Annotated in this window: 59 protein-coding genes and 1 tRNA gene (2 of these 60 running past the window's edge); 28 read left to right on the forward strand and 32 right to left on the reverse strand. The window is 69.0% G+C overall.

Translation table 11 applies throughout. The annotated features are described in order from the left end of the window. Positions 1-413: the 3' portion of an NAD(P)-dependent alcohol dehydrogenase gene (locus ABEA24_RS27090; protein WP_345433937.1), read on the forward strand. Its footprint begins 631 nt before the window's first position; 413 of the gene's 1044 nt are visible here — the last part of the coding sequence; its start codon lies off the left edge, out of view; the stop codon is at positions 411-413. Between the two features lie 271 nt (positions 414-684). Beyond that, on the forward strand, positions 685-2247 hold the full coding sequence (locus ABEA24_RS27095; RefSeq protein ID WP_345433938.1) for an SMI1/KNR4 family protein: 1563 nt from the start codon (positions 685-687) through the stop codon (positions 2245-2247). A gap of 232 nt (positions 2248-2479) precedes the next feature. Here the strand turns inward: ABEA24_RS27095 and ABEA24_RS27100 are convergent, their stop codons facing one another. The 6 genes from ABEA24_RS27100 to dnaK all read right to left on the reverse strand — a co-directional run bounded on the left by ABEA24_RS27100 (position 2480) and on the right by dnaK (position 11268). Further along, positions 2480-4060: a hypothetical protein gene (locus ABEA24_RS27100; RefSeq protein WP_345433939.1), complete on the reverse strand. Its 1581-nt coding sequence runs from the start codon at positions 4058-4060 to the stop codon at positions 2480-2482. A 383-nt stretch (positions 4061-4443) separates the two neighbouring features. Then, positions 4444-7032: an ATP-dependent chaperone ClpB gene (gene clpB, locus ABEA24_RS27105; RefSeq protein WP_345433940.1), complete on the reverse strand. Its 2589-nt coding sequence runs from the start codon at positions 7030-7032 to the stop codon at positions 4444-4446. Continuing rightward, on the reverse strand, positions 7033-7473 hold the full coding sequence (locus ABEA24_RS27110) for a heat shock protein transcriptional repressor HspR (RefSeq protein WP_345433941.1): 441 nt from the start codon (positions 7471-7473) through the stop codon (positions 7033-7035). It lies immediately after the preceding gene. A gap of 5 nt (positions 7474-7478) precedes the next feature. Continuing rightward, entirely contained in the window at positions 7479-8642 is a 1164-nt protein-coding gene (gene dnaJ, locus ABEA24_RS27115; protein ID WP_345433942.1) for a molecular chaperone DnaJ, read from the reverse strand. 33 nt (positions 8643-8675) lie between these two features. Further along, positions 8676-9365, reverse strand: coding sequence for a nucleotide exchange factor GrpE (gene grpE / locus ABEA24_RS27120; RefSeq protein WP_345433944.1), 690 nt, complete (start codon positions 9363-9365; stop codon positions 8676-8678). Positions 9366-9414: 49 nt separating this feature from the next. Beyond that, positions 9415-11268 (reverse strand): molecular chaperone DnaK, encoded by a 1854-nt coding sequence (gene dnaK, locus ABEA24_RS27125; RefSeq protein ID WP_345433946.1) that lies wholly within the window; start codon positions 11266-11268, stop codon positions 9415-9417. Positions 11269-11515: 247 nt separating this feature from the next. On the opposite strand from dnaK, the gene ABEA24_RS27130 reads away from it, so the two are divergent. Both ABEA24_RS27130 and ABEA24_RS27135 read left to right on the forward strand, forming a co-directional pair. Continuing rightward, a complete protein-coding gene (locus ABEA24_RS27130) occupies positions 11516-12061 on the forward strand; it encodes an RNA polymerase sigma factor (RefSeq protein ID WP_345433948.1) in 546 nt (181 codons plus the stop codon). Then, positions 12058-13197 carry a CU044_5270 family protein gene (locus ABEA24_RS27135; RefSeq protein WP_345433949.1) on the forward strand — a complete coding sequence of 380 codons (1140 nt, stop codon included), beginning with the start codon at positions 12058-12060 and terminating at the stop codon, positions 13195-13197. Before ABEA24_RS27130 ends, ABEA24_RS27135 begins: the two co-directional genes overlap by 4 nt. Positions 13198-13253: 56 nt before the next feature. Here ABEA24_RS27135 and ABEA24_RS27140 read toward each other — a convergent pair whose 3' ends face one another. Then, positions 13254-14000 carry a C39 family peptidase gene (locus tag ABEA24_RS27140; RefSeq protein ID WP_345433950.1) on the reverse strand — a complete coding sequence of 249 codons (747 nt, stop codon included), beginning with the start codon at positions 13998-14000 and terminating at the stop codon, positions 13254-13256. Positions 14001-14308: 308 nt separating this feature from the next. Here ABEA24_RS27140 and ABEA24_RS27145 point away from each other — a divergent pair, with 308 nt between their 5' ends. Then, positions 14309-15340, forward strand: a complete 1032-nt coding sequence (locus ABEA24_RS27145) for a hypothetical protein (protein ID WP_345433951.1) — start codon at positions 14309-14311, stop codon at positions 15338-15340. A gap of 12 nt (positions 15341-15352) precedes the next feature. Here the strand turns inward: ABEA24_RS27145 and ABEA24_RS27150 are convergent, their stop codons facing one another. Beyond that, on the reverse strand, positions 15353-16036 hold the full coding sequence (locus tag ABEA24_RS27150) for a cysteine peptidase family C39 domain-containing protein (protein ID WP_345433952.1): 684 nt from the start codon (positions 16034-16036) through the stop codon (positions 15353-15355). A gap of 159 nt (positions 16037-16195) precedes the next feature. On the opposite strand from ABEA24_RS27150, the gene ABEA24_RS27155 reads away from it, so the two are divergent. The 3 genes from ABEA24_RS27155 to ABEA24_RS27165 all read left to right on the forward strand — a co-directional run bounded on the left by ABEA24_RS27155 (position 16196) and on the right by ABEA24_RS27165 (position 20296). Then, on the forward strand, positions 16196-16816 hold the full coding sequence (locus ABEA24_RS27155; protein ID WP_345433953.1) for an RNA polymerase sigma factor: 621 nt from the start codon (positions 16196-16198) through the stop codon (positions 16814-16816). Continuing rightward, positions 16809-17963 carry a hypothetical protein gene (locus tag ABEA24_RS27160; protein WP_345433954.1) on the forward strand — a complete coding sequence of 385 codons (1155 nt, stop codon included), beginning with the start codon at positions 16809-16811 and terminating at the stop codon, positions 17961-17963. The genes ABEA24_RS27155 and ABEA24_RS27160 overlap by 8 nt, the downstream gene beginning before the upstream one ends. Before the next feature lie 191 nt (positions 17964-18154). Beyond that, positions 18155-20296 (forward strand): 4Fe-4S dicluster domain-containing protein, encoded by a 2142-nt coding sequence (locus ABEA24_RS27165; protein WP_345433956.1) that lies wholly within the window; start codon positions 18155-18157, stop codon positions 20294-20296. Between the two features lie 49 nt (positions 20297-20345). Here the strand turns inward: ABEA24_RS27165 and ABEA24_RS27170 are convergent, their stop codons facing one another. After that, positions 20346-20897 (reverse strand): RBBP9/YdeN family alpha/beta hydrolase, encoded by a 552-nt coding sequence (locus tag ABEA24_RS27170; RefSeq protein WP_345433958.1) that lies wholly within the window; start codon positions 20895-20897, stop codon positions 20346-20348. 62 nt (positions 20898-20959) lie between these two features. Here ABEA24_RS27170 and ABEA24_RS27175 point away from each other — a divergent pair, with 62 nt between their 5' ends. Beyond that, positions 20960-21595, forward strand: coding sequence for a TetR/AcrR family transcriptional regulator (locus ABEA24_RS27175; RefSeq protein ID WP_345433959.1), 636 nt, complete (start codon positions 20960-20962; stop codon positions 21593-21595). 168 nt (positions 21596-21763) lie between these two features. Here the strand turns inward: ABEA24_RS27175 and ABEA24_RS27180 are convergent, their stop codons facing one another. The 4 genes from ABEA24_RS27180 to dcd form a co-directional block, all read right to left on the reverse strand. Continuing rightward, complete coding sequence (locus tag ABEA24_RS27180; protein WP_345433960.1) at positions 21764-23524, reverse strand: ABC transporter permease/substrate binding protein; 1761 nt, start codon at positions 23522-23524, stop codon at positions 21764-21766. Continuing rightward, the gene (locus ABEA24_RS27185) at positions 23517-24680 is read right to left on the reverse strand and encodes a quaternary amine ABC transporter ATP-binding protein (protein WP_345433961.1); all 1164 of its coding nucleotides are present in this window, start codon (positions 24678-24680) and stop codon (positions 23517-23519) included. The genes ABEA24_RS27180 and ABEA24_RS27185 overlap by 8 nt, the downstream gene beginning before the upstream one ends. A gap of 417 nt (positions 24681-25097) precedes the next feature. After that, entirely contained in the window at positions 25098-25775 is a 678-nt protein-coding gene (locus ABEA24_RS27190) for a hypothetical protein (protein ID WP_345433962.1), read from the reverse strand. Between the two features lie 41 nt (positions 25776-25816). Next, complete coding sequence (gene dcd, locus ABEA24_RS27195) at positions 25817-26392, reverse strand: dCTP deaminase (RefSeq protein ID WP_345433964.1); 576 nt, start codon at positions 26390-26392, stop codon at positions 25817-25819. Between the two features lie 436 nt (positions 26393-26828). Here dcd and ABEA24_RS27200 point away from each other — a divergent pair. Next, a tRNA-Gly gene (locus tag ABEA24_RS27200) sits at positions 26829-26902 on the forward strand. Positions 26903-26993: 91 nt separating this feature from the next. Here ABEA24_RS27200 and ABEA24_RS27205 read toward each other — a convergent pair. The 3 genes from ABEA24_RS27205 to ABEA24_RS27215 all read right to left on the reverse strand — a co-directional run bounded on the left by ABEA24_RS27205 (position 26994) and on the right by ABEA24_RS27215 (position 30036). Further along, positions 26994-27785 carry a site-specific integrase gene (locus tag ABEA24_RS27205; protein WP_345433965.1) on the reverse strand — a complete coding sequence of 264 codons (792 nt, stop codon included), beginning with the start codon at positions 27783-27785 and terminating at the stop codon, positions 26994-26996. Between the two features lie 432 nt (positions 27786-28217). Then, on the reverse strand, positions 28218-28997 hold the full coding sequence (locus tag ABEA24_RS27210) for a methylenetetrahydrofolate reductase (RefSeq protein WP_345433966.1): 780 nt from the start codon (positions 28995-28997) through the stop codon (positions 28218-28220). A gap of 607 nt (positions 28998-29604) precedes the next feature. Next, positions 29605-30036, reverse strand: a complete 432-nt coding sequence (locus ABEA24_RS27215) for a hypothetical protein (RefSeq protein ID WP_345433967.1) — start codon at positions 30034-30036, stop codon at positions 29605-29607. Positions 30037-30621: 585 nt separating this feature from the next. On the opposite strand from ABEA24_RS27215, the gene ABEA24_RS27220 reads away from it, so the two are divergent. After that, on the forward strand, positions 30622-30900 hold the full coding sequence (locus ABEA24_RS27220) for a globin family protein (RefSeq protein WP_345433968.1): 279 nt from the start codon (positions 30622-30624) through the stop codon (positions 30898-30900). A gap of 174 nt (positions 30901-31074) precedes the next feature. Here ABEA24_RS27220 and ABEA24_RS27225 read toward each other — a convergent pair whose 3' ends face one another. Continuing rightward, positions 31075-31701, reverse strand: a complete 627-nt coding sequence (locus ABEA24_RS27225; protein ID WP_345433969.1) for a VOC family protein — start codon at positions 31699-31701, stop codon at positions 31075-31077. A gap of 146 nt (positions 31702-31847) precedes the next feature. Between ABEA24_RS27225 and ABEA24_RS27230 the strand changes: the two genes are divergently transcribed. Continuing rightward, complete coding sequence (locus tag ABEA24_RS27230) at positions 31848-32999, forward strand: serine hydrolase domain-containing protein (protein ID WP_345433970.1); 1152 nt, start codon at positions 31848-31850, stop codon at positions 32997-32999. 263 nt (positions 33000-33262) lie between these two features. Then, entirely contained in the window at positions 33263-33724 is a 462-nt protein-coding gene (locus ABEA24_RS27235) for a VOC family protein (RefSeq protein ID WP_345433971.1), read from the forward strand. Positions 33725-33991: 267 nt separating this feature from the next. On the opposite strand, the gene ABEA24_RS27240 is transcribed toward ABEA24_RS27235, so the two are convergent. The 4 genes from ABEA24_RS27240 to ABEA24_RS27255 all read right to left on the reverse strand — a co-directional run bounded on the left by ABEA24_RS27240 (position 33992) and on the right by ABEA24_RS27255 (position 36912). Further along, on the reverse strand, positions 33992-34168 hold the full coding sequence (locus tag ABEA24_RS27240) for a hypothetical protein (RefSeq protein WP_345433972.1): 177 nt from the start codon (positions 34166-34168) through the stop codon (positions 33992-33994). A 19-nt stretch (positions 34169-34187) separates the two neighbouring features. Next, on the reverse strand, positions 34188-34574 hold the full coding sequence (locus ABEA24_RS27245; protein ID WP_345433973.1) for a hypothetical protein: 387 nt from the start codon (positions 34572-34574) through the stop codon (positions 34188-34190). Between the two features lie 87 nt (positions 34575-34661). Continuing rightward, on the reverse strand, positions 34662-36242 hold the full coding sequence (locus ABEA24_RS27250; RefSeq protein ID WP_345433974.1) for a serine/threonine-protein kinase: 1581 nt from the start codon (positions 36240-36242) through the stop codon (positions 34662-34664). 79 nt (positions 36243-36321) lie between these two features. After that, positions 36322-36912 (reverse strand): dihydrofolate reductase family protein, encoded by a 591-nt coding sequence (locus ABEA24_RS27255; protein WP_345433975.1) that lies wholly within the window; start codon positions 36910-36912, stop codon positions 36322-36324. 211 nt (positions 36913-37123) lie between these two features. On the opposite strand from ABEA24_RS27255, the gene ABEA24_RS27260 reads away from it, so the two are divergent. Next, positions 37124-37561: a hypothetical protein gene (locus ABEA24_RS27260; RefSeq protein WP_345433976.1), complete on the forward strand. Its 438-nt coding sequence runs from the start codon at positions 37124-37126 to the stop codon at positions 37559-37561. A 121-nt stretch (positions 37562-37682) separates the two neighbouring features. Here the strand turns inward: ABEA24_RS27260 and ABEA24_RS27265 are convergent, their stop codons facing one another. Both ABEA24_RS27265 and ABEA24_RS27270 read right to left on the reverse strand, forming a co-directional pair. Beyond that, a complete protein-coding gene (locus ABEA24_RS27265) occupies positions 37683-38027 on the reverse strand; it encodes a hypothetical protein (RefSeq protein ID WP_345433977.1) in 345 nt (114 codons plus the stop codon). A 211-nt stretch (positions 38028-38238) separates the two neighbouring features. Next, on the reverse strand, positions 38239-38427 hold the full coding sequence (locus ABEA24_RS27270; protein WP_345433978.1) for a sigma factor: 189 nt from the start codon (positions 38425-38427) through the stop codon (positions 38239-38241). 131 nt (positions 38428-38558) lie between these two features. Between ABEA24_RS27270 and ABEA24_RS27275 the strand changes: the two genes are divergently transcribed. After that, positions 38559-38951 carry a hypothetical protein gene (locus ABEA24_RS27275; protein ID WP_345433979.1) on the forward strand — a complete coding sequence of 131 codons (393 nt, stop codon included), beginning with the start codon at positions 38559-38561 and terminating at the stop codon, positions 38949-38951. A gap of 43 nt (positions 38952-38994) precedes the next feature. On the opposite strand, the gene ABEA24_RS27280 is transcribed toward ABEA24_RS27275, so the two are convergent. Next, positions 38995-39219: a hypothetical protein gene (locus tag ABEA24_RS27280; RefSeq protein WP_345433980.1), complete on the reverse strand. Its 225-nt coding sequence runs from the start codon at positions 39217-39219 to the stop codon at positions 38995-38997. 27 nt (positions 39220-39246) lie between these two features. Between ABEA24_RS27280 and ABEA24_RS27285 the strand changes: the two genes are divergently transcribed. After that, the gene (locus tag ABEA24_RS27285; protein ID WP_345433981.1) at positions 39247-39537 is read left to right on the forward strand and encodes a hypothetical protein; all 291 of its coding nucleotides are present in this window, start codon (positions 39247-39249) and stop codon (positions 39535-39537) included. Between the two features lie 98 nt (positions 39538-39635). Next, a complete protein-coding gene (locus tag ABEA24_RS27290) occupies positions 39636-39971 on the forward strand; it encodes a hypothetical protein (protein WP_345433982.1) in 336 nt (111 codons plus the stop codon). Positions 39972-40023: 52 nt separating this feature from the next. On the opposite strand, the gene ABEA24_RS27295 is transcribed toward ABEA24_RS27290, so the two are convergent. Next, positions 40024-40575: a DUF6886 family protein gene (locus ABEA24_RS27295; RefSeq protein ID WP_345433983.1), complete on the reverse strand. Its 552-nt coding sequence runs from the start codon at positions 40573-40575 to the stop codon at positions 40024-40026. Here ABEA24_RS27295 and ABEA24_RS27300 point away from each other — a divergent pair. Together ABEA24_RS27300 and ABEA24_RS27305 are read left to right on the forward strand one after the other, a co-directional pair. Beyond that, positions 40574-41029, forward strand: coding sequence for a serine hydrolase (locus tag ABEA24_RS27300; RefSeq protein ID WP_345433984.1), 456 nt, complete (start codon positions 40574-40576; stop codon positions 41027-41029). The two genes, ABEA24_RS27295 and ABEA24_RS27300, sit on opposite strands and share 2 nt — an antisense overlap. Before the next feature lie 120 nt (positions 41030-41149). Next, entirely contained in the window at positions 41150-41650 is a 501-nt protein-coding gene (locus ABEA24_RS27305; protein ID WP_345433985.1) for a hypothetical protein, read from the forward strand. 144 nt (positions 41651-41794) lie between these two features. Here the strand turns inward: ABEA24_RS27305 and ABEA24_RS27310 are convergent, their stop codons facing one another. From ABEA24_RS27310 to ABEA24_RS27325, 4 genes are all read right to left on the reverse strand, one after another. Next, a complete protein-coding gene (locus ABEA24_RS27310; RefSeq protein ID WP_345433986.1) occupies positions 41795-42802 on the reverse strand; it encodes a CU044_5270 family protein in 1008 nt (335 codons plus the stop codon). 2 nt (positions 42803-42804) lie between these two features. After that, positions 42805-43392 (reverse strand): RNA polymerase sigma factor, encoded by a 588-nt coding sequence (locus tag ABEA24_RS27315; protein WP_345433987.1) that lies wholly within the window; start codon positions 43390-43392, stop codon positions 42805-42807. 183 nt (positions 43393-43575) lie between these two features. Then, positions 43576-43767, reverse strand: a complete 192-nt coding sequence (locus tag ABEA24_RS27320; protein WP_345433988.1) for a hypothetical protein — start codon at positions 43765-43767, stop codon at positions 43576-43578. After that, positions 43764-44045, reverse strand: a complete 282-nt coding sequence (locus ABEA24_RS27325; protein WP_345433989.1) for a ubiquitin family protein — start codon at positions 44043-44045, stop codon at positions 43764-43766. Before ABEA24_RS27325 ends, ABEA24_RS27320 begins: the two co-directional genes overlap by 4 nt. Positions 44046-44136: 91 nt before the next feature. Here ABEA24_RS27325 and ABEA24_RS27330 point away from each other — a divergent pair, with 91 nt between their 5' ends. The 4 genes from ABEA24_RS27330 to ABEA24_RS27345 all read left to right on the forward strand — a co-directional run bounded on the left by ABEA24_RS27330 (position 44137) and on the right by ABEA24_RS27345 (position 47547). Further along, positions 44137-45597, forward strand: a complete 1461-nt coding sequence (locus ABEA24_RS27330; RefSeq protein ID WP_345433990.1) for a helix-turn-helix domain-containing protein — start codon at positions 44137-44139, stop codon at positions 45595-45597. A gap of 20 nt (positions 45598-45617) precedes the next feature. Further along, complete coding sequence (locus tag ABEA24_RS27335; RefSeq protein ID WP_345433991.1) at positions 45618-46154, forward strand: flavoprotein; 537 nt, start codon at positions 45618-45620, stop codon at positions 46152-46154. Positions 46155-46220: 66 nt separating this feature from the next. Then, positions 46221-46994 (forward strand): glycosyltransferase family 2 protein, encoded by a 774-nt coding sequence (locus ABEA24_RS27340; RefSeq protein WP_345433992.1) that lies wholly within the window; start codon positions 46221-46223, stop codon positions 46992-46994. A gap of 40 nt (positions 46995-47034) precedes the next feature. Beyond that, positions 47035-47547 carry an FBP domain-containing protein gene (locus ABEA24_RS27345; protein WP_345433993.1) on the forward strand — a complete coding sequence of 171 codons (513 nt, stop codon included), beginning with the start codon at positions 47035-47037 and terminating at the stop codon, positions 47545-47547. 11 nt (positions 47548-47558) lie between these two features. Here ABEA24_RS27345 and ABEA24_RS27350 read toward each other — a convergent pair whose 3' ends face one another. Beyond that, positions 47559-48005 (reverse strand): group II truncated hemoglobin, encoded by a 447-nt coding sequence (locus ABEA24_RS27350; protein WP_345433994.1) that lies wholly within the window; start codon positions 48003-48005, stop codon positions 47559-47561. A gap of 310 nt (positions 48006-48315) precedes the next feature. Between ABEA24_RS27350 and ABEA24_RS27355 the strand changes: the two genes are divergently transcribed. Both ABEA24_RS27355 and ABEA24_RS27360 read left to right on the forward strand, forming a co-directional pair. Next, positions 48316-49017: a choice-of-anchor P family protein gene (locus ABEA24_RS27355; protein ID WP_345433995.1), complete on the forward strand. Its 702-nt coding sequence runs from the start codon at positions 48316-48318 to the stop codon at positions 49015-49017. A gap of 302 nt (positions 49018-49319) precedes the next feature. Beyond that, the gene (locus tag ABEA24_RS27360) at positions 49320-49835 is read left to right on the forward strand and encodes a hypothetical protein (protein WP_345433996.1); all 516 of its coding nucleotides are present in this window, start codon (positions 49320-49322) and stop codon (positions 49833-49835) included. A 3-nt stretch (positions 49836-49838) separates the two neighbouring features. Here the strand turns inward: ABEA24_RS27360 and ABEA24_RS27365 are convergent, their stop codons facing one another. Next, positions 49839-50447: a TetR/AcrR family transcriptional regulator gene (locus tag ABEA24_RS27365; protein ID WP_345433997.1), complete on the reverse strand. Its 609-nt coding sequence runs from the start codon at positions 50445-50447 to the stop codon at positions 49839-49841. Positions 50448-50506: 59 nt separating this feature from the next. Between ABEA24_RS27365 and ABEA24_RS27370 the strand changes: the two genes are divergently transcribed. From ABEA24_RS27370 to ABEA24_RS27380, 3 genes are all read left to right on the forward strand, one after another. Continuing rightward, on the forward strand, positions 50507-50983 hold the full coding sequence (locus tag ABEA24_RS27370; protein ID WP_345433998.1) for a hypothetical protein: 477 nt from the start codon (positions 50507-50509) through the stop codon (positions 50981-50983). Continuing rightward, positions 50925-52148, forward strand: coding sequence for a cytochrome P450 (locus ABEA24_RS27375; RefSeq protein ID WP_345433999.1), 1224 nt, complete (start codon positions 50925-50927; stop codon positions 52146-52148). The genes ABEA24_RS27370 and ABEA24_RS27375 overlap by 59 nt, the downstream gene beginning before the upstream one ends. 254 nt (positions 52149-52402) lie before the next feature. Then, positions 52403-53911 carry an HEXXH motif domain-containing protein gene (locus ABEA24_RS27380; protein ID WP_345434000.1) on the forward strand — a complete coding sequence of 503 codons (1509 nt, stop codon included), beginning with the start codon at positions 52403-52405 and terminating at the stop codon, positions 53909-53911. A gap of 352 nt (positions 53912-54263) precedes the next feature. On the opposite strand, the gene fxsT is transcribed toward ABEA24_RS27380, so the two are convergent. Further along, positions 54264-55210, reverse strand: partial view of an FxSxx-COOH system tetratricopeptide repeat protein gene (gene fxsT / locus ABEA24_RS27385; RefSeq protein ID WP_345434001.1) — the 3' end only. The gene runs 1555 nt beyond the window's last position; only the last 947 of its 2502 coding nucleotides appear in the window; its start codon lies beyond the right edge, outside the window; its stop codon occupies positions 54264-54266.

Here is a 55210-nt window from a genome sequence, read left to right on the forward strand (position 1 = left end):
AGGCGGACGACGTGCGCCGGCTCGGCGCTCACGCGCTCATCGTGTCCACGGACCCGGAACAGATGGCTGCGGCCCGCAACCGGTTCGACGTCGTCATTGACACCATTTCCGCCCCCCACGACCTCGGTCCGTATCTGCGGCTCGTCGCCATGGACGGCACGCTCAGTCACCTGGGGCACCTGGAGCCCGTCACCGTCGAGGTCATGGACCTGCTCGTGGGGCGCAAGAAACTCAGCTCCGCGGGGAGCGGAGGCCGGCCCGCGACCGCGGCCATGCTGGCCTTCTGCGCCGACAAGGGCATCACCGCCGACATCGAACTGCTCCCTTCGGCTCTGGTGAACGAGGCTCTCGACCGTCTCCGGCGCAACGATGTCCGCTACCGCTTCGTACTCGACATGTCCGACCTCGACTGAACGCGGGTGCATGAATGAGGGGCCCGGCGTGTGCGCGGGCCCCTCGGATGATGCGAATCGGCTCCGGCGGCGATGTGCGACAGCGCCTCCAGCAGCGCGGGCCGGTCCTCGGTGGCGAGCTTGCCACCGATCTTCTCCTCGAAGACCTTCAGGCAGATCGGATCAAGGGCGTCGTGCTGCCGCTCATCTTGATCGGATGGTCTGCCGTTGTCTGGCCGGGATGCTAGGAACTACCCGTTGGTTGATCTTTCCGGACGGAGTGCGCGTTCCTATGACGGACGGACCGAAGACCTCTGAGCTCTCCGAGATCCTGCGTGAGATGTGCACACAGATCGCCGGGAGGGCGCCGGAAGGCTGGCTGCGGGCGACGGTGAATGGTTTTGTCGACAAGCAGGGCGTCGGGCTTGCTCGTGTGTCGTACAGGCTGGCCGCCGGTGACGAATATGCCGTCGACGTGGATCTACGGCGCGGCCTGCGCCGGGCGTACAGGGTGTCAGGTGCCTCAGAACAGGGCCTGAGCATCGAGCTGACCGTCGATGCCTCCGGAAGGTTCGAGGCGGTCACCGGGCGCGGGGTGAGCAGGGTGAGCCATCCCAAACGCGGCTTCCTGTACGTGCCCGAACCTGAAACTCTCCCGCCCGACCCCGGGGATGAGCAGGACGGGCCCGTGAACCCCACACCGGCGGGCGACCCGGAGGAGGCCGTCCGGCTGCTGCGGGAGTACCTCAGGCGGCGAGCCGAGCTCCTTGGCGGCATGCTGGACGTCGACCCCTCCGGCATACTGCCCGACCCGCCGCCCGCCGCAGGGCTGGAGGAGATGGAGGGCAGGCTGAACGTGGCGCTTCCGGCAGACCTGCGCGCGTTGTACGGCGTGGCCGACGGCGATGGGCAAGCCGGGCTCTTCGGGCGACTGTCGTGGTGGATGGATGCGTCGGGAGTGGCCGCGGTGCATGGAGGTGACCGCCATTGGGCACCGCGCGGCTGGCGAGACCGGCCTTTCCGGCCCTTCGTCCACGACGCCGACCCTCCCGGGACGGTCCGGCGGTCAGTGGATCGGCGCGGTTGGATCCCGTTCGTGATCGGCACCGACGGCAACTACCTCGCGGTGGACATGGACCCGGCCAGTGGGGGCCGGCCCGGGCAGGTCATCCGCATCGGCCCCGACTACCACCACGGCCCCACATATGTCGCCGACTCGGTGACGACCCTGCTCCGCCGCCATGTGGACGCACTCGCGCGCGGCGACCACCGGATCGGCGAGGACGGCGGCCTGTGGATCGACGTGCCGGAACCGCACAAGGGCGCAGGCACACACCTCCAGACGCTGCGGGTGACCGAAGGTGGCGAAGCCGACCTCCAACTCGCACGCCAGGCCCCGTTCTTGCGTGCGGTGGAACTGTCCCGCTGCCGATCCGCCGACCTCACGGCGCTACGTGAGGCTCCGGTCGAGACGCTCGACATCGATCTCAAGACGATCGACCTGGCCCCGCTGGCCGGCCACCCGACCCTGCGGGCCGTGACTCTGACCACGCCTCACCCCGTTGACCTGGGCCCGCTTCGCACCCTTCCCCACCTGGAGGGACTGGATCTGTCCCGCGCGTCCACCCGCGGCATCCAGGCGGTCGCCGAGCTGGAGGGATTGCTGTACCTGGCGCTGCGCTATGAGCAGTGGCAGGAGCTGTGGTCGCACATTGATCGGATGCCTGCGCTCGCGGCTGCGTTGCTGGCCGGCAAGGCTCCGTACGACCAAGTCGCCGAGTGGATGGCCCAGTTCAACGCCCGTACCGTTGACCGGCGCCCTACCGCCCAGCGAATCCATCACGGCCATCGATGACCCGGCACACCGGTTCCGTTGCCGCCAAGCCCGCTGATCTGGCGGGTGTCACGCCGAGATCGCGGCACGGGTTGCTGGTGGCCGGGCGACGGCGAGGGCCTGTGGCGGGTCGAGTTCCTCATCGCCGAGCGCCGGGAAATCGCGGGTGCATCGTTGAGGGGCCCGGCTTGTGCGCGGGCCCTTCGGTGATGAGAATCGGGTCAGCTGACGGTGACGGCTGGCTTGCGACCGCTCATTCGATCAGGTCGCAAAGGCCGGGTGCCAGCTCATCATCGATTAGGTTTAGCGCGCTTTCAGCCTTGGCCGCCAATATCAGTGGGTGCGTGCCGTCGACGATATGTGCGTGAGTTATGCGATCCAAGGCGGCTCCCACGAGTGGTGCCGTGACTCGGAGGGTCGCCGTGAGGGCGACACCTCCGATCGAGCCGCCGTGCAACACGATGTTGCGGCTTCGATAGAGCCGCCGTAGTGAAACTTCGACGTAGAACCGGACTCGACCGAGCACCTGGCGTCGGTTTGCCAGCAGCTCTTTCATCCGTACGACGGCCGCGGTGTCGCTCGGCGTACGCCAGGAGCGATCGAGCGGAAGGTAACCGTGCACCTGGATCTCGTCCGCGATGAGAGCCGCGCGTTCCCGGTTGGTCTCGCAGGCGGAGAGCCGCTGCGTCAGGTCTGTTCCCGTCGCTTCCCGAACTCGATACGACAGGGCGGTTAGCTCCGCCCGTGGCCACGAGCAGGTGACGAGTGCGGCGGCGCGTGAGGCGGCGACCACCTTTTCTCGCTCATCGGGGTCCCGGGCCTCGGTCAGCAGGGACTCTAGCGCTGCCCAACCGCCGGCGACGGCTGGGGCGAGCGGGCCGTCGTTCAGGCCAGAGGCGATTTCCAAAGCATCGTCGATGGGGCTCCGTGCCTGCTCGGCGAAGCGTTGCACGTCTTGAGCGATCGAATAGAGTCTTCGCTCGGCTGCCAGCGAGAGCACCTGTGCTCGCCGGCCGGGTCTTGACAGCGGCACGCGTTCGTCCTCGATGAGTACTTCACCGAGCGGTACCACCCCAGTGCCCGTCGCCGCGAAGCGAGCTCGTGCCTGTAGTCGCTCGACAAGGTCATAGGCGATCTCGACGGCGCGTTCCGCGTCGCGAGCTTCGATTTCGTACCATAGTGCGCCGATGATCTGCTGCCTGGATGAGTCCCAACGGGCATTTTCCATCGCCTTCACGGCATCGACGGCAGGAACCCAATTAGGCAGGTGTGTGGCGATCTTCTCGTAATCCTGAAGAGCGCGGAACGGAACGGTGATTTTCCAGGTCCGAGGAGATTGATTCAGTAAGGCGGCGGCTTCGCTGATCAGGTCGGTCGCGGCAAGGTGTTCTCGTCCATCGCGGATCCAGCGTTGCAAGCCGGCAAAACTATGTCCGCTGTCGAGTAGGTGCGCGGCGACTGCTCGGGCCACACGCTCAGGCCTCGGTGGATCCGTCGTGGTGACACAAGACGCCCACCGGGCGAGGTATCCGGGGCGAGCTGTGTCGATGAGGTACCGCAGTCGCCGACGGCCATCGCTGGCAACGGTCAACGAGCTCTGCAACACCTCACGTAATTCTCGGCGAAACGCTGGTGAGCCGACCGCAGGATCGTCCCCGAGGATCCGCTCCATGGCGTGTCGCTGCCAGTCGACCGCTGCTTGGGCCAGCACCTTGCGGGGGACCCATGCGCCGGCCTCGTGTAGCTCGTCGAGTGCGAGAAAGGTACCGATGTCCCAGAGTCGGCGTGACCATGGGGCCTTCGCGGTGGTGAAATCCTTGATCCGGGTCGCCACATGTCGCGAGTAGGCGGACGTGGGATCCTGGCCGATGGGGGGTGTGGACATGAAGGCCTTGTCTTCGGAAATAACGAGGGCGCGACCTGTAAGGTCGCGCCCTCAGGGGCCATAGGCCCCGGGTTAGCTCCTCAGTCGCCTCAGCGACTAAGTACACGATACCCAATTGATCGGTGTCGTGCATCGTCCTGCAGAAAAATCCAAGGGCCTTCGAAAATGCGGCGTCCGAAAATATCTTAAGGGTTCGTCCGCTTTGAGTAAATATGGCCATGGGCAGGTCAAATTCGCGGCAGAATGGCCTAAAACTATACTTTGTGTAAATCCAGGGATGAATGAAAAGGGGCCCGGCTTGTGTGCGGGCCCCTCGGATGATGCGAATCGGGTCAGCTGACGGTGACGGCGGGCTTGACGGTCAGCGTGTCGGAGGCGGGGTCGAGGTCGACGATGGCCTCGTCGCCGTCGCGGATCTCGCCGGCCAGGAGTTCCTTCGCCAGCTGGTCGCCGATCGCGCTCTGGACGAGGCGGCGGAGCGGGCGGGCGCCGTACGCCGGGTCGTAGCCGGTGAGGGCCAGCCATTCGCGGGCGGCGTCGGTGACCGTCAGAGTCAGGCGGCGGTCGGCGAGGCGGCGGGCCAGCCGGTCGATCTGCAGGTCGACGATCTTCGTGAGCTCCTCGGTCGACAGGGCGTCGAAGATGATGACGTCGTCGAGCCGGTTGAGGAACTCGGGCTTGAAGCTCGCCCGTACGCTGTTCAGGACGGCGTCGCGCTTGGCTCCGTTGTCCAGGGCCGGATCGACCAGGAACTGGGAGCCGAGGTTCGACGTCATGATCAGGATCGTGTTGCGGAAGTCGACCGTACGGCCCTGGCCGTCGGTGAGCCGTCCGTCGTCGAGCACCTGCAGGAGGACGTCGAAGACCTCGGGGTGGGCCTTCTCGACCTCGTCCAGCAGGACGACGCAGTACGGGCGGCGGCGGACCGCCTCGGTGAGCTGGCCGCCCTCCTCGTACCCGACATAACCGGGAGGCGCGCCGACCAGCCGCGCGACCGAGTGCTTCTCGCCGTACTCGCTCATGTCGATGCGGACCATCGCCCGCTCGTCGTCGAACAGGAAGTCGGCGAGCGCCTTGGCGAGCTCGGTCTTGCCGACGCCGGTCGGGCCGAGGAACAGGAACGATCCGGTCGGCCGGTCGGGGTCGGAGACGCCCGCCCGCGCCCGGCGTACGGCGTCGGAAACGGCGCGTACGGCGTCGGCCTGGCCGATGAGGCGGTGGCCGAGCTCGTCCTCCATGCGCAGCAGCTTGGAGGTCTCGCCCTCCATGAGCCTGCCGACGGGGACGCCGGTCCAGGACGACACGACCTCGGCCACGTCGTCGGCGCCGACCTCCTCCTTGACCATCGTCTCGCGGGTCTCGGCGGCCTCGGACGCCTCGGCGAGCTGCTTCTCCAGCACGGGGATCTCGCCGTACATGAGGCGGGCGGAGGTCTCCAGGTCGCCGTCGCGCTGGGCGCGTTCGGCCTGGCCGCGCAGGTCGTCGATGCGCTTCTTGAGCTCACCGACCTTGTTCAGCCCGGCCTTCTCCCGCTCCCAGCGGCCGACGAGGGCGTTGAGGCTCTCCTGCCTGTCGGCCAGCTCGGCGCGGAGGCGTTCGAGGCGGTGCTTGGACGCCTCGTCGGACTCCTTCTCGAGGGCCAGCTCCTCCATCTTGAGCCGGTCGACGGAGCGCTGCAGCTCGTCGATTTCGACAGGCCGCGAGTCGATCTCCATGCGGAGCCGGGAGGCGGCCTCGTCGACCAGGTCGATGGCCTTGTCGGGCAGGAACCGCGCGGTGATGTACCGGTCGGACAGCGCGGCGGCGGCGACGAGGGCGGCGTCGGAGATCTGCACCTGGTGGTGCGCCTCGTACCGGCCCTTGAGGCCGCGCAGGATCGCGATGGTGTCCTCGACCGTCGGCTCGCCGACGAGGACCTGCTGGAAGCGCCGCTCCAGCGCCGGGTCCTTCTCGATCCGCTCGCGGTACTCGTCGAGCGTGGTGGCGCCGATCATCCGCAGCTCGCCGCGGGCCAGCATGGGCTTGAGCATGTTGCCCGCGTCCATGGAGCCCTCGGCCGCGCCCGCCCCGACGACGGTGTGCAGCTCGTCGATGAACGTGACGACCTGGCCGTCGCTCTGCTTGATCTCGTTCAGGACCGCCTTGAGGCGCTCCTCGAACTCGCCGCGGAACTTCGCGCCCGCGACCATCGCGCCCAGGTCGAGGGAGACGAGGCGCTTGTTCTTCAGCGTCTCCGGCACGTCGCCGGCGACGATCCGCTGGGCCAGGCCCTCGACGACCGCCGTCTTGCCGACACCGGGCTCGCCGATGAGGACCGGGTTGTTCTTCGTACGGCGCGACAGCACCTGGACGACGCGGCGGATCTCGGTGTCGCGGCCGATGACCGGGTCGAGCTTTCCGTCGCGGGCCTGCGCGGTGAGGTCGACGCCGTACTTCTCCAGCGCCTGGTAGGTCTCTTCGGGGTTCTCGCTGGTCACGCGGGCGTGGCCGCGGACCTTCTCGAACGCCTCGAGCAGCGCGTCGGGGGTCGCGCCGTTCTCCTTGAGGAGGGTGGCGACGGGACCGCCGTCGGTGGCCAGGCCGACGAGCAGGTGCTCGGTGGAGACGTACTCGTCCTCGAGCTGCTTGGCCCGGTTGGCGGCGGTGTTCAGCACCTTGAGCAGCAGCCGGGAGGTGTCCGGCGCGTTGACGGTCGAGCCGGCGGCCTTGGGCAGCGCCGCGATCTGCTCCTCGGCGCGGCGCCGGATGACCTGCGGGTCGGCGCCGACGGCCTCGAGCAGCGGCGCGGCGATGCCGTCGGCCTGGCCGAGCAGCGCGACCAGCAGGTGCACCGGCTCGACCTGGGGGTGGCCCTCCGTCGCGGCACGCCGGACCGCGACCGAGACGGCCTCCTGGCTCTTCTGGGTCAGCTTGTAATCCACTTATTCCTCCCCCCGCGATCGCCACAGCACCACGCTGGTCTGCCGGATCGGCACGAGATCCGCGCCAGTGTCAGAGCCGGGGCTGTTCTTCAGTTTCGCCAGCCGGGCGGCCACGGCGCGCGTGGACTCCAGCTCGTTGCTCAGCTCCTCGACCAGCGCGCGCAGGCGCGCCACCTCGGTGCGGAGCGCGTCGGACTCGCGCTGGAGGTCGAGGATGTGCTTGATACCGGCGAGGTTGATGCCCTCGTCCTGGGACAGCCGCTGGATCTCCCGCAGCATGACGATGTCGCGCATGGAGTAGCGGCGCCCGCGCCCGGCCGTACGACCGGGGGAGACGAGGCCCAGCCGGTCGTACGTGCGGAGCGTCTGCGGGTGCAGCCCGGACAGCTGAGCCGCCACCGAGATGACGTAGACCGGACTGTCGTCGCCGAACGGGTCCATGACGATCACCCCTCTCTCGCCATCCGCAGCAGCTCGCTGCGCAGGTCGTCACCGTTGGTGCTCGCGCGGAGCTTCTCCAGGGCCTCGCGGGTGGTCTCGTCGACCTTCTGCGGCACCTGGACCTCGACGGTCACCAGCAGGTCGCCCTTGGTGCCGTCGCGGCGGGTCGCGCCCTTGCCGCGGACCCGGAACGTGCGTCCGTTCGGGGTGCCCTCCGGGATCCGCAGGGTCACCGGCTGGCCGCCGAGGACCGGCGCCTTGATCTCCGCGCCGAGCGTCGCCTCGGGGAAGGTCACCGGGACCGTGACGGTCAGGTTGTCGCCCGACCGGCCGAACACCTTGTGCCCCGTGACGTGCACGGCGACGTAGAGGTCGCCGCTGGGACCGCCGTTCTCGCCGGGCGCGCCCTTGGCCTTGAGCCGGATCCGCTGCCCGTCGGCCACCCCGGCCGGGATGCGTGCCTGGATGGTGCGGGTGCTCTGCGCCCGCCCGCTGCCGTGGCAGGTGAGACAGGGGTCGTCGACCACGAGGCCCCGGCCGTGGCACTCGCGGCAGGGCTCGGAGAGGGCGAACCCGCCCGCGTTGCGGCTCTCCTGCCCCGTGCCCTCGCAGCGAGGGCATACCCGGGGCACCGTGCCGGTCTTGGCGCCGGTGCCCCGGCAGGTGGGACAGGCCGCTTCACTGGTGAGCCGCAGCGGCACCGTCTTGCCTTCCAAGGCCTCGCTGAAGGTCAGCGTGACCTCGGACTCGACGTCGGTGCCTCGGCGGGGCCGCCGGGTGGTCGTCCCGCGTCGGCCGCCGCCGAACAGCCCGCCGAAGAGGTCGCCGATGCGCTCGCCGGTGCCGGTCGTGCCGCCGGTCGTGCCGCCGAACAGGTCGCCCAGGTCGAAACCGAAGCCGCCCTGCGCGCCGCCGCCGGGGCGGCGGGCCCCGCCGAACAGGCTGCGGGCCTCGTCGTACTCCTTACGGTGCTTCTCGTCGGACAGCACGTCGTAGGCCTCGGAGATCTCCTTGAACTTCTCCTCGGACTCGGCGTCGCCGCGGTTGGCGTCCGGGTGGTACTTCCGCGCCAGCTTGCGGTAGGACTTCTTGATCTCGTCCTGGGTTGCGGTCTTCGGAACACCGAGGACCTTGTAGTAGTCCTTCTCGAGATAGTCCTTGGTGCTCACCGGCGTCCCTTACCTCTTCCTGTCGGTGTCTGCTCAGTCGTCGCCGGCGTCGTCGCCGTCGGGCTCGGCCTCCGGCTTCTCGCCGTCGGCCGCGCTCTCCGCCTTGGCCTTCGCCTCCGGCTCGGTCTGCGGACCGAGGTCCGCGGTCGGCTCGGCCACGGCAACCCGGGCGGGCCGGAGGGTCCGCTCGCCGATGCGATACCCCGACTGCAGGATCTGAACGGCCGTCGGCTCCTCGACCTCGTCGGAGTAGGCGTGCATCAGGGCCTCGTGGACGTTCGGGTCGAACGGCTCGCCGGCCGTGCCGAACGATTCGAGGCCGAGCTTGCCGACGATGCCCTCGAGGGACTCGGCGATCTGCTTGAAACCCCCGGTCAGCTCCTCGTGCTCCCGGGCCCGCCCGATGTCGTCGAGCACCGGCAGCAGCTCGCCGAGGACGTACGCCAGGGCCTGCTCGCGCACGGCCGCACGGTCTCGGTCGACCCGCTTGCGGTAGTTGGAGTACTCCGCCTGCAGCCGCTGAAGGTCGGACGTGCGCTCGGCCAGCTCCTTCTTGACCTTCGCCACCTCTTCTCCGTCCGCGCCGGAGGGCGCTTTCTCGGTGGGGGGAGCGGGAGCCGACTTCGCCGACTCCCGCACCTCACCGGTCTTGGGATCGATGCGCCGCTTGTCGCGGATCACCGGGCCCTGGCGCTCCTCGGCGTCGTCACGACGCTCCGTCACGCTTCCTCCTCAAGTACCGGCTCGTCACGGTGTGGGGGGATGAACCCGGTCACGCCGCCCCGCCCTTGGCGTCCTTGTCGTCGTCCACGATCTCGGCGTCGACGACCTCGTCGTCCTTCGGCTGCTCGCCGCTCTGACCGTCGGCCGGCTGGCCTTCGGCGCTCGCCTGGTTCTGGGCGTACATCGCGGCGCCCATCTTCTGGCTGACCTGGGCCAGCTTCTCGGAGCTGGTGCGGATCGCGTCGACGTCCGTGCCCTCGAGGGCCTTCTTGACCTCGTCCAGCGCGGACTGGACCTCGGTCTTGACCTCGGCCGGGATCTTCTCGTCGTTCTCCCGGAGGAACTTCTCCGTGGAGTAGGCGAGGGTGTCGGCGTTGTTGCGGGTCTCGGTCTCCTCGCGGCGCTTGTGGTCCTCCTCGGCGTACTGCTCGGCCTCGCGCATCATGCGGTCGATGTCGTCCTTGGGCAGGGCCGACCCGCCCGTGATGGTCATCGACTGCTCCTTGCCGGTGCCGAGGTCCTTCGCGCCGACGTTCACGATGCCGTTGGCGTCGATGTCGAACGTGACCTCGATCTGCGGGACACCGCGCGGCGCCGGCGGAAGGCCGGTCAGCTGGAAGGTGCCGAGCTTCTTGTTGTACGACGCGATCTCGCGCTCGCCCTGGTAGACCTGGATCTCCACGGACGGCTGGTTGTCGTCGGCGGTGGTGAACACCTCGGACCGCTTGGTCGGGATGGTGGTGTTCCGCTCGATGATCTTGGTGAAGATGCCGCCCTTGGTCTCGATGCCCAGGCTCAGCGGCGTGACGTCCAGCAGCAGGACGTCCTTGACCTCACCCTTGAGCACGCCGGCCTGCAGGGACGCGCCGACCGCGACGACCTCGTCCGGGTTGACGCCCTTGTTGGCCTCCTTGCCGCCGGTCAGCTCCTTGACCAGTTCGGCGACGGCGGGCATACGGGTGGAGCCACCGACGAGAACGACGTGGTTGATGTCGTTCACGCTGATGTTGGCGTCCTTGATGACCTGCTGGAACGGGTTCTTGCAGCGGTCGAGCAGGTCGGACGTCATCTTCTGGAACTCGGCCCGGGTGAGCTTCTCGTCCAGGTGCAGCGGGCCCTCGGCCGAGGCCGTGATGTAGGGCAGGTTGATGCTGGTCTCCGAGGAGCTGGACAGCTCGATCTTCGCCTTCTCGGCGGCCTCACGGAGCCGCTGCAGCGCCATCTTGTCCTTGGACAGGTCGACGCCGTGGGCGTTCTTGAACCGGGTGACCAGCCACTCGACGACCTTCTGGTCCCAGTCGTCGCCACCGAGGTGGTTGTCGCCGTTGGTCGCCTTGACCTCCACGACGCCGTCGCCCACCTCGAGCAGGGAGACGTCGAAGGTGCCGCCACCGAGGTCGAAGACGAGGATCGTGGCCTCGCCCTCCTTCTCCAGGTGGTACGCCAGGGCCGCGGACGTCGGCTCGTTGATGATGCGCAGGACGTTGAGGCCCGCGATCTGGCCGGCCTCCTTGGTGGCCTGCCGCTGGTGGTCCGAGAAGTACGCCGGGACGGTGATCACCGCGTCGGTGATCTTCTCGCCGAGGTAGGACTCCGCGTCGCGCTTGAGCTTCTGCAGCACGAACGCGCTGATCTGCTGCGGCGTGAAGTCCTTGCCGTCGATCGTGGTCTTCCAGTCGGTGCCCATTTCGCGCTTGACCGACCGGATGGTGCGATCGACGTTGGTCACCGCCTGGCGCTTGGCGACCTCGCCGACCAGGACCTCGCCGTTCTTGGCGAAGGCGACGACGGACGGCGTGGTCCTCGACCCCTCCGCGTTGGCGATGACGGTGGGCTCGCCACCCTCCAGGATCGCGACGACCGAGTTGGTCGTTCCAAGGTCGATACCGACCGCACGTGCCATGAGTTGGTTCCTCCGACTGTGAGCTTGCTAAGTCGATGAAGCTGAGTCCAGCGGACGCAAGACTGCCAAGCCGCCCTCGTTCTGTCAAATGACTTGAGTCCGGCCGACTCAACTTTGCTGACTGGTACAACGGGCGGCGGGTCCGCCGTGTTCCCGCCCCGGAGAGAATTTCGGGATCTTCGGTAAGAACCGGCCCGCTCCCGTCACTCCCCTGGTGACCGCGCACCTCACGCGAAGGAGGCGACACATGACCGATCCCGACAGGGGGCGCCGGTTCACCGCCTTGTACGACACGTTCCATCCTCGGGTGTACGCCTATGTGGTCAGCCGGGCCGGGCATGAGATCGCCGACGAGGTGACAGGCGAGACCTTCCTGGTCGCCTGGCGGCGGCTCGCCGAGATCCCGAAACACGAACTGGCCTGGCTGCTCGGCGTGGCCCGCAACATCCTGCGCGAGCAGTACCGCGCGGACGCCCGCCGCAAGGCCGTCGACGCCGAGCTGCGGATCTGGTCCGGCGACCTGCGGACCGGCGACGTCGCCGACCACGTCACCGAGCGCTCCCAGGTCCTCGCCGCCCTCGCGGCGCTGTCCGACGACGACCGGGAGATCCTCACGCTCGTCGCCTGGCACGGCCTCGCCCCCCGCGAGGCGGCGCGCGTCGTCGGCTGCTCGACCGCGACCTACTCCGTACGCCTGCACCGGGCGCGCCGTCGCCTGGAGCGCGCGATGGCCGCCCCTCCCGCGCCGGCCGCCCGGTCGGCCGTTCTCACCCTCGGGAAGGAATCGCGATGACACGTGACGTGATGGCCCTGCTCGGCAAGGCACGCCCCGCCGACCTCGACCCCGCCTCGGACGCCGAGCGGCGCTCTCGTGACCTGCACAATGCCATGGCGCAGCCCTTCGAGAAGCGGCGTGCTGCCCGCCCGAAGCGCCGTGTGACGATCGGCCTCGGGGTCGTGGCCGTCGGCGCCGCCGCGTCGGTCGCCGTGGCGACCGTCGGCCACGGCACCCGCGCACCGTCCACACCGCAGGCTCGGCCGACCGACCTGTCCGCCCGGCAGGTCCTGCTCGCCGCTGCGGAGACCGCCGCGAAGGAGCCGGCGGGCCGCTACTGGCGCGTGGACTATGCCAGCGGTCAGGGGTACCGCGTCGGCGGCTCGGGCGCCGGGGGCTACCAGGTCTACCTCGCCGACGAGTTCGACCAGTGGACGCCCCGCGATCCGAAGAAGGACGACGACGTGACCTACGGCCGCCGGCTCCCCTCCGGGCCGCTCACCGCCCAGGACCGGGAGGCATGGCGGAAGGCCGGCTCGCAGGATCGCTGGAACGTCACGTCGAACGGCGGACCGCTGACCCTCGTGAGGAAGGGCGAGCCCTGGGCCGCCGACCGTACGACCCCGGCCGAGAACGCCCGGTCGCTGGCCGACATGCGGAAGGAGTGCGCGGCCTCTCCCCCAGGGAAGCCCAACAAGGTGTGCGCGAAGCTGAAGATCTTCGAGAACGGCTCGCTCGCGGCCGGATTCGAGGCGTTCAAGCAGCGGCTCGACCAGAGCGGGGGCGGTGGTTTCTCGCAGCTCATGACCGCGTACGACTTCCTGACCCGGACCGCGGTCCCACCGGCCGACCGGGCCAAGGCCTTCCGCCTGCTCGCCGACCTGCCCGGTGTGCGATCGCTCGGCACGGTGAAGGACGCCTCTGGGCGCCTCGGCATCGGACTGTCCGCTCCGGCAGCCCCCATGCGCGACGGCTCCGGCACCCTCGTCAGCTACCAGATCGTCCTCGCTCCGAAGACCTTCCAGATCCTCGGTGACCAAAAGGTCGTGGTCAAGGCAGGGGGCCACGACCGCGGCATGCGGCCCGGGACCGTCCACTCGTACACCGTCGTCCTCGACATCGGCTGGACGAACGCCTCTCCGCACCACGCCTGACCGGCGGGACGGGCGGCCGGGCCGCCTCGCCGATGGGCGAGGTGACCCGGCCATGGTCATCGCGGACCGCCGCCCGGCGACAGGCGAGGGCTCGCCGTGGGGGTGGTCGTCTCCCACGACCAGCTCCGCTGGTAGATGAAGTAGAGGCCTCCGATCTGGAGGGTCCTGGCGAGCGTGGCGACCGGCAGCGTGCGCACGCCACCCGTATCCGGCCACGGGTCGAAGACGGTGACGGTGCCCTTCGACCGGTCGTACCCGACGGCGACCACCATGTGGTCCACCTTCCGGCCGCGCTCGGTGCCCTTGTGCCAGGGCAGCCGCTCCCCCCACACCGAGAGCATCGGCGCCCGTTGCAGCACGCCGACGTCGTACGCCACCTCGCGCATCACGAAGTCGGGTTCGCTGTCCGGCCCGCCGACGTTGTTGACCTGGTACGGGGTGTCGTGCAGATAGCGGTTGACGGCGCCGTAGAAGTCCTCGCCGTCGTACTCGCCCTGCCGGGTCATGTGCATCTTCGCGGCGAACCTCGACTGGCTCACCTTGATCCCGAGGGTGGACAGGCTGACGACCGCCGCGGCCGGCACGGCGGAGTACGGGTTCGCCTGGACCTGCAGGGCGATGGGCAGCCGAAAGGCCGTCGGCGCGGCCGGTGCGGCGGCGGACCGCGACGTGCTCGGCGTCGAGGCTCTGCCGTGGGTTCCATCTCGTCGCCCGGTCTCCACCGCGATGATCGCGCCCGCCGCGGCGATCGCGGCGGCCGTCGCGATACCGGCGGCCCATCGACCACGCGAGGTGTGCGGCATCTGACCTCCCAAGATCGACGATTCTCAATGGTGGCGCCGGCGCCGAGGCCGACGCGATGGTTTCGATCTCGCCGAGAACCCGCTGAACCGTGCGGGCGGCCGCATCCGTACACACCGGGGACGTATGGCCTGGCGTTTTTCAAATGATGCGAAATGGACCCCGAACTCGTCGGCGCCCATCGGGAGACTAAGAGGAGTTGGGGACCCCGCAGCGGGCCCGGAGTGCCGAACGGACTCCGCGGCGGGGATCTCTCCCCTGACGCAGGGCCGGGTGCACCGCCGCACCCGGCTGGAAGGGAGCCTGACGCGTGATGGACCTGACGCGGGTCGTCGGTGACACCGAGGATGACCCTTCCGTCCCCTCGCGGGGCGACCGCGCGCGCAACCGGCGCGGTCGGTCGCGCCTGGGAGTGGGAGTCCCCCTCGGCCTGGCCGTCACCGGGGCGGCCGTCGCGGTCGCGCTGTCGGTCGGGTCGTCGGACCCGAAGGCCGGGCGGCATGGCCCGCCCACCGGCCGCGACATCCTTCTCGCGGCGGCCACCGCCCTGGAGCACCGCCCGGACCTGACGACCGGACGGTACTGGCGGGTCGTCGAGACCGGCCGGTACACGCTCGACGCCAAGAACGGCAGCGGGGAAGGTCCCATCGAGGTGCGGATGCGCGCCGGCATCTGGCTCGCCGGACCCGGCGGGGGACGGAGCGTCGCGTACCGGCGGTGCCTCAGCGCCCGCCCCCTCACCGTGCAGGAGCGGGCGGATCAGGGCGGCCTGCCGTCTCAGGGGTGGCCGGCGTACTCCACCGCCGCGCGGATCTGCGCCGCCGGGTCCGGACCGGCGGAGAAGGACGCCGGCCTCACCGCCGCCACCGACTATCGCATCGCGGACGTCGCGGTCTCGCCGATCTGGCTGGACAACCTGTCGCCGGACCCTGCCGTGCTGCGACGCCAGATCGATGCGAAACTCGCGACGGCGCACCAGGGCGGCCTGGCCGTGTACGGGCACATCGTCCTCCCGCAGCTGATGACCGACCTGCCGATCCGTCCGGAGATCCGCGCGGCCGTCCTGCGGATGATGGCCGGCCTGCCGGGCGTACGGGCGTCGGGCAAGGTCATGGACGCGCTGGACCGGACGGGCGAGGGCGTCGTGATCAGCGGACTCGGTCTCGGCGCGACCGAGCTGCGCTGGATCATCGAGCCCGGCACCGGCCGCGTGCTGGGCGTCCAGGAGGTCGTCACCGGCGCGGGCCGCCGTCCGGCGGGATCGGTGGTGGCCGAGAGGGTGTACACGTCGGTGGGCTGGACCAACGAGGCGCCCGACCCCGAGACGTCGGGTCTCCAATGAGCGCACGGCAGGTCACTGCCGGTAGATGTAGCAGAGGCCGCCGGGCTGCAGGATCCGCGCCAGCGTCGTCGCCGGCAACGTGTGCGTGCCACCCGTGTCCGGCGACGGATCGAAAACGGTGACGGTCCCCTTCGCCCGGTCGTAGCCGTACGCGACGATCAAGTGTCCGACCTTGTGGGCGCCCGGCTCGATGCCCTTGTTCCAGGGGAGGCGCTCCCACCAGACCATGAGGACCGGTGCGCGCCGAAGGACGCCGACGTCGTACCCCACGTCTCGCAGCAGGAAGTCGGGACGGATCCCCGACCAGCCCTCGGCGGCGAGCAGGTAAGGGGTGTCGTACAGGTAGTCCCGGAGCGTGTGCATGATGTCGTCGCCGTCCGTGCCTTCGCGGGGCTTCGACTTCATCTTGCGGATCAGCGTCGACTGCCGGACCTTCATCCCGAACGTCGACAGGCTCACGACGCCCGCCGCGGGCGAGCTGTCGTACGACGGCGCCTGGTACTCCTTCGTGATCCGGAGCCGGTAGGAGACCGGCGGCTCCGGAGAGGCCGGGGACGGCGATGCGCTCGGCGTGGACGCCTGGGCGACGGGACGCGTCCGGTCCGCCGAGCCTCGGGTCTCCACGACGGCGACGGTGCAGGCCGCGGCGACGGCGGCGGCTGCCGCGACACCGGCCGTCCACCGTCGACGCGACACCTTACTTCTCCCCCGTACGACCGATCAGTGGCGCAATGATCACATCGTCCGGACAGCGGCTGCATCGGTTTTCATCGACGTCGAAACCCAGGGGAAGGGGACCGGGCGCTGCGGGGGAGAAGGGATGACCGTCATCCACGCCAATAGATAAGGCATCAGATGAAGGAGCCCCCCACGGCCGCTCCCCCCGACGTCGGACCGGACGCCCGGACCGACGCTTCGGTGATCGAGCGGTCCTGGCATGACCCGGAGTGGTTCGGCGTGATCTTCGACGCGTACTTCGCGGAGATCCACGGTTACGTCGCCCGACGGCTCGACCCACAGGCCGCCGACGACATCGCGTCCGAGACCTTCCACGCCGCGTTCCGGCAGCGGAAGAGGTTCGACCTGTCACGGGGAAGCGCCCGGCCCTGGCTGTACGGCATCGCGACGAATCTCATCGCCAAGCACCGGCGCTCGGAGGCACGGAAGTTCCGCGCGCTGGGACGGCTGAGCGGCGAACGCTCCGCCGACGGTCACGAGGACCGGGTCGTCACCAGGGTGAGCGCCCAGCACATGAAGGGCCGCCTTGCGCGGGTCGTCGGCGACCTGCCCGCCGACCAGCGTGACGTGCTGCTGCTCGTCGTCCTGGCCGGACTCAGTTACGAGGAGGCGGCGCAGGCGCTGGACGTGCCGTACGGAACGGTCGCCTCGCGGTTCAGCAGGGCTCGGCAGAAACTGCGCAGGGCGCTGGGTGGAGTCGATCCCATGGTCGATCAGGAAGGACCCACCGATGGATGAACTGCAGGCCGTACGGGAGCTGTTCCCCGAGGCCGCGCCACCGAAGGCCCGAGTGGCCGCCCAGGCTCGGCTGCGGGCGACCGGTGCCGGTCGGCGCCGTACGCCACGACTGCGCTGGGCCCTGCCCGGCTTCGGCCTGGTCGCCGCGGCGACCGCGGTCGCGCTGGCCGTGGGCACGACGGGCGGCGCGCCGAAGCAGTCGGATCCGCAGATGCCGCTCGGCGGCAAGGCCGTGTTCCTGGCCGCGGCGGAGAAGGCCGAGAGCCAGCCGATGGGCGGCTACTGGTACTCCGACCAGATCTCCGGAGCGTCGTACCTCCTCAAAGAGGGGTACGCCATCATCGGAGCGCACATGGAGACCTTCGAGTGGACCGGAGCCTCCAAGGGCCGCGGCGGCCGCTTCTACGGGCGGGACCTGCCCGCACGGCCGGTGACCCCGGAGGACGAGGCCGCCTGGCGCCGGGCGGGGGCGCCGACGAGCTTCCGCGTCCAGTCGAACGGCTCCTCCATGACGTACACGCGTCGCGCGAGCCGTTGGGAGGAGGACAAGGGAGGGCGGCGGCCCGGTGGCCGTTTCCCCCTTAGGGGCGGGGAGCTGACGACACAGGAGGTGCTCCGGCTTCCCACCGATCCGGAGACGTTGGCGAACCGGTTCTTGACCATGCCTGCACCGAAGTGGCCCCCGGGTGCGAGCGCGAGCCGGGCGCCGAACAGACTGGCTCCGGTGAGCAACGCGTACAAGCTCGAGCTGGCGGCGAACATGTTCGAGGGCGCGCCGCTGCCGCCGAAGGTACGCGCCGGGTTGATGCGCGCGCTGGTCGTACAGTCCGGTGTGCACACCATCGAGACGGCGACCGACGCACTGGGCCGCCAGGGCGTCGCCCTCGCTGTCGACCAGCCGTCGTGGGGCTGGTCGCCTGGGCCCGGTGGGCGCCTTGTCCGGAAGGAGCACGGCTACCGCGAGCAGGTACAACTCATCTTCGACAAGAGCACGGGGGCGCTCCTGGCCGACCAGACCGTTCTTCTGACCCCCGGTGCCGAGTACCGGGACCGCAAGCCCGGCTTCGTGATCGATTACCAGCTGACGCGGAGCTCAGGCTGGACGGACCACCGGCCGTCCCCGCCGTCGGCTCTGCCGTTCAAGTGACCGTCGCGTCCGCGTCCCGTGCCTGGTCAGGGCGCGGGACGCTCGCATCCTCGGTGTCCGGATCGCGGCGGTCAGTGCGGTGATGGGCAGTGAAGCTACTGCTCGGTAGACTCTTGGGGTCCCAAGTCGATGGCTGTCAGTCGCGAGCCGTACGCTGATTGCCAACGCCGTACCTTCAGGAGGACGGAACATTGGTTCTCAGGTTGATCATCGGGCTTGCCGCAACGGTGGTCGCGCTGGTGTTCGCCGTGCGGCGGGTCCTGTTCCTCTACAGGCTCGCGACGAACGGCCAGCCCGCCCCCGACCGCATCGCGCTCGCCAAGTCGAGCGTCGGTGAGGACGTCAAGCTCCAGGCCGTCGAGGTCTTCGGGCAGCGCAAGCTGCTCAAGTGGACCGTGCCCGGCCTCGCCCACTTCTTCGTCATGTGGGCGTTCTTCATCCTCGCCACCGTCTACCTCGAGGCGTACGGCGCGCTGTTCTTCGGGCTGGACTTCCACATCCCGCTGGTCGGCACGTGGGGCGTGCTCGGCTTCCTGCAGGACTTCATCGCGGTCGCCGCGCTGCTCGGCCTGGTCGCCTTCGCGATCATCCGGGTCAAGAACTCCCCGAAGAAGCTCGACCGCAAGTCCCGGTTCAAGGGCTCGCACCTCGGCGGGGCCTGGCTCGTCCTGTTCATGATCTTCAACGTGATCTGGACGATGTTCCTGTTCCGGGGCGCGGGCGTGGCCACCGGCAACTTCCCGTACGGGAACGCGGCGTTCATGTCGCATCTGGTCGGCAGCGGTCTCAAGGGGCTGGGTCACGACACCGCCGAGGCACTGGAGTCGGTCGGCCTGCTCCTGCACATCGGCGTGATGCTGGTCTTCCTGCTGATCGTGCTGAACTCCAAGCACCTGCACATCTTCCTCGCGCCGCTCAACGTCCTGTTCAAGCGCCGCCCGGACGGCCTGGGCCCGGTCCAGCCGATGATGAGCGACGGAAAGCCGATCGACTTCGAGGAGGCCGACCCGGACGAGGACACCTTCGGCCGCGGCAAGATCGAGGACTTCACCTGGAAGGGCTACCTCGACTTCGCCTCCTGTACCGAGTGCGGCCGCTGCCAGTCGCAGTGCCCCGCCTGGAACACCGGCAAGCCGCTGTCGCCGAAGACCCTCATCATGGACCTGCGCGACCACGCGCTGGCCAAGGCGCCGTACATCTTCGCCTCCGAGGAGGAGCAGGCGAACCTCCCCGAGGACGTCCTCAAGGAGGCCGGCCGGCCGCTCGTCGGCGGGGCGGACGTGAACGGCGTGATCGACCCGGACGTCCTGTGGTCCTGCACCAACTGCGGCGCCTGCGTCGAGCAGTGCCCGGTGGACATCGAGCACATCGACCACATCGTCGACATGCGCCGCTACCAGGTGATGATCGAGTCGAGCTTCCCGTCCGAGGCGGGCGTGATGCTCAAGAACCTCGAGAACAAGGGCAACCCCTGGGGCATGTCCGAGATGAAGCGCCTCGACTGGATCGAGGAGCTCGACTTCGAGGTCCCGGTCGTCGAGGAGAAGATGCCGGAGGACACCGAGTACCTCTTCTGGGTGGGCTGCGCCGGCGCCCTCGAGGACCGCGCGAAGAAGACCACCAAGGCCATCGCGGAGCTGCTGCACATCGCGGGCGTGAAGTTCGCGGTGCTCGGCCCGATGGAGGCCTGCTCCGGTGACCCGGCCCGCCGCCTGGGCATGGAGTTCGTCTTCCAGATGCTCGCCCAGCAGAACGTCGAGACGCTCAACGAGGCGGGCGTCAAGAAGATCGTGGCGTCCTGCCCGCACTGCTTCAACACGCTCGCCAACGAGTACCCGCAGCTCGGCGGCACGTACGAGGTCGTGCACCACACGCAGCTGCTGTCGCACCTGGTCGAGACCGGCAAGCTCACGCCGGTCACACCGATCGACGAGAAGATCACCTACCACGACCCGTGCTTCCTCGGCCGGCACAACAAGGTGTACGCCCAGCCGCGCGACATCATGGCCCAGGTGCCCGGCGTCCAGACGCAGGAGATGCACCGCTGCAAGGAGCGGGGCTTCTGCTGCGGCGCGGGCGGCGCGCGGATGTGGATGGAGGAGCGCATCGGCAAGCGCATCAACACCGAGCGCGTCGAAGAGGCGCTGGAGACCGACCCGGACACCGTCTCCACGGCCTGCCCGTTCTGCCTCGTCATGCTCGGCGACGCCATCAACGAGAAGAAGAACACCGGTGACGCGAAGGAGTCGCTCGAGGTCGTCGACGTCGCCCAGCTGCTGATCAAGTCGGTGAAGGGCGAGCCCGCCGAGCCCGCCTCCGCGGCCGCCGAGTAGGGCCGTACGCGAAGGGCCCGTCACCGGTCGGTGACGGGCCCTTGCCGCGTTACGGGAGGAGGTCGGTGACCAGGGCCACCGCCTCATCCAGCTCACGCCGGTCCTGTAGGCGGCTGAAGTGCACGCCGTCCGGGGTGACCAGGGCCTTGGCGCCCAAGTGTTCGGCGAAGAGCCGGACGTGTACCAGCGGGTCGGGCGTCAGCACCGGGTCGTCGATGGCGACCAGCACCCGGAACGCCTTGGCGGCGCGGCGGATGCGGTCCCAGTCGAAGCCGCCCTCGAAGAACGCGGCGAGCTGGTCGTAACCGACCTCGTGGGCCATGGAGGCGACGAGCACGACACCGGCGTACGGCTCGCCGTCGTGTTGCTCCAGGACGCGCAGCAGGGTGACGCCGCCGAGGCTGTGGCCGACCAGGACCGTGTCGGCGGGATCGGTCACCTCGGCGGTGACGGCCTTGAACCAGGGTTCGGGCTGCGGCGCCTCAGGGTCGGGTAGCTGCGGCACTCGCACGTCGTGGCCGGGGAGCCGGCGGACCAGGTGCCCGTACCAGGCCTGATCGGGAGAGCTTGCGTACTCGTGGGAGATGACGATGCGGCTCATCACAGGTCCAATCGAATCGCTACGTTTCGTTTCGATTGAAAATTAGAACTAGAGTGATCCGCATGTCAACCGAGCGCAGGGGAGGCCGCACCCGCAGCCCCGAGGCCCATCAGGCCGTGCTGTCCGCCACCGCCGAGCTGCTGGAGGAACACGGCTACCAGGCGCTGACCATCGAGAAGATCGCCGAGCGGTCCGGGGTCGCCAAGAGCACGATCTATCGATGGTGGCGCTCCCGCCCCGAACTGGTGATGGAGGCCTACACCCAGGTCGTGGCGCGGCGGATGCCCGACCCTGACACCGGCACGGTCGAGGGCGACCTCACCGAGTTCGTCAGCCGGCTCTACCGCGTCACCGAGTATCCGGTGCGGGTACGGGCGCTACGCGGGCTGATGGCCGAGGCTCAGCTCGACCCGGACTTCCGCGACCCGTTCCGTACCTGGGTCGACAGCCGCCGCGCCGTCGTGGCCGCCATGCTGGAACGCGGGATCGAACGCGGCGAACTCCGCGAGGACCTTGACCTCGGCCACACCGTCGACCTGATCTTCGGCCCCTTCTGGTACCGGCTCCTGGTTGGCCATGAGCCCCTCGATCCGGCCGACGCGCCGACGCACATGGCCAACCTGCTGGGCGGCCTGCGATCCATAGAAAAAGGCGGTGCCACCTCGGGGGAGCGGGGATTTGAGGTGACACCGCCCTGACGCACCCACCTCGATGTGACGAAGACCACAAGGATCTACGTCAACCGGATTGGTCGGTAACGCGTCGTCCGAAACTATCGACTTTGCTCCTGGTTGGCCACCCGTTGTGGAAGAAATCACTGGGGCGGCTCGGTGCCGGGCCCCTGATGACAGGGCCCGGCGGCCGGATCAGCTCGTCAGTTTCTTGACGACATCGGGGTGCTGCTTCTCCCACTCGGCGACGCCCTTGGCGGGCTGGTCCTTGTACTTGTTCATGACCAGGTCCTCGAGCGGGAACAGGTCGGTGTCGGTCATCGTGAACTTCTTCAGCCAGGTGTTCAGCTGCGGGAAGTCCTTCGCGAAGCCCTGACGGCCGAGCGCGTGGACCTTCTCCGCCGCGCCGAAGGCGTTCTGCGGGTCGGCCAGCGGCTTGATCGGGAACTTGGTGTACGCCCAGTGCGGCTTCCACAGCGTCACCACGATCGGCTGCTTGCTCTGGACGGAGCGGTTCAGCTCCGCGAGCATCGCCGCCGTGCTGCTCTCGACGAGCTTGTAGTCGCCGAGGCCGTACCCGGGCAGCACCTTGTTCTTCACGATCTTCATCTCGCCGGCGCCCGGCTCGATGCCGACGACGCGACCTTGGTACCGGGAGCTCTGTCCCTTGAGGTCGGCGACGGAGTTCGCCGGGTCGTCCTTCAGGACGGCCAGCTGCATGCTGGCGTTCTTGTACCAGACCCCGATGTCGGTGAGCTTGTCCTTGTACCGGTTGTAGTAGTCGGCGTGCGTCGCGGGCAGCCAGGCGTCCAGGAACAGGTCGATGTCGCCCTGGCCGAGGCCGGCGAACAGCGGACCGGCGTCGACCTGCTTGAGGGTGACCTGGTAGCCCTTCTTCTCCAGCTGCGCCTTCCACAGCTGGGTGACGGCGATGTCCTCGTCCCACGGGATGTAGCCGATGGTGATCGGCTTGCCCTTGCCGCCGCTCCCGCCGGAGCCGACGACGCCGAGCGTGGCGGCGAGCAGCGCGAAGACCACCACGCCGGACAGGGCCAGCGCCGGACGCGGGCGGTACCGCAGCACGGACGACACGCCGCCCTGCACGGCCCGCTCGGCGTGCCGCCGCGCGGCCGGCGCCAGACGCTGCCCGAGAGCGCCCGTCATGCGGTCCAGGATGATCGCCAGCAGCACGACCGCGAGACCGGACTCGGCGCCCGCCGCCAGGTTGTACTGCGTGATCGCGCCGAAGACGTTGGCGCCGAGGCCCTCGGCGCCGACCATGCCCGCGATGACGACCATGGACAGCGACAGCATGATGACCTGGTTGACGCCGGTCATGATGGTCGGCAGCGCCAGCGGCAGCTGCACACGCGTGAGGATCCGCGACGACGGCGTGCCGAACGCCTCGGCCGCCTCGACCATCTCCTTGTCGACCTGCTTGATGCCGAGCTCCGTCAGGCGCACGCCCGGCGGAATCGAGAAGATCATCGTCGCGACGACGCCCGGCACCTCCCCGAGCCCGAAGAACGAAATCGCCGGGATCAGGTAGACGAACGCCGGCATCGTCTGCATGAAGTCCAGCACCGGCCGGGCCACCGCACCGAACCTCGGCACGCGTGCGCTGAGGATGCCCAGCGGGATCCCGATGATGAGGGCGGCGAAGCTCGCCACCAGCACCAGCGCGAGCGTCTCCATGGCCGCGTTCCACTGGCCGAGCGAGTCGATCACCATCAGCCCGACGAACGTCAGGACGCCCGCGAGCAGACCACGAAGCCACCAGCACAGCATCGCCACCAGCGCGGCCAGCGCCAGCGACGGCGGCGCGGTCAGCACATGGCTCAGCCCGTGCACGAGACCGCCGACCACGTCACTGATCGCGCTGAAGACCGGCTTGCCGTGCTTGGTGAGGAAGTTGACCGCGTCGGTGACCCAGTCTCCGAGGTGGATCCTAGGCATCGGCGTTCACCTCCGTGGAGACGCCGGTGCCGTCCTCCTCGGTGGGCGTGCCGGCCTCCTCGGTGCTCTCGGTGTGGCCGTTGCCGTTCAGGTTGCCCAGCGCGGCGAGCAGCGTCACCCGCGGGATCACGCCGAGGAGCTTGCCGCTCCCGTCGGTGACGGGCACGGGCAGCGGACTCTCCGCCGACAGCGTGAACAGGTCGGCGACGGCGGTGTCGGGGTCGACCGGGTGGAAACCGTCCTCGACGATGCCGTCGAGGGTGTTCTTGCCCTCCCGTACGGCCTTGGCCGCCGGCTCGGCGAACACCACGCCCACCAGCCGCCGGTCCTTTGCCACGACGAACGTGAACGACGCCTGCTGCTCCCGCATGACGCGTACGGCCGCGCGGGGACCGCCGCTCGGCTCCACGACGGCGATCGGCGTCTCCATGACCGAGCGCGCGGTGAGCACGCGCGTACGGTCGACGTCGGCGACGAACTGCGCGACGTAGTCGTTGGCCGGGTCGGTGAGGATCTCCTCGGCCGTACCGATCTGCATCACGCGCCCGTTACGCAGCATGGCGATCCGGTCGCCGAGCCGCATCGCCTCGTTCAGGTCGTGGGTGATGAACACGATCGTCTTGTTGAGCTCGCCCTGCAGGTCGAGCAGCAGGTCCTGCATCTCCCGCCGGATCAGCGGGTCGAGGGCGCTGAACGCCTCGTCCATCAGCAGGATGTCCGTCTCGGCGGCGAGCGCGCGGGCGATGCCGACGCGCTGCTGCATACCGCCGGAGAGCTGGTCGGGGTAGCGGTCCTCCCAGCCGGCGAGACCGACGTAGTCCAGGAACTCCTTGGCCTTCGCCAGCCGTTCCTGTTTTGGAACGTTCCGAGTCTCGAGCCCGTACGCCGCGTTCTCCAGCACGGTGCGATGGGGGAAGAGAGCGAAGTGCTGGAAGACCATGCTGACCTTCTCCTGCCGGAGCCGGCGCAGGTCCTTTCCGCCGATGGCGGTGATGTCGACCTCGTCGACCTCGATGCTGCCGTCCGTCGGCTCGAGAAGGCCGTTCAGCATGCGGATCAGCGTGGACTTGCCGGAGCCCGAGAGCCCCATGACGACGAAGATCTCGCCCTCATCGACCTCGAATGAGACGTCGGCGACGGCCGCGGTCACGCCCATGCGGCGGAGCTCGTCGGGTTCAGCGCCTTGACGGATTCTTCGGAGGGCTTCGGCCGATCGTCGGCCGAAGATCTTTGACACATGTTGCGCGCGGATTCTGGGCACATCGTCCTTTCGGTCCGGCCGCGCCGCCGTCCTGAGCGTCGTACGTGCCCGTCGGACCGCGCGGCGTTCGATGCGAACCGCCGGTCCGCTCCCACCGCCGGCTCGCCTGTACGACCCAGGGGGACAAGACGTGACGCATGTCACTCTTGTGGTCGCCAACCGACCGAATGGGTCATGCGTCAAGGAACCTTATCCCCAGGGAAAAAAGAATGCACATCCGTGTGCGATCGATCACAATCCGCTAATGATCGGTTTGACCTGGGAAGATCAGGGAAGTTACGGCGCCGTCGTGCGTCGGGAGACGCGGCTGTATCAGCGATAGAGGCCGGGATCGCCCGGCTCGAAGACCCGGAACCGGTCCAGGTCCGTGGTGACGCCGCCGACCCCTTGCGCCAGCTCGAGCGCGGCCGTCGCCGCCAGCCGTACGAACCGGGGATCACGCTGCCCCGCGATGCCGAACCGGTATCCGTGCAGCCCCGGCTCGCGCCGCATCGGCCCGAGCGCCAACGGCAGCAACCAGCGCAGGCTCGGCACCTCCGGCCCGTCACAGCGGATGTTGATCGGCATGTGCGGCGTCGTCAGGAAGGACGAACCGTCCTTCTCCGCCGGCCCGTCCGGCACCAGCCCGGGGATGAAGGCGCTGATCCGCGCCGCGAGCTCCCCCGGCGACACCTTCCGCGGCGTGTGCACCACGACGACCTCCGTCGGGTCGTCGGCGACGAACTCCTGCGGCAGGTGCGCGTACCCGCCGAACCGGCGCGCCAGCCCGCGCGCCAGCCAGTTTTGGAACGGTCCCGAGTCGCTGGCCACGAACGCCAGGCCCTGCGGAAGGTTGCTCTTGGCGGCGAGGTCCGGAGTCACCGGATGCGGCCCGGCCAGCCGTACGCCCGCCCCGAAGGCGATCCCGCCGTCGACCGGCGCGGCCTCCGGATCGAACAGCCGGATCGCGGCGAGCAGCCGCTGCGGCTCCGGCGCGCGCGGCAGCACCACCGCCGGGACCTTACGCAGCCGCCTGGCCGAAACGCCGCCCATCAGATACGCGTGCGGTGAAAATTGAGGTACGACCGCGACGGCGTCGGCCCACGTTGATCCTGGTAACGCGACCCGTGCCGCTCGGAACCGTACGGCGCCTCGACCGGGGAACTCGTCCGGAACAGGCACATCTGACCGATCTTCATGCCCGGCCACAACTTGATCGGCAGCGTCGCGACGTTGGACAGCTCCAGCGTCACGTGCCCGCAGAACCCCGGGTCGATCCACCCCGCGGTCGAGTGCGTCAGCAGCCCGAGGCGCCCCAGACTCGACTTGCCCTCGAGGCGGGCGGCAAGATCGTCGGGCAGACCGAACACCTCGTACGTCGAGGCGAGCACGAACTCCCCCGGGTGCAGGATGAACGGCTGATCCGGCTCCACGTCGACCAGCCGAGTGAGGTCGGGCTGCTCCACGGCCGGATCGATGTGCGGATACTTGTGGTTCTCGAACACCCGGAAGTACCGGTCCAGGCGCACGTCGACGCTCGACGGCTGAACCATCCCGGGGTCGAACGGATCGATCTTCATCCGCCCGGACTCGATCTCGGCCTTGAGATCACGATCGGAGAGCAGCACGACAAGAAAGTACCGGGTAATCACCCCGACACGTAAACGCCGGATCGGATCATCCAGAACCGACCCCTCGCCCCGGGGCCACGGCGAACGGTGTAAACCCCGGCCCCAGAGGGGCGCCCGGGATGCGCCGCGATGGCCGTCTCCTCCCGCCGTGCCGTATTTAGCGGGCGGTCGTGGCCTCTGATCGCCGACGGCTACTGGGCCTCGCGGCCACCGCTCGCCGGCTGATTGCCGGCCGATCGCGAGAGCCGGTCCCGTTCGCACACAAAGTGGCTTCGCGATCTTCGACTTCCTGCAAGAACCCGGGCCGGGCGGCGACTTTGTGTGCGTTCGGGCTCAGCCGCCCGAGTGATCCGGGCGGGAGCCGGAAGCCCTGAGCGCGAAGGGTGTGGGTTCCGGTAGCATGTTCGGGCAGTCTCCTGAGAAGGCGACCGATGCGGGTGTAGTTCAATGGCAGAACTCCAGCTTCCCAAGCTGGTAGCGCGGGTTCGATTCCCGTCACCCGCTCCACACGCGAAAGCCCAGGCCAGGGACATGATCCCGGACCTGGGCTTTGATCTTGGAAGGGCCGTTTTCCGGCCGTCGTGCCATTAGCGTGCCATTAGGCTACGGGGACCAGCTTCCCTGCTGTCCCGTCGTCGTCCTGGTCGTCGCCGTCGTCCTCGGTCGACCGCGCCGCTTTCACCAAGGCGTCGAGGCCATCGGCGATCTTCCGATCGGACTTGTTCGACGCGTGCTGATAGATCAGCGCCGCCCGCTCGTTGTCATGACCCATGCGCGCCATGAGGTTCCGGAGCGAGACGCCCATGTCGGCCGCGAGCGTGTTGCCGGTATGCCGGAGATCATGGAAGTGCAGGCCGGGAACGCCCATGGTGCGAACGACGTCGACCCAGCGGGTCAGCTTGTTGAAGCCGCTTCGCCGGAGCGGCCCGCCCTTGATCCCGGTGAAGACCAGGGCGTCATCGTTGCGCTTCGTGTACTTGTCCAGGTGGGCCTTGATGTCCGGGATGATGGCCGCCGGGATGTTCACGGTCCGCCGGCCCGCGCGGGACTTGGGCGGTCCGAGGATCATCTTGCCGTTGTCCTGCTCGGTGTAGGCGAAGCGGACGCGGACCGTTCCGGCCGCAAGGTCGATGTCCCGCCTCTTGAGCGCGGTCACCTCTCCCCAGCGCAGGCTTGCGAACGCGGCCAGGAGCACGAGCGCCCGGAACCGATCGTCATGGGTCGCATCGGCCTTCCCGTCCATGGCCAGGTCCCAGAGCGCACGGGCCGCAGCCGTCCGAGTCGGGAAGGTCTCAGCGTGACGACGCATCGTGCCGCCGGCCATGCGATAACGCAGCCGGTATTCGCCGGAGTCGAGTTTGCGGATGTTGCCGACCGGCCGAACTCCCACTCGTCAAGGCGGTGGCGCTCCGCGCCGCCGCAGGCCGCCCGCTCCGGCACGCCCTACGGGCGTGCGGCGTGGGCGCCGGTCCCTCCGGCCGTACCGATCGGGCGGCCCGGTCAGCGATGCACCAGCTAGCCCCGAGCCCAGTCACCACCGATACTCCCCAGCGTCCGTCTTTTCGCCTCCGGCGGGGGCCTCCGACTCCGGGATGATCTCCAGGCACTGGTGGCCGTTGTCGGTGGTGAAGGTGGAAGCCTGATCATCCCGCCCGCCGACGCCCCAGGCGAAGCCAAGCAGACCAGGGGCCTCCGGTCGAGGTCGTTCGTCCGGTGGGGCGCTCCACCCCGACCGGAGGCCCCTGGTCTGCTTTCCTGGCGGATGGGACGACGACGGACGGGATGATCAGGCAGGGGAACCGTGCGGAGGTCCGCTAGGCGTTCACAGGTCGCGTTCGAGACGCGCTGCGACCTCTCGGTACCGGCTGACCGGCACCAAGTGCACGCCGTCGAAAGCGCCGCTGTCGCGAATGGTCAAGACCTGCTCGCATGCCGCGTCCACCCCGGCATCTCGGTCTCGCGCAACGTCGTCGACCAACTGGTCGGGGATATCGATGTCGGGGATGGCGGCCGCCAGGTTGCGGGCCATGCCCGCGCTGGCCAGCACCATCACCCCGGCATAGACAGGAACATCCAGACTGACGCTCTCGCGCCAGCGCAGCAGAGCATCGATCGAGTAGCTGACCTGGACGAACACAAAGTCCGCAGCGCTCTTCCACGCAGGAACCGGGCGCAGACCAGACGTGACGCCGACCCGGAAGGGCTGGCAGCCGGCGAACGTCGGATCCTCGGCCGCACCACGCGTTTCTTCGATCATGGCCCGCACCGTCAGCTCGCTGGTACGCCCGCCCGCAGTGGGCTTGTCGCCATAGACGAACAAGAACCGATCCACCCCATATGCGGCGGCCGTCAGCAGGTCCCTGCGAAACCCCAGCAGGTTGCGATCCCGGGAGTTCAGACACGCGATGCCACGAGCACCCATCGTTTGAACCTCGTGAGCGACCGCCACGCTCGACACCGTCGCCCGCCCAATGTGGTTGTCAGGGACCAAGAACGAGTCCGCTATCGGGCTCAACACACCAATCTGGTGACGCACCCGCGTCAAGTCCGGACGGGCAGGCGGTTCGATCTCACAGATCAGCTCGAAACGACGATCAGGCATACGGTCACCCTACCGACGACACTCCAGGTGCCAGCCGGATTCGATGTGCCCGCTGCGTGCCCGTAAGAGGGCGATCAAGGGGGACTCACGGGGACTCGGAGACGGCTCTGCATCGCCGAGCTGGACCAGAGCACGTCACAAGATCGCGGTTCGAAATCTTCGAGACTGGTGATTCTGCGCGGCTCCTGGGAGCCACCCAGACGAACGATCTTGATCGCAGCCGTACGGGTCCGGACGGCCCAGACGTCGGCTGAACGTGCGAACTAATCCGAACGGCTCCGGAAAGCGTTTGGGTACCTACGGATCTGAAGGTCGCACGGTCGCAAGCGTGAGAGCGATGTGGGCGTCCGTGCCATTAGCGTGCCATTAGCGGCGGTGAACAAGGGTCAACAGCGGTCACTCGTGACCGCGTGGCCGAGCAGGTCAGCGCCCATGACGGCCAAGATCCGTACGATTCCCAAGCTGGTAGCGCGGGTTCGATTCCCGTCACCCGCTCCACACGACGAAAGCCCAGGCCAGGAACATGATCCCCCGGGCCGGGGCTTTGGTCTCGATAGAGCCGTTACCGCCACAGAATCTTGCCTACCAGGACCGGCGGCATCATCGGTCACACTGGCCGATCGCCCTCGAAGCGCACGCCGTCCTCGTCATACCGCCAGTAGCCGAAGTGCACATCCGACCGCCAGGTCTCAGGCGCTAGTTGAGCCCGCATCACCCACTCCCGAAGCTCAGGCAGTCCTCGGGAGCGCAGCGACGACCGTACGGTCACCCGATCGACTGAGTGGACCGGATAGATGGAGACATGAATGCCGACCGCGCTCGGGTGGAAGCCCTCACTGCCATGGTTGAAGGACCGGGCGGGAACCCATCGCACTGCCAGCACCACATCCGAAGACGTTCCCGAGCTGAAGCTAGGTGGCTTCACCAACGCGTGCGCGTCACCGAGCCCCTCGATCACGTCGGTGAGAGTGACCGGCCACGACTGACCACGCCGCAGATGGCGGTTACGCGACGACATACTGCCGATGATCTCTTCCATACGAATCGCCGGCACCTAGAAATAACGCTGCAAGCGCCTCCGGCGGGGGCATCAGGCTCTGGGATGGCCGCGCCGACGGGGCCTGGTTGAGGTGGAGGCCTGGTCATCCCGCCTGACTTCGTCCCAGGGCAGGCCCCGGAGGGTGGCACGAAGGCATACGGGATGACCAGGCGAGCGGAATAGGTGCGCTCGCCGGCGGAGGCTTCACAACTGCTGGGCGGCGAAACGAAGGGCATCCCACAAGCCGACCAGCTCCAAGATCCACAGAATCGGCTGGGGAAGAACTTCGCTGCGGAGGAACTGGCTCGTCTCCACGAGATCCTGCAAGAACCGGACGAGCTTCCGAGGCGTTCCAGGACGTCTATCGGCGGGACGATCATGACTTCTTCGAAGTCGGGCCGCCTACGCGTGCCATTAGTCTCGGGTGACCAGGGGGCACGGCCCGTAGCCATGTAAGTCTCCCCTGACGTACGCTCACAATCGCGGTTCAAATCGCGACCCTGATCTTCAGGTACCCATGCTGACTTGGGAGGACTCCATGGCCCGCGGCAGCAAGCTCCTGCTCTTCACTTTCAGTTCCGTACTGTGAGCAAGGACAAGGGACGACACGACGACCCCGACGACTTCGCGGGGATCAGCCGCAGGGGCGCGGCCTTCCTCGTGACCGTCGTGGCCTTGGGACACCCCTGGCAGACGCTTAAGGAACTGCTCCCGATGGTCCGTCGGCGGGGCCTCCAGGCGCTCAAACTCCCACTGGTCCCCTTCGTACTGGTGGCCGCAGTGCTGTGGTCGCGCCGGAAAAGCCGAGGCCCCACCTTCGAGGACTACCTGCATGGCTTCGGAGAGGAAAGAGACCACCCGTAACCGAGATCGACGAGTACGGCACCGTTCAACGGCGGCCCAAGCTGGTAGCGCGGATTCGATTCCCGTCACCCGCTCCACGCCGAGAAGCCCCAGGCCAGGACGCGAATCCCAGGTGCTGGGGGCTTCTCTCGTCGAGAGGGTTCCCGTCTCTTCCCCCGCCCGATCGGTCCACGATCACATATTCTGCGGCCCGAAGTGAGCCGGCGGTTCGAGCGTAAGTCCGTCCAGTCGCCCGGTCAGCCCTGCTCGTTCCCCCTTCTGCACCTCCGGCGTGACGCCGAGTGCCGCCAATTCGGCGCGTAGCGCGTCCGGGTGTGGGTGCGTGATCTCGAACGAGCGCAGCGGGACGACCGGCAGCGCGTCCGCCGGATGGGCCGTGTCCCCCCAGTCGATCAGGAACGGCCGCACGCCCGGAAGCGGCGGGGTGAGTCGCCAGCTCAGGAGCGTGCCGTCCGGCCGCCGTCGTGACATCCCGTATGCATCGTCCAGATCGACCCCGGCCTCCCGGGCTCGTGCCACCGCCATGTCGATGTCGTCGGTCGCGACCGCCCAGCCGACCAGCGCGGGCGCCGCCAGGTCGTCGACGCCGAACAGGCGGGGACCGGCGGGTTCCGGCTGGTCGGGATCCGGACCGACGATCTCCAGGTAGCTGCGGCCGCCGAGCCCGAGCAGGAAGTTGCGGGTGCCAAGGCCGACGTGCGGCCCGCCCTCCACCGGCCGAATCCCGACCCGCTCGGCGACCTGCTCCACCGCCACCGTCAGGTCCGGCGCCGCGTACACGAGGTGATCCAAAACGGCCATGACGCCGATCCTAGAGCGGCCTCCACACGAAGAAGCCCAGGCCAGGGAGCCGAGCTTGATCCTCGATCGGTGGAGCTGGGTCCACCCCGAAAACGGGGGGTTGACTCCAGTGTGCCTGCCGTGGCGCGTCACTAGCTTCGCCAATCATGAGATTCCTGAAGCGCACAGCCGCCGTCGTCGCCGGATCCGCACTCGTGTGCGGAGCGCTGCCCATCACCACAGCCACCGCGGCACCGGGCGTTGCATCATCGGCCCCGCCGCCGTCTCGGTCGACGTTGGTTCAACAGGCGGGCAGGGTCGTCGCGGCCGGCGTACCGGGCGTCAGCATCGAGACGCGCGATGAGCGTGGCACCCGGTCCGCCGTGGCCGGTGTAGGGAATCTCCGCACCAACGAACCGCCGCGGGCCTCTGGTCAGTTCCGCATCGGCAGCGTCACCAAGTCGTTCACGGCGACCCTGGTGCTCCGCCTCGTCGCGGATGGGCGGATCGACCTCGATGCCCCGATCGACCGCTACCTGCCTGGGGTGCTGCCGTACTCCGAGCCGATCACCGTCCGTCAGTTGCTGCAGCACCGAAGCGGTCTGTTCGACTACGGGAGCGTCCTGTGGGCGAACCCGCAGCTCGTGGCCCGGTCGCGATACCGGGACTACGCTCCGGCCGATCTCGTGCGCATCGCCACGCAGAAGCCGCTGCAGTTCACCCCCGGCAGGGAGTTCGGGTACTCCAATACCGACTACGTCATGCTCGGCATGCTCGTGGAGAAGGTCACCGGCGACAGCTACGCACACGAACTGTCCCGGCGCGTGTTGGACCCGGCCGGGTTGCGGCACACCTACATCGCCGGACACGACCCGCGCCTGCGGCAGCCGTCGGCACGCGGGTACGAGGCCGTACATTCGTCGACCCGGTTGACGGACCTCACCACCTACAACATGTCCGTCGCATGGGCGAGCGGCGACATCGTGTCCACCGCCCACGACCTGAACCTCTTCTACTCGGCGTTGTTCGGCGGGCGACTGGTGCCGCGCACCCTGCTGCAACAGATGCAGCAGACCCAACCCGCCTTCCCCGGGTTCGAGTACGGGCTGGGCCTCGGGCACACCGAGATGTGCGGCCAGCAGGTCTGGGGCCACGTCGGGGGCGTGCCCGGGTACGGCACCTACAGCTTCACCAGCCCTCAGAGTGCACGCCAGATCACGATCTCGGTCAACCGCAGCCTCACGTTGAGCAAAGCCGCCGGAGACGAGATCAACGCGCTCATCGCCGATGAGTTCTGCGGCGACCCAGCCCAGCGATGAAGCCGCCCGTCGTTGGCCTATCGCCGAGACCTTGCGTTGTTCTGACTCCTACAAGTCTCGGCGAAAGGACGTCGCCGACCGTCGGCGGCCACGGCCGGCACGCTTCAGCACCCCACGCATGATTCCGCCTCCGGCGGGTGCATCAGGCTCGGGGGATGGCTCACTCAGGCTTGAGTATCTCGCGAAGGATTGCCGCTTGCCTGTGGTAGATAGTGCAACACGGCGTGGGTAGGCCGCGCTGACGAAGCGGAGGCGAGCCCACGATGACTGAGCGGCCGACCACGACCGAGATCCCAGCCGACGTGTACGACGTGCCGGCCGACACCACTTCCCCGCCCGTGCGACCCGGCGCGCTCCTGCTCGAGCTCATCCCGGTGCCCGTCACCGACATCGACCGGGCCAGGTCCTTCTACGCCGAGCAGCTCGGCTTCCACGTGGACGTCGACGTACGTCCGTCCGAGGGCGTACGGATCGTGCAGCTCACCCCGCCCGACTCGGCCTGCTCCATCACGTTGACCGAGGGGCTCGACGCTCTCGACATGCCGCCCGGCACGCTGCGCGGTCTTCACCTCGTGGTCGCCGACATCGAGGCGGCACGCGAGACACTGGTCGAACGCGGCGTGGACGTCGGCCCGGTGGAGGACCTCGGCGGCGTCTATTACGCCTACTTCGCCGACCCCGACGGCAACACCTGGACTCTCCAGCACATGCCCTGGCGGCGCTGAGCGCGGCCCTCAGGACAGCGATCGACGGGAATCACGGCCGGCGCAGCCCCACGGCAAGACCGCCTTTGACAACATGTGACAGTCGCGTTCACCGGCGACGTGGTTGATCCGACCCGTCCATGCGAACTCTCGCCCGTCCGCGTACAGCTTCCGCAACCGCTCTTTCACGCTGCAGGCGCTCGACCGCAAAGAGGTCTCCGCCCGCGAGGTCGTCACCGCACACCTCGAACGGATCGAGCAGGTGAACCCGGACGTCAACGCGATCGTTCAACAACGTCGTGGGCTTCCGGCCGTCGCCGGGGCGGGTACCGAACTGAGACCAAAGGCTTCAGCCCGGCCGATGAAGCGAAATGAGCTGGGGCCGGCGATCGCCGACAGCAGGAGCGCGGTGTCGGCGACCGTGCGGGCCATCGGGCCTTTGACGTTCATCGTCGTCCAGGCCATGGGGGCGGGCAGTACGCCGCTACCGGCGTGGTCGACCCCGCCCCATGGACTTGGCCGCGTCGCAGGCCTGCAGCACCTGATCGGCGGTCAGGCGTCGCACGTCCCAGATCAGCTCGGCCACGTCGATCCCCGCCGGATCCCGCGGCGGCGTGTCTCCCGGCAGCTCGACGCCGATCAGCGCGGCCATGTCGTCGGCACGGACGCCCAGCGCGGTCGCGAGACCGGCCACCAGGTCGAGGGTCGGCCGCAGGCGCCCGCACCCCACCCTTTGGATCTTGACCGCGGGCAAGTACAGACGCCAGTCGGTCTCACCGGCCCCGGCAAGCCGGGACAGGTCACCGACGTCCGGATTCCGGTGACCTGACAACCGCGCCAACAGCACACCGAAGCCCGGATATCCAGCCATCCCGCCAGCCCCCGCCCTCGTCGGCTCATCGCCGAGACTCTTCGTTGTTCTGACCCCTGCGAGCCTCGGCGAGAGTCGCCAAGGCGGTCAGTGGTGGTTCGCGAGGGAGCCGGCAGTGCCGCGCGCAGCGTCGATCACCCCGAAGTACGCGGCCGCTGAGCCCTTCGGGCTGGTGAGCATCATCTTCACGACGAGGTTGCTCACCCGGAACCAGACGATGGTCGCGCCGCTGGCGTTCATGTCTTCGCCGGATTCCTCGGTGACGGCCAACTCGTCGCCGACGGGCAACTCGTTTCTCGCCGGGTCGGCACTGCGAAGCTCGTTCATCTTGGAATGGGCGCGGTCTTCCGCCGAGTGCCACAAGGACCGGGTGTACCGGGTGGTGGACAGGACCTGGAGGTCGAGGTTCGCATTGGCCAGACTCCACCATTCGCAGTGGTCGCCGACCGCGTGACGTGGCTGCGGGATCACCTTGTCGAGGACGGCCGGGGTGATCCCGCCGCAGGCCGGAGCCGCGGAGAATTTCCCTTCGCTGATGATGCGCAACGGGTTCCAGGCCACGTTCACCACGACGCCGGCCACAGCCACGAACGCCACGAGTGCACAGATCAAAGCGATCCTCGATGCCTTCGCCGAGTTCGGCCTGACCGGGCGCGTGCCCGGGGCGAAGGCGGAGGGGCCCGCGACGTTCGGCGCGATCGCCGCCCGGTAGGGACCTGGTGGAGGCGGGCCGCCTGAGTACGCGGCCTGTACCGGCACCGGGCTGTGAGGGTTCTCCGATGCCTCGTACGTTGCGGGCTGCTGCCAGGACGCGGGGTTCAACGTGGTGAGCTCCCCCAGCGCGGGGCCTGCTTCGGTCACCGCTCGCAGGCGCCGCCGTGCGAGCTCGGCGGTCAGCCGTGTGGCCGGATCCTTGATCAGGAGACCCTTCAGGACCGGCGCGAGAGGTCCGGCCCGAGTCGGCGGCTCAGGTTCCTCGGTGAGGACCATGCCGATCAGGGCGGGGATCTCGCCGGCAGTGTAGGCGGGCCCGCCCTCGACGGCGAAGTGGAGCACGGCGCCAAGCGACCACAGGTCCGACTCGGGGCCGGCCGGGCGTCCGCGTAGGCGTTCCGGCGCAATGTACCCGGGCGATCCGATCAGCGCCCCGGTCTGGGTCAGCGCGGTCGCACCCTCCATCGCCGCGATGCCGAAGTCGGTCAGGACGATGCGATCGTCATCGCCGACCAGCACGTTTCTCGGCGTGACGTCCCGGTGCAGGATTCCCGCGGCGTGGGCGGTGTCCAGCGCGTCGAGCATCTGCAGGCCGATCGTCGCGACGCGGTCCGGGGGAAGCGGGCCGTGTTCGCGGACCAGCTGGTCGAGGGACCCGCCACGCACGAGCCGCATGACGATCCATGGCAGGTCGTCCTCGGTGACCACGTCGTACACACTGATGATCGCCGGGTGATCGAGGTGGGCGGCGGCCCTCGCCTCACGAACGAACCGCTCGAGCAAGCCCGCACGGGTTGCGTCATCCAGACCGTCGGGGAGCAGGATCTCCTTCACCGCGACGTCCCGCTGGAGGTACTCGTCCCGAGCGTGCCAGACGATCCCCATCCCGCCGCGGCCGAGCGAGTCCAGCAGTCGGTAACGCCCTGCGATGGTCCGTTCCGCGGAACTTGGCATGCCGGGAAGATATCGCTCAGGCACCACTCAGCCCGCCGCGGAAGCCGAAGCCGGTCACCGTGCCGGAGATGGGGCCTGATCAACCTCCGGCAGGCTGATACGTGGCGATGAGCACTCCGGTGCCGGTCGTCGTGGAATCGACGAGTCGGAACGCCGACAGGTCCGAGCCGGAGTGCGGGAACAGCCGGCGACCGGAGCCGAGCACCAGCGGGTGGACCAGAAGGATGAACGTGTCGACGATGTTGTGTGGCAGGAGCGATCGGACCAGTTCTCCGCTGCCGAACACCACCAGGTTCTCCGGCAGTTCCTCCTTCAAGCGGCTCACCGCGTCGGCGGCGTCGCCGTTGAGGAGTGTGGAGTTCTGCCAGGCGAGCGGCTCGGTCAGGGTGGTCGACGCCACGTACTTCTGGACGCGGTCGAGAGCCTCGGTGAACGGGTTCGGTGCCTGCTTGGGCCAGTAGTCCGCGAAGCGCTCGTACGTCACCCGGCCGGCCAGCAGGGACCACGTGCTCGACATGTGCGCCCCCATCACCTCCTGCATGGCCGGGTCCTGGCTCCGGATCGCCCAGCCGCCGTGCCGGAAGCCGTCCCGCGGGTCCTCCTCGGGATGGCCCGGCGCCTGCATCACACCATCAAGCGTCAGGTGCTCGATCACGATGACCTTGCCCATGTCGTGTCTCCTTCGTCGTCGTTCGTCGGCCTCATGACCTACACGAACGACAGACCGCCAGATCGACAGAAGCGAACCGACCAGGGGACGTACGGGCCGATCCCATGGCCGACCCGCCTTCTCCGCCGCCTCGCCACGCCCGGCGCGATCAGGCGTGAAATCGATGTGATCCACTGTCGGTGTGAGTGGTGCGCTTACGAGTCTGGTCGCGGTGGTCGGGACCCTGCTCGGCTCGGCTCTGACCTATGTCTTCCAGCGTCGAACCGCCGGGCGCGCCGAGCAGTTCGCGCGAGATGAGCGGCTGCGGCGAGATCGTGTGTCGGCGTACAGCGCCTTCGCCGAGGCGGTGATGGCGTACCGGCACGAAGAGTTGCAGGTATGGCTGCACCGTCATGGTGAGCTCATCCATCCGCTGCCGGAGCGGTTCGAGGTCGAGCAAGGACGTCTCCGGTCCCTGGCGTTGCGGGCGAGATACCGCGTCCAGCTCCTGGCCGACGAACCCCGGCTGATCGAACCTGCCGACCACTCCCTCGACGCGGTGGCCCGGATTCACCAGGCCAATGACGCAACCGAGCTGATGGAGCACGGCGAGCGTACAGAGCAACGAGTCGAAGACTTTGTACGAGCGGCTGCCGCCGAGGTTCGTTGAACTGGTGGTGGGCTCGCAGCGGACGCAACGACCTTGATGTCGGCCGTACGGTCCGTCGATCGGAGCGCCGAGTGCGATGTCCCGTCGTCCGTGGCGTAGGGACATCCTCTCGGTTTCGAGGTCAGCGACCGGTGTCGGCGAACCTCTTCGCGAGCTCGCGGTGCCTTTCTGCGGCCAGGGTGGCCTGAGCGCTGCTGATGGTCGCTCCTGGCATACGGCCAAAACGCTCGACCTCTTCGGCGAGGCGGAGGTGCTGTCGGTGGGCGTGTTCGCGGCAGGCCAGGCATGTGACGCTCTCTGGCCGTGGAGAGGTCATCGCGTACGGCACCTTCAGCTTGCACCCGGTGGTAACGACACTGGGCAGGTCGCCGGCGAGGCCGAAGGTGGATGCCATCATGTTGCGGACGGCGGCGTCGGCGTGGATCACGTCCAGTTGAACGTGAATGTGCGGATCACTTCCGTCCACCTGTGCTCCTTGGGCCGGATTTCTCGTTAGCTGAGGTAGCTCTCGCGGATTGACCACGGGATCGCATCGAGATCACCCGAGGAATTCCACCTGCTCCATCCGCCACACGGCCCTTTGCCGCAGCGTGAAGCCCGAACCCCTCCCTGGGAGATCGATACGGACCAGATCAAGCACCAATCCAGTATGACCCCTCGAAGCCGCAGAGCCCCCGTCATGCACCGAGCAGGGTGTCCTGCAACGCATCCTCGGCGTCATGTACCGAGCCCAGCATGCGATAACAGCGCGCGTGCAGGGCCGCCCGATGCGGCTCGACCAGCCGGGCGAACGCGGCCCCATCCCCGTTACGAGCGGCTTCCAGGTCGTGCCGCTCCTCGGCCGACAGCGCGCTCGTATCGGACACCCGCCGACGCTAACACGACGCCCACGAACGTTCGCCGGGCTTGATCACGCTCTTTGACCCCGTCTGCGCCCCGGACCGACCCGTACTCGCCCCGCCGCATGGCCCTTCCATGGACGCGTATCGTTTGGATCGTGACTTCGGATCGGCGTCCCCGTCTGGCGGATGTCTTTCCCGGCCTAGTTTCCGACATCGTTCAGGCACTGAGCGTTGAGGGCGCCGCGGAATCCTTCACTACGACTTTCAAAAACCTGCTCTTCTACGGCCGCTGTCCCTCCTGCGGTCCGCGCTGTCTTTTGACCGCACCACTTGGCACTCCCAGCCCGGCGATGACGGTGGTCGAACGTGAAGGCGAGCCGATCGCCTTGCTGAGCCTGGACGTGGATCCAGCAGGGAAAACGATCGTCACGATCACCCACGTAGAGGTCGTCGACGGCCGACACCTCGGCGGCCGACCTGATGTCCGGGACCGCCGCGTGGACGACCGCGGCGCCAGCGGTACGGATCGACCTACGGCAAAAGCTTGATCACCTCGGCCGCGGTCGAGATGACAAGGATGCGCCCCCCAGGTCAGGGCACGTTGTCCTGCGGCTGCGTCGGATGGAAGTAGACGGTGAGGCTCGGCCAGGGACCATCCGCTGTGATCTCGTTATGCAGAATGATGTCCTGGACCTCGACCGGCCCCAGCTTCTCTACCGCGTCGGCGACCCGTCGCAAAAGGGCGGGGACGTCCGCCTGTCCTGGGCCTTGTGGGTTGGCCTGGGAGAAGTGGCGGATGGACCACGAGTCTGCCATCCGATCATCATTCCCTACAGTGGAGCCATGGCCTGGCATGCCTGGGACGAGGACGAGTATCTCGCCTGCCTTCAGTCGGAGCGTCGTGGTTACGCGTGGGTGATGCGGCGGTACGGAGATCTGACGCCGGTCGAGGCGGAGGCGGCGGCTCTCGAGCACTATCCCTACGAGGCGAGCGACGCGCCGTACCGCGGGCTCGTCTTCCACGACCATTCGTGGCACTGGGCGATGCTGAAGATCCACGGGGACTCGTACTGGCGGGAGCGCCCGGAACTCGTCGATCCGCCGCCGGAGTACTGGGCCGTGTCCGACGCCTGACGCCTTTCCCCGCCGGGCCCCGAGCTCTGATAGCCGCCGCCAGGGGCACCTCCGGCTCCGGGAGTCTCTGCTGATGCGCCGGGATGCCAGGATGGGGCATGGCTTACGTGACGGATTACAGAGAGATGTTCACTCTCTTCAGCAGACGTCCGGGCATGTACCTGCCAAATCCGGTGTCCTTCGCCACCGCTGTCGCCTTCATCCAGGGATGCGACACGATGAGTGGAGGAGAAATGCTGGACGGCTTCCGTGACTGGCTTGTGTCGGCCAAGCTGGGCCAATTCGAGAACAGCCTCGTGTGGTGGGCGCTGGTGCTCCATCTGGTCGAGCCGGCCGGGCCGAAAGACGCTCGGAATCTGAATCCGGAAGCCGACGCAGCCGCACTGGACCTGCTCTTCGCGCTTGTGGATGAGTTCCTCGACCATCGCGGATGACGACGCGCACGACGAGTGCTGGCGACATCCCATGGCCGTCGTAACACAACGGTCAGCGGTCGCGGGGCGTGGGGCGAGGGTGGGCGTTGCGGAGGCGGATTCCGCTGAATTCCAGGGTGCTCGCGGTGACGGCGTCCCAGAACTCCCACAGGTTGTCGAGTACGCGGAGTTGGATGCCCGCGGTCTCGTGCAGCTTCAGCAGGTCGCCGACTCGCTCGGGAGGGCCGAGAGGTTCGACCGGTTCGGTGGAGACCATCGCGAACGGTGTCGGTTCGCCGATCGGCCGGAACGATGAGGCGGGGAGCCGGTAGGCGTACAGCCGCGCGTCGAGCAATCTGGTGACCCAGCGGTATTCGATCGCGTGGAGACGGGTGCCGCCGCCTGGGCCGATGATCCGTTCGCGGTCCGCGTTCGCTGTGGTGGGACCGACCCAGGTCATCGCGCGTGGGCAGTCGCGCGGGAACCAGTAGTCGGGGGCGCGGCCGTGATCCACCGCCCACACGTACGGCTCCGGTTGCCGTGCTGTGGCGGCGACGTGCGGGACGAATCTGGTGATCGTCGGGTCTTCGGAGAAGTGCAGCACCTGTCCTGGCTCCGGTCGCATGAGCACCTTCATACCGGCGCACTGCCGCTTGCCGCCCGCGAATGAGACGGCGTGCCCCGCGTCCGCGAAAAATCGAGGGTTCCACCGCCTGGCCGAGGACGGCTCGCTGCGACCGGAGCCGACGAGGCTGTGCACCGTCCCGGCGGCGGGCGGCCTGTGGACCACCGCCGCGGGCCTCGTACGCTTCGGCCACGGGTGGTCCTCGCTGCTCCCCGGTGAGCTGGTACGAGAGGCCCTGAGGCCGCACGCCGTACCCCACGAGGCGGGTGCGCGGATGGGGCTGGGCTGGCTGCTGAACCCGGCCAAGGACGCCGCAGGCCATCCCGGGAGCGGGCCGGGTGCCGCAGCGTCTTTGATCACTCGGCCGGATCTTGGTCAGGTCGGCGTCGTCCTGACCAACCGGCTCGTGCCGATCGAATCGGTCAACGCCCGCCTGATCCGCCCGATCGCCTGATTCGCCGGTGAGCGCTTCACGGCACGCCGTGGGGAGGGGCCGACCGCGTTCTGCTCGGCCCCTCCCTGGCCGATGAGGCGACCCCTCGTCGAGTGGCGCGGACGCGCTCATTGTCGGAACATGGCGGTCGTGACGTGGTACGCGACGTTGTTGCCGCTGGCGGGTGTGGCTCTCGGATCGGGCGGCACTCTGATAGGCCAGTACCTCACCACGCGGGTCGACGTGCGTCGTCAGCAGCGGGAGCAGCTGGTCGCCGAGCGAGGCGAGCGGAAGGAGGCGATCCTGGGCTTCCTGTCCGCCGCGCAGAGCGTCGAACTGCTCCTCGACGGCCACGATTTCGCCGGGCGTCGTCCCGAAGACGACGAGGTCATGGATCGGCTCCATGGGCTGTGGCTGGCCAAGAAGGCCTGCGAACTCGTGTGCTCCGCCGAAGTCGCCCAGGCCGCCCACGATTACACGCTCGCCCTGCACCGCCTCGTACGCGCCGAGGCTCCGGTAAAGACGTCCAAGGGGGAGCTTCGGCACGCGTTCATGGAGACGGCCAGGAGGGAGCTGGGCGTGGCGGACCCTCACCTGCGACGCGGCCCCCTACCGCCGGTCAGTGGCGTCCCCACCTCATGAGCGTTCGGGAGGATGACGGCGAACGCGAGAAGCAGTGGCATTCGGTCGCTGGTTCGAGCGAGCCCGAGGGCACGTCGTGCGGCGACGTGTTGGTGCGGGCGCCGCGATGCGGTGATCGCGGCACCCGCCCGCCCGTGCGGTCGGTCAGGGCCGCTGGCCCGGCTTGTCGACGACGCCGATCCGGGTCTGCGCTGCCCACTGCACGATTTCACCCTTGCGGCTGCGCAGGTCGCCGTCGTCGCCGTGGCTGACGTGGTTCTTGATCACGATCGATCGTTCACCGAGGTAGCGGTAGGTGCGCGAGTCGAGGATGAGTTCATCGCGCAGGTAGCCCTCCTCGATGATCGCGAACGCGACTCCGGTACGGCCGGCGGCGTCCGTGGCCTGGCGGACCAGTTGGACACCCTTCAGGCGCGGCAGCACCTGGAAGAGCGCGGCCTGCACCTGCGGCGGGATGAGGCCGTTGCGCATGAACACGCCGATGTTGCTGAACACCGCCACGTCGCGGGGCCCAACAGGTTCGTCGGCCGATGCGCGCAGTGTGGCGAGCAGTCGGTCCGGGTCGGTGGGCAGGCTGCTGAGATAGGGGTAATCGAACCGGGGTTCGGCCGGGAGGAGGTCGTCGATCGTCAGCTTCCGGTTCGAGTCGACGGTCGCCTCTTGTTTTCCGTCGGCCCGGATCCACTGTGCTGTGGTGCGCCGCTGGCGGGAGGCGACCGGGCCGTTCGGCTCGCCGGGGTCGGCCATGGGGGCGCTGCGCGTCTGGATGTAGATCCATTGCTCTGGTTTGGGGGCGGTGAACGGCCTCGTGCGAGCTGCCTGCGCGGCGCGGTCGGCCAGGTCGACGACGTTGGCGACCGGCGTTCCCCGCAACGGGACGCCGGGTCCCGGGTTCCTGTGGTCGGTGCGCTTCTCCGTGTTTCCGGCCACGGCGATGCCCGTGGCGGCGGCTGCAGTCACGAGGCCCCCGGCAACGGCGACGCGGAACAACCGGCGGCGCGTGACTCCGGCACGCCCGGCATGAGCCGGGACGGTCCGCCGCTCCGCCTCGGCCGCGGTGGCGAGCAGCCGTGCGCGGGCGAGGCGAGCGGTCTCGGTCGTCATCGGCGGGGTGTCGCTGCGCAGCTCGGCGAGCAGTTTCAGGTCGTCCATCGTCAGTCCCCATCGATCAGGTCAGTGGTGGTGCCGAGCGCCTCGCGTGTCTTCTTGCGCGCGCGGTGGATGCGGGAGCGCACCGTGCCGACCGGCACGTCCAAGGCCTCTGCGACCTCCTCATATGTCAGGCCGCCCCACGCGAGCAGCAGCAGCGTGTCGCGGTCACGCGGCTTCAAGCCGGCGAGCGCGGCCGCGAGGGCCCGGTGATGTGACTGAGCGGCGACGCGCGCCACGACGGCATTGGCCATCGGTTCGGGCAGTGGGTCGACACCGGTCCGCTGCAGCGCCCGGTACAGTCGTTCTTCCTCGCGCCGGTGCCGGGCAAGGAGATTGGTGGCGATCCCGTAAAGCCATGGGCGGGCCATCCGGCGGGTCGTGTCATAGGACGTACGACGGCGGAAGGCAACCAGAAACGTCTCGGCGACGATGTCGTCCGCGTGTGCGGTACCGACCCTGCGCGCCGCATAGCGATGAATGTCGTCGGCGTAACGGTCGAACAGGGTCGCGAACGTCTCCGGATCCTTGTACGACGCGACGATCAGCTCCGCGTCGTCGAACTCCTTACCGACCGGACGGGCCGCCGTCACGTCGAAATTCCTTGGGACATCTCACGCCTTTCACTGCGGGGCAGTCTTGTCACCCCCTGTCTCCCGAACCGGCCGATCGGGTTCACGCGATCACGGTGGGGCTGTGGCCTGCGGAAAGACTCACCGCGTCCTATATCACCACTGCGCCGGAAGATCTGCTGACCGCTGTCTCCGACCTCCGCATCAAGTCGGCGGCCAGGGCCAGGAAGCGCACTGGAGGACGGCTCGTGTCAGTTCGTCGGGGTCGAGGGCCTCGACCAGCCGCCACCCGGCCGGAGGTGGGATCAACGCCCACCAGGAGCCGGTGTGCCGGCCGTACCAGAAGACCAGCCCGGGGAACCGTCTCCGCAGAATGCCGATGGCGTCCGTGCTCACGGCCTCGGATCCGGCCGGTCATCCCGCTTCCTCAGGTACGCCGCGATCCGGGCGGCAGCACCGGCCGGGTCGCCGACCGCGTGATCGTCGCGGCCCCACACGTACGACTCGCCGGAGCCGTCGAGCGAGATCCACACGTTCCGGTCGGCCGGGCCGCGCCGCACTGACAGGGCAGGACGCGCGTCGCTCAGACCGGCGCCGATGCCCAGCTTCGCGAGCTCCCGGCAGAGTTCGACGAGAAGCAGGACCTTCGCGGAGTCGTTCCGGTGATTTTCCATGGGTCAAACATCGACCTGTGTCGAGGGGGTGCCTATTACCCGGCGTTATCCCACCACGGGATATAGGATCCGCAGTGGACGGCATATATCCGTGCCGAGGTGGTGGGCCTTGAAGACGTTAGAGATCCCTCCATCGCTGTGGAATGGCGATGAGGTGCTGGCTGCCTTAGCGCGGCGGGATATCGGGCAATTGTTCCGTCTTGTCCGCCAATATATCGGGGCCAGCCAGACACAGATCGCGGCCGCGTGCGACATGACCCAGGGCAAGGTCAGCGAGTACATGAAGCGAGGCGGCCGGCAGGTGCTCGCCCTGGAGGTGTTCGAGCGCATCGCCGACGGCCTGGACATGCCGGACGACGCGCGGATGACCCTCGGCCTCGCCCCACGGTCCTTCCGCACGCCGCCGCAACCCGGATCCTCCGGGTGGTTGGCTGATCCGTCACTTTTCGGTTCACTTGGGGGGAGTCCGTACGCGAGCGACGAGGATGGCGAGTCCGTGCAGAGGCGTACGTTCCACCGTCTCGCGGCGGCAGGCCTCTTCGAGGCCGTTCTCGCCGACCTTCCCGGCGACTCCATGGCCCGGGATCATGTTGAAACCCTCGTCACAGCCCTGACCGGCCATCCCGACGGATCCGGCGCTCGTACGGAAGCCGCACACCTGGACCTGAGCGCCCTGAGGGCGCGCGTCGCCTCGGCGAAACGCGACTACCAGGCGTGTCGCTACTCGACTCTGACCGGGACACTGCCCGGCCTTCTCGCGGATCTGCAGGCCGCGTGCGAGGTGCTGGACGGAGACGACAGCCGCCGTGCCTACACGTTGTCGGCAGAGGCGTACCAGGTGGCGGCCGGTGTTCTGCGCAAGCTCGGGGATGAGGGACTGGCCTGGCTTGCGGCGGATCACAGCATGCGGGCCGCCCGTCGTAGTGAAGATCCCGTCACCGTAGCGTCCAGCTCGCGCTCAATCGCGAACAGACTGGTCGAGGGCGGTCATTTCGGTGCGGCGACCACGATGGCCAGTTCCTTCGCCGTCCGCTTGGATCGCGATATTGGCGAGCACACCCCCGAATCGTTGTCGGTGTACGGGATACTCCTCCTCCGCGGAGCGGAGGCGGCCGGGCGCCGCAACGATCGCGCCACCGTGTCCACGATGCTGGACGAGGCGGAAGGCGCCGCCCGTCGACTCGGCGGAGACCACAACTACCGGTGGACCGCGTTCGGGCCCACCAACGTTCGACTACACCGCGTGAACATCTCCGCGTCACTCGGCGACGCGGGTCAGGCGATCGCTGAAGCCCGCCGTGTCGACCTGGACCGCGTTCCCACCACGGAACGCAAGGCGGTCCTGCTGATCGACACGTCTCGGGCTCTTGTCCAGTGGGGCAGGCACGAGAAGGCGTACGAGATCCTGAGGGTGGCCGAGCGGCTCGCGCCCGAAGAGGTATCGGCGCGCCCGGCCGTACACCGACTCCTTCGTGACCTCCATGCCACGTCGCCGCCGAGTGCCAAGCGGCGCGTCACCGAGTTCGCCACGCAGATCGGGGTCCGGTTGTGACTGAGGAGCGTCGCGCTCGCGTGCTGTCCGTCGTTGTCTGCGGCGCCGGGCCGGCCGGTGAGGTCGGTCGGCTGGTCGGCCTGGCTCAGGAGCGGGGATGGGACGTTCAGGTCATCGCCACCCCGGCGGCACTGGACTTCATCGACGTCGCCGACCTCGAGGCGCGGACGGGGCGGCCGGTCCGCAGCGCCTACCGGAAGCCGGGACAGCCCCGCTCGCCGAGATCCGACGCCGTCATCGTCGCGCCCGCGACGTACAACACCATCAACAAGACGGCGGCCGGGATCAGCGACACCTATGCGCTCGGGATCCTCGCCGAGGCGCCGGGGCTCGGGATTCCCGTCGTCATGCTGCCCTTCGTGAACAGTGCGCTGGCGGGACGCCGGGCCTTCCTCCACAGCGTCGACGAACTCCGGGCGGAGGGGATTCGCGTGCTGTTCGGGCCGGGGGAGTTCGAGCCTCATCCTCCCGGCACGGGCGGTGAGCGCATCGATCATTTCCCGTGGCTGTCGGCCCTGCTCCAGGTGGAGGAGATGACGACCCGCGCGACCGTCTGACCGCGCTGCGCGCATTCCGCCGAAATTCGGGAGGATCTTACGGCACTGTCGAACGGCGGGAGGGCGATGACGCGCGTCATCTCGATCGTCACGGCCGCGTACGAGCCGGTTCCGGAGTTCCTGCGTGCCGCGTACGAGTCGATTCTCGGGCAGGAGCTTCCGGCCGGATGGGCGTGGCAGTGGGTGGTGCAGGAGGACGGCGAGACGGGCGACGTCGCCGCGTTGCTGCCCGAGGATCCGCGGGTGAGCCCGAGCCACGGGCGGCGGGGAGGGGCGGGAACCGCGCGGACGCTCGCGCTGTCCCGTGTCCGCGGCGAGCTGGTCAAGGTGCTCGACGCGGACGACCTGCTGACGCCCGGTGCGCTTGCTCGCGACATCGACGTCATGGAGCGCCATCCGGACATCGCGTGGGCGACGTCCCGTGCGCTCGATCTGCTTCCCGACGGCTCGCGCGTGGGAGTCGACGGTGGCCCGCCGGCAGGCCGGCTCGCCAGCGGAACGCTTCTCCGGCAGTGGCAGGAACGCGGCCATCGGCTGCCGGTCGTCCCCGCGACGCTGTGCGTCCGCCGCGAGCTACTCTTCGCGCTCGGCGGGTGGATGGCGCTACCGGCCTCGGAGGACACCGGCCTGCTGCTCGCCGTCGACGCGGTGAGCGACGGCTACTTCACCGCCGAGCCCAGCATGCTGTACCGCAAGTGGCACGGTCAGGCCACCGGCCAGGCGGCCCACGTCGACGGGGCGGAGTGGACCGCTCGCGTCCGGATCGTCGAGCAGCGCGCGGCGGCCCTCGCCGCGCTGTACGGGTCTGACCGGCCGCCTGCCAGGCGATATGCCGATTAATCAGGCGACATCTAGCGTTCCGCTCGTTAGGTTGCGGTCCATGAGACCGATCGGTGAGAGCGACATACGAGGCTCCTTCGTCAACTGTTCCAAGGGTGAGGCGCGCAAGCTTCACCTGCCTCGGGGTCTGGCCGATCTGCCATGGGACGACCTGGACTTCCTCGGCTGGCGGGACCCGGGAGCGCCGGACCGCGGCTATCTGATCGCCGAAAGAGACGGCGGACTCATCGGTGTCACGTTCCGCGTCTCGTCCGAGACCCGCAGGAGCCTCGCGAAGACGACCGTCTGCTCCCTCTGCCTGACGTCACATGCCGGGTCGGGGGTCTCCCTCTTCGTCGCGCGCCGTGCGGGAGCCGCCGGGCGTGAGGGCAACACGGTCGGCACGTACATCTGCGGCGACCTGGCCTGCCCCCTCTACGTACGAGGCAAGAAGAAGTCGGCGCTGGTCACGCGGTTCACCGAGTCGCTCAGCCTCGAGGAGCAGATCGACCGCATGCGCACGAACCTGGACGCCTTCCTGGACGAGGTCGTACGCGAGAAGACGCGGGCCTGACCTCGTCCGGACTACGCGTCGTCCCCCGGCCATGTCCAGCGGGGGACCTGACGGATGGGGTGCAGATCGGCGTCGGTCTCGGCCCGTGAATTCTGTACGGCGACCCGCGAGCCGAACTCGATGTGCTCACGTACCGCCGCGCGGAAGCCCTCGTCGTCGGGCAGGCCGGCCTCGTCGAGCGCCTCCATGTACAGCGTCACGAAACGCCGGCGCTGCTCCTCGGTGATGTCGAGGTGGCGGTGCACTCGGATGATGTACTCGAAGCCCAGCTCGCTGGTGAAACGGTCGGGCCCGCCGAAGGACTCGGCCGTGAACCAGGCCAGATGCTCGACGTGATGCGGCCTGCGCTCCGGGAACAGAGACCGTAGCGAAGGGTCGGCGAGGACCTTCGTGTAGAAGATCTCTTCGAGTCGATGGAGGGGCTCGTCTCCGCCGGCGTGTTCAAAAAGGCTCGGCATGCCAAAACCTCCAGGCGGCTGAGGAGAAGCTCTCAGGGCGAGTGGTGGGCGGGCCATCAATGTGGCATATCCGCGTTCGCCCGGCCATGGCCTGCAAGGCACATCGAATACTGAAACGCCGTTGAGACGGTCGAGCGTGCAACCCGAGACCGGGGTCGCGCGTATGGGAAGGGCGGAAGGCATCTGCCGGACGACGTACGGTCCCGGCCGCGTTCGGCGGTGTCTCCCCTCGGCCGTCCGCCGGAACAGGACGGCCGCGTCCGATCCGCGCTCCCCACGCGGACGTCTTCCCCCCGAAGGAGTGGACACCTTGCGCTTGACGCGTCTTGCCGCTTCCGCGGCGATCGCCGGTGCGCTGGCCACGCCGCTGGCCCTGACCGGCACCGCCTCCGCCGCGACCGGAACAGGCTCGGCCTACGGCGTCGCCGCCACCGGTCTGGTCGCCATCCCGCAGACCCCCGCCGTCACCGCCACCGCCGACAAGAGCCTGGTGAGCCTGCCGGCCAACCCCCTCATCGACGTCAAGGTCCTCCACGTCACCGCCAAGCCCGCGTACGCCCGCGCCAGTGTGGTCGACCTGGAGATCGCCAAGGCCGCCCTGACCGCCCACCTCGTCACCGCCACCTGCAAGGGCGGCCGCGGCGTCTCCCGCCTGGCGGACGCGCGCATCGGCGACCACCGGCTCGCCGTGTACGCCGCGCCGAACAGCGCGCTGAGCGTTCCCGTCCAGGGACTGGGCACCGTCGGGGTCACGCTCAACAAGCAGACCCGCAACCCGGACGGCAGCCTCACCGTCACCGCGATCGAGGTCCGTCTCACCGACGCCCAGACCATCAGCGTCTCCTCCGCCACCTGTGATGCCGGGGGCTCCGGCACCCCCAGCCAGCCGCCCACCCCGCCGCCCGGCCAGCCCACCGGTAAGCCGATCCCGGCGCCGACCAGCCCGACCACACCTCCGGGCCAGGCGCCCAAGCCCACCCCCGTCCCCGGCGACCTGCCCGTCACCGGCTGAGCCCGGCGACGGCCCGGCCTCGGGAGGGGATCAGTGCACGGGTCCCCTCCCGGCGCCGGGCGGGCGCATCGCCGGTGATGCGCCATCGCGGTCCCGTACGGCCCGGAACGCCTGGTACTCGCGACTCTCCGGGCGGCCACGGACGGACCGCGTGTGCCTTCGCGCGTCACCGTACGCCGAGGCCGGAAGCGCCGAGCGCGGCATTGGCCCGGCCGGTGAGACCTGCCGGTAGCGGCTATCCGGCCGTAGGTTGGGACGATGATGGCTTCCGCAGTCGGCGTCCGGTTCGTGGAGCGGCCACGGTGAACGCGTGGGGCAGGGCGCTTTTCGGCGATCCGTGCCGGGAGTGCGGCCACGACTGGTCGATGACGTACGAGGAGAACGTCGCCTTGGTGGAGGCCGTACCGGGGCGATACGCCGCGCTGCTCGACGGGCGGGACGCGGCGCTCCGCCATCCGGACCTCGCCTGGACCGCCGGGGCGTACGTCTGTCACGTCACCGACAACCTGCGGATCTGGGCCGAGCGGCTGATGGCCGCGGCGCTCGGCGGCGGTGGGGACATCACCGGCTATGACGACGGGCTGCTCGCCCGGGCGCGTGTCTACGACCGGGTTCCGGTGGCCGGCGCGCTGTGGTCGCTGCGGCACGCGGCGGCGACATGGGTGGAGGCGGTGGAGCGGGCGATGGAGGCCGGTGTCGTGCTACGGCATCCCGACCGCGGCGAGCAGCGTACGGCGGATGTGGCGGCCACCAACGCGCACGACGCGTACCACCACGAGTGGGACATCCGCCGCACGCTGGAGGCAGCGCTCAGCTGACGATCACTGGCTTCGCAGGCCGCTGAGAGTGCGGCGGATCAGCTGGGACCACTCATCGCGAACCCGGGGCCTGTCGGCCTCGGGCGTCTCGGTGAGCGCCATACCGGCCCCGCCCAGCATCCAGAACGCGAACCTGACCGTGGTGTCCACGCTCTCCGCCGCCCGCCAGTAACCCGCCTCGATGAGACCGCGCACGAAGCGCTCGACCACGCCGTAGGCGTATTCCTGCTCGCACTCCCGCCAGCGGTGCCAGCCGAGCGCGGTCGGCCCCTCCTGCCAGACCAGCCGCCCGTACGCCGGGTCGCAGCACTTGTCGAGGAAGGCGTCCAGGCCGAGGAGTGCGGACTCCCATGGGTCGGTCGCGCCTGCGGCGGCGGAGGCGATCTCCTCCATGGCGAGCTTCTCCTGCGCCTCCAGCACGGCCTCGAAGAGGGCCTGCTTGCCGGCGAAGTGGTGGTACACCGCGCCGCGGGTGACCTGGCTGGCCGCGGCGACCTGTTCCAGGGACGTCCCGGCGTATCCGTGCTCGGCGAAGAGCGCGGTCGCCTCTTCGAGGAGCGCTGCCTTCGTGGCTTCGGAGTACAGCTCACGACGGCTCTTGACACCGGACATACTCTAAGTCTATCCACATACACTGTGTATGTGACCGACGATGAGTAGGTGAGTGTGCCATGACCGAGTGGGACCGGGCTCGGCGGAGGTATCGGCTGGTGCACGATGTCGCCGCCGCGTTCGAGAAGAAGGGGCCGCGAGCGCTCACGGAGCGGCAGGCCGAGCTGGTCGCCGAGTACGGGGACCTCGATCACTTCCTGCGCGATGTCCAGCGGCGCTACCTCACTGCGGCCTACACCGGCCTGGACGCGGCCATCGAGGAGACGTCCGGCGATCCGAGGGTGGCGGTCGCCGACGCGCTCGCCGCGGTCGCCGAGGTGTATCCGGCGTTCTGGCGCCTGCTGAAGGAGTACGCCGATCACCCCGCGCTCGCCGAGGGACAGGCCCGCTTCCGGCACACCGTGCTCAGCGCGACCGGCGTGGACCCCACCGGCCTGATGTCATACCGTCCGCACCAAGAGGTGAAGGGGATCAGTCATGCCCGAAAGTCCGCCTTCTGCGCCGCTCTTCGACCCGTTCGCGCCTGGCTTCACTGACGACCCCTATCCGCAGTACGCCGCGGTGCGGGAGGCCGCGCCGGTGTACGAGCACCCATTCGGGTTCTGGCTGCTCACGCGGTACGAGGACGTCTCATGGCTGCTGCGGGCGGGCCTGTCGGTCGAGGACGACAACGTGGCCGACGGGCCGCTGCGGCAGCTGCGCGAGGCCATTTACGGGTCGCGGTCGCCGCGGGCGAGCGCGCTGTCCATGCTGGACCGGGATCCGCCGGACCACACCCGGCTGCGGAGGCTCGTGACCAAGGCGTTCACGCCCCGGGCCGTACGCGCGCTGCGGCCACGCGTCACCGCCCTGGTCGACGGGATGCTGGACGAGGTGGCGCGGGCGGGACAGGCGGACCTGGTGGAGTCGCTGGCGTTCCCCCTGCCGTTCGCGGTGATCGCCGAGATGCTCGGCACGCCGCCGTCCGACCACGAACGGCTCCGCGAACTGACCGGACTGGTGGTGCGCTCCCTGGAGCCGGTGATCGACCCGGAGTTCGCCGGGGCGGTCGCGGACGCCAACGTGGAGCTGACCGAGATGGCCGCCGCGATGATCGCGTGGAAGCGTGCGAACCCCGCCGACGACCTGCTCACCGCTCTCATCCACGCGGAGGACGAGGGCGCCGTGCTGGACGACGACGAACTGGTCGCCCAGACGCTGTTGCTGTACATCGCCGGCCACGAGACCACCGTGAACCTCATCGCGGGCGGGACGCTCGCGCTCCTACGCCACCCCGGCGGGCTCGCCGCGCTGGCCCAGAATCCCGACCTGGTGCCGAACGCCGTCGAGGAACTGCTGCGCTACGACAGCCCCGTCCAGGCGAGCAGGCGGATCACCCTCGAACCCATCACCGTACGGGACGTCGAGATCCCCGCCGGCGCCTTCGTGATGGCGAGCCTCGCCGCCGCCAACCGCGACGAGCGGTTCTGGGGACCGGACGCCGACGAGCTGCGCCTCGACCGGCAGAACGCGCATCAGCACGTGTCGTTCGGCGCGGGCCCGCACCACTGCCTCGGGGCGTCGCTGGCCCGGATGGAGGCGTGCGTCGCCTTCGAGCGCCTGGCGGCCCGCTTCCCCGACCTGGCACTCGACGGCGACGTCGTGTGGAACGGCCGCATGAACCTCCGCGGCCCGGCACACCTCCCGATCACGGTGGCCTGAGGCCCCGGACCGACGACCCGACGGGGCCCTCCGGTGGGCCCCGTCGAACGACCGGTTGCAACGCTCCGACCACGCCGGTGTCGGGCTGCAAGTTTCACAGTTAGTTTTTACGTGTAGATATCAGCCGGTGCATCCTCAAAAGGGTGGGGTGTCGTCTCGGGGAGGCTCAAGGGCATCATGGGCGTTTCGGGCCGGCGGGAGGCCGGCTGTCGTCATGACGGGTCCAGGAGAGGAGCGACCAGGCTGGTCGCGCGATGAAGCGGCTGGTCCTTCCGCAGACGGTGTTCGACGACCTCGCGGCCGGACGAGGTGGGCCACAGGCGGGGCGGCTCTTCGTCTCCGCCGCCCGGGGACGGCACCTGGTACTCCTCAAAGCGGTCGCCGACGCGACGCCGAGCGAAACCGCCAAGGACGCCTTCCGCGCCCTGGCGAGAATGCATCAGGCCGCACCGGACCGTGTCGACCCCGTCATCCGATATCCGGCCGTGGGCGCCTGGGCCCTGGCGACCCTGCGGGCCCAGAACGCGGGTGGTGCCGCGCAAGCCCTGCCAGGGGGCGGCGACGCCCAAGCGCTGCACGCGGGCGGAGATGCCCAAGCCCTGCCAGGGGGCGGTGACGCGCAAGCGCTGGGCACGGGCGGAGACGCCCAAGTCCTGTACGGCGGCGGTGACGCGCAAGCGCTGAACGGCGGCGGAGACGCACAAGCCCTGTACGGGGATGCAGACGCACAAGCCCTGTATGCGGGCGGAGGCGCGCATTCGGACCGAATGGCGGCGCTGGCCGCCGCGGCGGCCGTCAGGGCGGGCCTTCCCTACGAGACGACACTGGCCACGGGGCACGGCGGCCTGCTGCTCCCCTCACTCGGCCGCGCGCTCGTCGACGGACCGGAGTGCCGCATCGAGGTCGGCCCCGACGGGGCGCGGGTCACGGGGGCGCGGCGGCGGGTCGAGATCCCGGCCGACCCGGGCCGCAACGTGGCCGGCTGGCAGGGGCTGCGCGTCATCACCGCGGATCATCCGGCGGGTACGCTCCGTCTGCTCATCGACGACCTAGATCCGTACCGATTCGTCCCGGGGAGCACGCTCGCACCTCGGCTGAGCGCCTGGGAGATCACACACTGGTCGACCGTGATCCAGGACGCCTGGACGATCCTGCGCACCCACCACTCCGAGGTCGCGGAAGAGATCCGTGCGCTGCTGTCGGTCGTGGCACCCCTGACGCCGACCGGCTGGCCTGCCAGCGGAACCTCGCGCACGACACCCGGGTGCGTCGCCCTGGCCCTGCCACGCGACGGGCTGTCACTCGCCGCCACCCTGGTCCACGAAGTCCAGCACGCCAAGCTCACGGGGCTCTTCCATCTCGTGGACCTGGTCTCGCTCGACTCGGACCGGCGCTACTACGCGCCGTGGCGCCAGGACCCGCGCCCGATCACGGGCCTGCTCCACGGCACGTACGCGCATCTCGGCGTGGCCGCCTTCTGGCGTCGCCAACGGCACCTGCACGGCGGCGACGCCGCACACGCGGAGTTCGTCCGGTGGCGGGACGCGGCTGCCGAGACCGCCCAGGTGATCCGCGACAGTGCCGCTCTCACGCCGCTCGGGCACCGGTTCCTGGATGGGATGCTGGCCACGCTGCAGGACCTCCAGCACGAGACCGTGCCGGACCGCGCCACCGAGTTGGCCGGTCTCGCCGCCGAGGAACACCGCCGCCGGTTCGAACGGTGGACCGGCCGAACCCCCATGGACCGCCCGCGACCGGCATAGCCCCGGCCGGGTCGGCGAAGGCCCGGCCACGGAGGCCGAATCCCCCTGGACCGGCGGGGTGGCTCGGCGTCCGCGCTGCCCTCTGCCGCGCTACGCGCGCCCGGCCGCGGCAAGGGCATCGCGACGGCCACTTGGTCCGCCCGCGACGTCGCGCGGCGGCGAGCCGCGGCCCGGCATAGGCCCGGCAACAGAGGCCGGACTCCGTGGGACCGGCCAGCGACCGGCGGGGACCGGCGCAGGCTCGGCCGGGGACCGGCGTGGGTTCGGCGAAGGCTGGACCCCTTGGGCGGGCCGGGACTGGGGTAGGCCCGGCGGTGAAGGCCGGGCCGGTCGTCGGTCCCGGGAGCCCGAGCTACATCGGCGGCGGGTCGAAGTCGAAGTCGAGGCGTTCGCCGCCTGCGACGAGGCGGAGCGTGGGGTGCCCGCCGCCGACCCTCGTCCGCATGCGCGCGAGCGCGTCCTCCCGCAGCTTCACGGATTCCTCGTCGCGGCCGAGTGCGGCGACGTCGAGGGCGAGGTTCGCCATGGCGCCGAGCGTCATCGGGTGATCCGGGCCGAGGAGGGCCTGTAGCCGCTGCAGGGTGGCCTCACCGAGGTCGGCCGCGGCGTTGACCTCGCCGAGCGCCGCGAGGTCGCCGGCGCGGCCCAAGGAGTTGGTCAGCGTGTAGAGGTGATCGGCGCCCAGGAGCGCGGTCAGCCGCTCGATGACGAACTGGTGCAGGTCGCCGGCCTCGGCCGCACGGCCGGACAGCCGTTGCAGCAGTGCCTGGTTGCCCCGGCAGCCGTGGGTGTACGGGTGGTCCGGGCCGTACACCTCGCCGTAGGCAAGCGTGAGCAGCTCGGCGCAGGCGAGGCCCTCCTCCAGCCTGCCGGCCTCCCGGTAGACGTTGGACAGGATGACGTCGCCGGCGAGCTTGTCGGGGTGCTGGTCGCCCAGCAGCCGGCGGTAGCGTCGCACGAGGTCCTCGGCGTACTCCACCACCTCGTCGGTGCCGCCGTCCGCCTTTCGCATCGCGATGGCGAGGTCGTTGGCGGCCCGGAGGGTGGTGCGGTGGTCGGCGCCGAGCGTCGCGACGCCGACGGCGTAGATGTCCTCCCCGAGCTCGCGTGCCTCCGCGTAGTCGCCGCGCAGCCGGATGACGCGGACCAGGTTGTTCATGAAAATCTGGGCCGTCGGGTGGTTCGCGGAGCCGTACGTGTCGCGCATCGTGTTGTAGACGTTCTTGATGAGCTCCTCCGACTCGCGGTAGCGGCTCATCAGCGTGAGGTCGAGCGCCAGGCTGTTCTGGGCCTTGAGGG

Source organism: Actinoallomurus vinaceus (assembly GCF_039542055.1).
GTDB lineage: Bacteria > Actinomycetota > Actinomycetes > Streptosporangiales > Streptosporangiaceae > Actinoallomurus > Actinoallomurus vinaceus.

Bases quoted from the DNA above. Each gene is read 5' to 3' on its own strand.
- ABEA24_RS27140 (WP_345433950.1), bottom strand. From the start codon at position 14,000: ATGCCGCACACCTCGCGTGGTCGATGGGCCGCCGGTATCGCGACGGCC.
- ABEA24_RS27110 (WP_345433941.1), bottom strand. From the start codon at position 7,473: ATGGACCCGTTCGGCGACGACAGTCCGGTCTACGTCATCTCGGTGGCG.
- ABEA24_RS27225 (WP_345433969.1), bottom strand. From the start codon at position 31,701: ATGGCCGTTTTGGATCACCTCGTGTACGCGGCGCCGGACCTGACGGTG.
- ABEA24_RS27095 (WP_345433938.1), top strand. From the start codon at position 685: ATGACGGACGGACCGAAGACCTCTGAGCTCTCCGAGATCCTGCGTGAG.
- ABEA24_RS27280 (WP_345433980.1), bottom strand. From the start codon at position 39,219: ATGGCAGACTCGTGGTCCATCCGCCACTTCTCCCAGGCCAACCCACAA.
- ABEA24_RS27170 (WP_345433958.1), bottom strand. From the start codon at position 20,897: ATGAGCCGCATCGTCATCTCCCACGAGTACGCAAGCTCTCCCGATCAG.
- ABEA24_RS27230 (WP_345433970.1), top strand. From the start codon at position 31,848: ATGAGATTCCTGAAGCGCACAGCCGCCGTCGTCGCCGGATCCGCACTC.
- dnaK (WP_345433946.1), bottom strand. From the start codon at position 11,268: ATGGCACGTGCGGTCGGTATCGACCTTGGAACGACCAACTCGGTCGTC.
- ABEA24_RS27310 (WP_345433986.1), bottom strand. From the start codon at position 42,802: ATGGACGACCTGAAACTGCTCGCCGAGCTGCGCAGCGACACCCCGCCG.
- ABEA24_RS27345 (WP_345433993.1), top strand. From the start codon at position 47,035: ATGAGACCGATCGGTGAGAGCGACATACGAGGCTCCTTCGTCAACTGT.
- ABEA24_RS27375 (WP_345433999.1), top strand. From the start codon at position 50,925: ATGCCCGAAAGTCCGCCTTCTGCGCCGCTCTTCGACCCGTTCGCGCCT.
- ABEA24_RS27240 (WP_345433972.1), bottom strand. From the start codon at position 34,168: ATGGCCTGGACGACGATGAACGTCAAAGGCCCGATGGCCCGCACGGTC.
- ABEA24_RS27300 (WP_345433984.1), top strand. From the start codon at position 40,574: ATGAGCACCTTCATACCGGCGCACTGCCGCTTGCCGCCCGCGAATGAG.
- ABEA24_RS27130 (WP_345433948.1), top strand. From the start codon at position 11,516: ATGACCGATCCCGACAGGGGGCGCCGGTTCACCGCCTTGTACGACACG.
- ABEA24_RS27155 (WP_345433953.1), top strand. From the start codon at position 16,196: ATGAAGGAGCCCCCCACGGCCGCTCCCCCCGACGTCGGACCGGACGCC.
- ABEA24_RS27380 (WP_345434000.1), top strand. From the start codon at position 52,403: ATGAAGCGGCTGGTCCTTCCGCAGACGGTGTTCGACGACCTCGCGGCC.
- ABEA24_RS27185 (WP_345433961.1), bottom strand. From the start codon at position 24,680: ATGGGCGTGACCGCGGCCGTCGCCGACGTCTCATTCGAGGTCGATGAG.
- ABEA24_RS27175 (WP_345433959.1), top strand. From the start codon at position 20,960: ATGTCAACCGAGCGCAGGGGAGGCCGCACCCGCAGCCCCGAGGCCCAT.
- ABEA24_RS27285 (WP_345433981.1), top strand. From the start codon at position 39,247: ATGGCCTGGCATGCCTGGGACGAGGACGAGTATCTCGCCTGCCTTCAG.
- ABEA24_RS27245 (WP_345433973.1), bottom strand. From the start codon at position 34,574: ATGGCTGGATATCCGGGCTTCGGTGTGCTGTTGGCGCGGTTGTCAGGT.
- ABEA24_RS27340 (WP_345433992.1), top strand. From the start codon at position 46,221: ATGACGCGCGTCATCTCGATCGTCACGGCCGCGTACGAGCCGGTTCCG.
- ABEA24_RS27180 (WP_345433960.1), bottom strand. From the start codon at position 23,524: ATGCCTAGGATCCACCTCGGAGACTGGGTCACCGACGCGGTCAACTTC.
- ABEA24_RS27325 (WP_345433989.1), bottom strand. From the start codon at position 44,045: ATGGAAAATCACCGGAACGACTCCGCGAAGGTCCTGCTTCTCGTCGAA.
- ABEA24_RS27235 (WP_345433971.1), top strand. From the start codon at position 33,263: ATGACTGAGCGGCCGACCACGACCGAGATCCCAGCCGACGTGTACGAC.
- ABEA24_RS27250 (WP_345433974.1), bottom strand. From the start codon at position 36,242: ATGCCAAGTTCCGCGGAACGGACCATCGCAGGGCGTTACCGACTGCTG.
- ABEA24_RS27135 (WP_345433949.1), top strand. From the start codon at position 12,058: ATGACACGTGACGTGATGGCCCTGCTCGGCAAGGCACGCCCCGCCGAC.
- ABEA24_RS27350 (WP_345433994.1), bottom strand. From the start codon at position 48,005: ATGCCGAGCCTTTTTGAACACGCCGGCGGAGACGAGCCCCTCCATCGA.
- ABEA24_RS27365 (WP_345433997.1), bottom strand. From the start codon at position 50,447: ATGTCCGGTGTCAAGAGCCGTCGTGAGCTGTACTCCGAAGCCACGAAG.
- ABEA24_RS27255 (WP_345433975.1), bottom strand. From the start codon at position 36,912: ATGGGCAAGGTCATCGTGATCGAGCACCTGACGCTTGATGGTGTGATG.
- ABEA24_RS27370 (WP_345433998.1), top strand. From the start codon at position 50,507: ATGACCGAGTGGGACCGGGCTCGGCGGAGGTATCGGCTGGTGCACGAT.
- ABEA24_RS27160 (WP_345433954.1), top strand. From the start codon at position 16,809: ATGGATGAACTGCAGGCCGTACGGGAGCTGTTCCCCGAGGCCGCGCCA.
- ABEA24_RS27305 (WP_345433985.1), top strand. From the start codon at position 41,150: ATGGCGGTCGTGACGTGGTACGCGACGTTGTTGCCGCTGGCGGGTGTG.
- ABEA24_RS27295 (WP_345433983.1), bottom strand. From the start codon at position 40,575: ATGCGACCGGAGCCAGGACAGGTGCTGCACTTCTCCGAAGACCCGACG.
- ABEA24_RS27215 (WP_345433967.1), bottom strand. From the start codon at position 30,036: ATGGAAGAGATCATCGGCAGTATGTCGTCGCGTAACCGCCATCTGCGG.
- ABEA24_RS27290 (WP_345433982.1), top strand. From the start codon at position 39,636: ATGGCTTACGTGACGGATTACAGAGAGATGTTCACTCTCTTCAGCAGA.
- ABEA24_RS27210 (WP_345433966.1), bottom strand. From the start codon at position 28,997: ATGCCTGATCGTCGTTTCGAGCTGATCTGTGAGATCGAACCGCCTGCC.